Source organism: Acinetobacter sp. ANC 3929 (assembly GCF_000369405.1).
GTDB lineage: Bacteria > Pseudomonadota > Gammaproteobacteria > Pseudomonadales > Moraxellaceae > Acinetobacter.
Window position 1 is genome coordinate 1 of the sequence record NZ_KB850002.1, and the last position, 57,671, is coordinate 57,671.

Annotated in this window: 56 protein-coding genes (1 of these 56 running past the window's edge); 30 read left to right on the forward strand and 26 right to left on the reverse strand. The window is 41.6% G+C overall.

The features are described from left to right. A partial coding sequence (locus tag F909_RS21455) for a hypothetical protein (RefSeq protein ID WP_032878329.1) occupies positions 1–203 on the reverse strand: 203 nt, incomplete at its 3' end. Positions 204–209: 6 nt separating this feature from the next. Here F909_RS21455 and F909_RS01520 point away from each other — a divergent pair. After that, positions 210–752, forward strand: coding sequence for a GNAT family N-acetyltransferase (locus F909_RS01520; RefSeq protein WP_005154622.1), 543 nt, complete (start codon positions 210–212; stop codon positions 750–752). A gap of 189 nt (positions 753–941) precedes the next feature. Next, entirely contained in the window at positions 942–1,943 is a 1,002-nt protein-coding gene (gene cysK / locus F909_RS01515; RefSeq protein ID WP_005154625.1) for a cysteine synthase A, read from the forward strand. Positions 1,944–2,004: 61 nt separating this feature from the next. Here the strand turns inward: cysK and F909_RS0120460 are convergent, their stop codons facing one another. The 5 genes from F909_RS0120460 to F909_RS01495 form a co-directional block, all read right to left on the reverse strand. Beyond that, entirely contained in the window at positions 2,005–2,523 is a 519-nt protein-coding gene (locus F909_RS0120460; protein WP_032878363.1) for a lytic transglycosylase domain-containing protein, read from the reverse strand. 309 nt (positions 2,524–2,832) lie between these two features. After that, positions 2,833–3,396 (reverse strand): lytic transglycosylase domain-containing protein, encoded by a 564-nt coding sequence (locus F909_RS01510; protein WP_005154630.1) that lies wholly within the window; start codon positions 3,394–3,396, stop codon positions 2,833–2,835. A 314-nt stretch (positions 3,397–3,710) separates the two neighbouring features. Beyond that, on the reverse strand, positions 3,711–3,929 hold the full coding sequence (locus F909_RS01505; protein WP_005154639.1) for a DUF2798 domain-containing protein: 219 nt from the start codon (positions 3,927–3,929) through the stop codon (positions 3,711–3,713). Next, entirely contained in the window at positions 3,926–4,501 is a 576-nt protein-coding gene (locus F909_RS01500) for a flavodoxin family protein (protein ID WP_005154641.1), read from the reverse strand. The genes F909_RS01505 and F909_RS01500 overlap by 4 nt, the downstream gene beginning before the upstream one ends. Positions 4,502–4,510: 9 nt before the next feature. Further along, complete coding sequence (locus F909_RS01495; RefSeq protein ID WP_005154643.1) at positions 4,511–5,002, reverse strand: DUF2938 family protein; 492 nt, start codon at positions 5,000–5,002, stop codon at positions 4,511–4,513. An 81-nt stretch (positions 5,003–5,083) separates the two neighbouring features. Between F909_RS01495 and F909_RS01490 the strand changes: the two genes are divergently transcribed. From F909_RS01490 to F909_RS01465, 6 genes are all read left to right on the forward strand, one after another. Continuing rightward, the gene (locus F909_RS01490) at positions 5,084–5,488 is read left to right on the forward strand and encodes a helix-turn-helix domain-containing protein (protein ID WP_005154644.1); all 405 of its coding nucleotides are present in this window, start codon (positions 5,084–5,086) and stop codon (positions 5,486–5,488) included. A gap of 153 nt (positions 5,489–5,641) precedes the next feature. Continuing rightward, entirely contained in the window at positions 5,642–6,895 is a 1,254-nt protein-coding gene (locus tag F909_RS01485; protein WP_171067368.1) for an esterase-like activity of phytase family protein, read from the forward strand. A gap of 78 nt (positions 6,896–6,973) precedes the next feature. Beyond that, positions 6,974–8,197 (forward strand): MFS transporter, encoded by a 1,224-nt coding sequence (locus tag F909_RS01480; protein WP_005154653.1) that lies wholly within the window; start codon positions 6,974–6,976, stop codon positions 8,195–8,197. 84 nt (positions 8,198–8,281) lie between these two features. Then, the gene (locus tag F909_RS01475; RefSeq protein WP_005154655.1) at positions 8,282–8,791 is read left to right on the forward strand and encodes a hypothetical protein; all 510 of its coding nucleotides are present in this window, start codon (positions 8,282–8,284) and stop codon (positions 8,789–8,791) included. Between the two features lie 166 nt (positions 8,792–8,957). Then, on the forward strand, positions 8,958–11,339 hold the full coding sequence (locus F909_RS01470; protein WP_005154657.1) for a YgiQ family radical SAM protein: 2,382 nt from the start codon (positions 8,958–8,960) through the stop codon (positions 11,337–11,339). 306 nt (positions 11,340–11,645) lie between these two features. Continuing rightward, positions 11,646–12,188, forward strand: a complete 543-nt coding sequence (locus F909_RS01465) for a DUF2726 domain-containing protein (protein ID WP_005154658.1) — start codon at positions 11,646–11,648, stop codon at positions 12,186–12,188. On the opposite strand, the gene F909_RS01460 is transcribed toward F909_RS01465, so the two are convergent. The 9 genes from F909_RS01460 to mdtD all read right to left on the reverse strand — a co-directional run bounded on the left by F909_RS01460 (position 12,185) and on the right by mdtD (position 21,062). Next, positions 12,185–12,538 carry a RidA family protein gene (locus F909_RS01460; protein ID WP_005154659.1) on the reverse strand — a complete coding sequence of 118 codons (354 nt, stop codon included), beginning with the start codon at positions 12,536–12,538 and terminating at the stop codon, positions 12,185–12,187. The two genes, F909_RS01465 and F909_RS01460, sit on opposite strands and share 4 nt — an antisense overlap. Before the next feature lie 74 nt (positions 12,539–12,612). Further along, entirely contained in the window at positions 12,613–12,816 is a 204-nt protein-coding gene (locus tag F909_RS01455) for a hypothetical protein (RefSeq protein ID WP_005154660.1), read from the reverse strand. Positions 12,817–12,874: 58 nt separating this feature from the next. Continuing rightward, positions 12,875–14,263 carry a cell envelope integrity protein CreD gene (gene creD, locus F909_RS01450; protein WP_005154672.1) on the reverse strand — a complete coding sequence of 463 codons (1,389 nt, stop codon included), beginning with the start codon at positions 14,261–14,263 and terminating at the stop codon, positions 12,875–12,877. A gap of 75 nt (positions 14,264–14,338) precedes the next feature. Beyond that, complete coding sequence (gene creC, locus F909_RS01445; protein WP_005154673.1) at positions 14,339–15,805, reverse strand: two-component system sensor histidine kinase CreC; 1,467 nt, start codon at positions 15,803–15,805, stop codon at positions 14,339–14,341. A gap of 3 nt (positions 15,806–15,808) precedes the next feature. Then, entirely contained in the window at positions 15,809–16,528 is a 720-nt protein-coding gene (creB, locus tag F909_RS01440; protein ID WP_005154674.1) for a two-component system response regulator CreB, read from the reverse strand. 304 nt (positions 16,529–16,832) lie between these two features. After that, on the reverse strand, positions 16,833–17,900 hold the full coding sequence (gene dinB, locus F909_RS01435) for a DNA polymerase IV (RefSeq protein WP_005154675.1): 1,068 nt from the start codon (positions 17,898–17,900) through the stop codon (positions 16,833–16,835). Beyond that, complete coding sequence (locus tag F909_RS01430) at positions 17,890–18,651, reverse strand: glycoside hydrolase family 25 protein (RefSeq protein ID WP_005154676.1); 762 nt, start codon at positions 18,649–18,651, stop codon at positions 17,890–17,892. Before F909_RS01430 ends, dinB begins: the two co-directional genes overlap by 11 nt. Positions 18,652–18,661: 10 nt before the next feature. Continuing rightward, positions 18,662–19,630, reverse strand: coding sequence for a hypothetical protein (locus tag F909_RS01425; protein ID WP_005154677.1), 969 nt, complete (start codon positions 19,628–19,630; stop codon positions 18,662–18,664). A 43-nt stretch (positions 19,631–19,673) separates the two neighbouring features. Next, positions 19,674–21,062, reverse strand: coding sequence for a multidrug transporter subunit MdtD (gene mdtD, locus F909_RS01420; RefSeq protein ID WP_005154678.1), 1,389 nt, complete (start codon positions 21,060–21,062; stop codon positions 19,674–19,676). A gap of 164 nt (positions 21,063–21,226) precedes the next feature. Between mdtD and F909_RS01415 the strand changes: the two genes are divergently transcribed. Continuing rightward, on the forward strand, positions 21,227–23,014 hold the full coding sequence (locus F909_RS01415) for a choice-of-anchor I family protein (protein WP_005154679.1): 1,788 nt from the start codon (positions 21,227–21,229) through the stop codon (positions 23,012–23,014). Between the two features lie 53 nt (positions 23,015–23,067). On the opposite strand, the gene F909_RS01410 is transcribed toward F909_RS01415, so the two are convergent. Next, on the reverse strand, positions 23,068–23,694 hold the full coding sequence (locus F909_RS01410) for an LOG family protein (protein ID WP_005154680.1): 627 nt from the start codon (positions 23,692–23,694) through the stop codon (positions 23,068–23,070). 325 nt (positions 23,695–24,019) lie between these two features. Between F909_RS01410 and F909_RS01405 the strand changes: the two genes are divergently transcribed. The 5 genes from F909_RS01405 to F909_RS01385 all read left to right on the forward strand — a co-directional run bounded on the left by F909_RS01405 (position 24,020) and on the right by F909_RS01385 (position 31,141). After that, complete coding sequence (locus tag F909_RS01405; protein ID WP_005154688.1) at positions 24,020–25,597, forward strand: TerC family protein; 1,578 nt, start codon at positions 24,020–24,022, stop codon at positions 25,595–25,597. Between the two features lie 86 nt (positions 25,598–25,683). Further along, positions 25,684–26,154: a YchJ family protein gene (locus F909_RS01400; protein ID WP_005154689.1), complete on the forward strand. Its 471-nt coding sequence runs from the start codon at positions 25,684–25,686 to the stop codon at positions 26,152–26,154. Positions 26,155–26,206: 52 nt separating this feature from the next. Then, on the forward strand, positions 26,207–26,851 hold the full coding sequence (locus tag F909_RS01395; protein ID WP_005154690.1) for a trimeric intracellular cation channel family protein: 645 nt from the start codon (positions 26,207–26,209) through the stop codon (positions 26,849–26,851). 234 nt (positions 26,852–27,085) lie between these two features. Next, positions 27,086–29,305 carry a DNA topoisomerase IV subunit A gene (parC, locus tag F909_RS01390; RefSeq protein WP_005154691.1) on the forward strand — a complete coding sequence of 740 codons (2,220 nt, stop codon included), beginning with the start codon at positions 27,086–27,088 and terminating at the stop codon, positions 29,303–29,305. A 156-nt stretch (positions 29,306–29,461) separates the two neighbouring features. Then, the gene (locus tag F909_RS01385; RefSeq protein ID WP_005154693.1) at positions 29,462–31,141 is read left to right on the forward strand and encodes a long-chain-fatty-acid--CoA ligase; all 1,680 of its coding nucleotides are present in this window, start codon (positions 29,462–29,464) and stop codon (positions 31,139–31,141) included. Positions 31,142–31,209: 68 nt separating this feature from the next. Here F909_RS01385 and F909_RS01380 read toward each other — a convergent pair whose 3' ends face one another. Then, positions 31,210–31,602, reverse strand: coding sequence for a hypothetical protein (locus F909_RS01380; protein ID WP_005154694.1), 393 nt, complete (start codon positions 31,600–31,602; stop codon positions 31,210–31,212). A 150-nt stretch (positions 31,603–31,752) separates the two neighbouring features. Here F909_RS01380 and F909_RS01375 point away from each other — a divergent pair, with 150 nt between their 5' ends. Continuing rightward, a complete protein-coding gene (locus F909_RS01375; protein WP_005154695.1) occupies positions 31,753–32,151 on the forward strand; it encodes an MAPEG family protein in 399 nt (132 codons plus the stop codon). Between the two features lie 116 nt (positions 32,152–32,267). Further along, entirely contained in the window at positions 32,268–32,795 is a 528-nt protein-coding gene (gene ppa, locus F909_RS01370) for an inorganic diphosphatase (RefSeq protein ID WP_004656389.1), read from the forward strand. A gap of 99 nt (positions 32,796–32,894) precedes the next feature. Here ppa and F909_RS01365 read toward each other — a convergent pair whose 3' ends face one another. Then, positions 32,895–34,196 carry an OprD family outer membrane porin gene (locus F909_RS01365; RefSeq protein WP_005154696.1) on the reverse strand — a complete coding sequence of 434 codons (1,302 nt, stop codon included), beginning with the start codon at positions 34,194–34,196 and terminating at the stop codon, positions 32,895–32,897. A gap of 739 nt (positions 34,197–34,935) precedes the next feature. Between F909_RS01365 and F909_RS01360 the strand changes: the two genes are divergently transcribed. Beyond that, a complete protein-coding gene (locus tag F909_RS01360) occupies positions 34,936–35,748 on the forward strand; it encodes a TorF family putative porin (RefSeq protein WP_005154697.1) in 813 nt (270 codons plus the stop codon). Positions 35,749–35,854: 106 nt separating this feature from the next. Here the strand turns inward: F909_RS01360 and F909_RS01355 are convergent, their stop codons facing one another. Further along, positions 35,855–36,619: a TSUP family transporter gene (locus tag F909_RS01355; RefSeq protein WP_005154698.1), complete on the reverse strand. Its 765-nt coding sequence runs from the start codon at positions 36,617–36,619 to the stop codon at positions 35,855–35,857. Between the two features lie 379 nt (positions 36,620–36,998). On the opposite strand from F909_RS01355, the gene F909_RS01350 reads away from it, so the two are divergent. Beyond that, positions 36,999–37,787 carry a TorF family putative porin gene (locus F909_RS01350; protein ID WP_005154699.1) on the forward strand — a complete coding sequence of 263 codons (789 nt, stop codon included), beginning with the start codon at positions 36,999–37,001 and terminating at the stop codon, positions 37,785–37,787. 40 nt (positions 37,788–37,827) lie between these two features. Here F909_RS01350 and F909_RS01345 read toward each other — a convergent pair whose 3' ends face one another. Together F909_RS01345 and F909_RS01340 are read right to left on the reverse strand one after the other, a co-directional pair. Continuing rightward, complete coding sequence (locus tag F909_RS01345; protein ID WP_005154700.1) at positions 37,828–39,315, reverse strand: YifB family Mg chelatase-like AAA ATPase; 1,488 nt, start codon at positions 39,313–39,315, stop codon at positions 37,828–37,830. 69 nt (positions 39,316–39,384) lie between these two features. After that, complete coding sequence (locus F909_RS01340) at positions 39,385–39,612, reverse strand: accessory factor UbiK family protein (protein WP_005154701.1); 228 nt, start codon at positions 39,610–39,612, stop codon at positions 39,385–39,387. 276 nt (positions 39,613–39,888) lie between these two features. Here F909_RS01340 and glnK point away from each other — a divergent pair, with 276 nt between their 5' ends. The 7 genes from glnK to F909_RS01305 all read left to right on the forward strand — a co-directional run bounded on the left by glnK (position 39,889) and on the right by F909_RS01305 (position 46,753). Then, positions 39,889–40,227 (forward strand): P-II family nitrogen regulator, encoded by a 339-nt coding sequence (gene glnK / locus F909_RS01335; RefSeq protein ID WP_004656379.1) that lies wholly within the window; start codon positions 39,889–39,891, stop codon positions 40,225–40,227. Between the two features lie 67 nt (positions 40,228–40,294). Beyond that, positions 40,295–41,704, forward strand: coding sequence for an ammonium transporter (locus F909_RS01330; protein ID WP_005154705.1), 1,410 nt, complete (start codon positions 40,295–40,297; stop codon positions 41,702–41,704). A gap of 126 nt (positions 41,705–41,830) precedes the next feature. Then, complete coding sequence (gene nrdR, locus F909_RS01325; RefSeq protein WP_004656377.1) at positions 41,831–42,295, forward strand: transcriptional regulator NrdR; 465 nt, start codon at positions 41,831–41,833, stop codon at positions 42,293–42,295. 12 nt (positions 42,296–42,307) lie between these two features. After that, positions 42,308–43,408, forward strand: coding sequence for a bifunctional diaminohydroxyphosphoribosylaminopyrimidine deaminase/5-amino-6-(5-phosphoribosylamino)uracil reductase RibD (gene ribD / locus F909_RS01320; protein ID WP_005154706.1), 1,101 nt, complete (start codon positions 42,308–42,310; stop codon positions 43,406–43,408). Further along, on the forward strand, positions 43,405–44,697 hold the full coding sequence (locus F909_RS01315; protein ID WP_005154707.1) for a DNA adenine methylase: 1,293 nt from the start codon (positions 43,405–43,407) through the stop codon (positions 44,695–44,697). Before ribD ends, F909_RS01315 begins: the two co-directional genes overlap by 4 nt. 396 nt (positions 44,698–45,093) lie before the next feature. Continuing rightward, complete coding sequence (locus F909_RS01310) at positions 45,094–45,933, forward strand: MIP/aquaporin family protein (protein ID WP_005154708.1); 840 nt, start codon at positions 45,094–45,096, stop codon at positions 45,931–45,933. Between the two features lie 160 nt (positions 45,934–46,093). Next, positions 46,094–46,753, forward strand: a complete 660-nt coding sequence (locus F909_RS01305; protein ID WP_005154709.1) for a riboflavin synthase — start codon at positions 46,094–46,096, stop codon at positions 46,751–46,753. Between the two features lie 41 nt (positions 46,754–46,794). Here F909_RS01305 and F909_RS01300 read toward each other — a convergent pair whose 3' ends face one another. From F909_RS01300 to F909_RS01290, 3 genes are read right to left on the reverse strand one after another with little or no spacing between them, the layout of a single operon-like run. Next, on the reverse strand, positions 46,795–47,421 hold the full coding sequence (locus F909_RS01300) for a cell division protein BlhA (protein WP_005154710.1): 627 nt from the start codon (positions 47,419–47,421) through the stop codon (positions 46,795–46,797). A gap of 35 nt (positions 47,422–47,456) precedes the next feature. Continuing rightward, the gene (locus F909_RS01295; protein WP_005154712.1) at positions 47,457–47,864 is read right to left on the reverse strand and encodes a DNA polymerase III subunit chi; all 408 of its coding nucleotides are present in this window, start codon (positions 47,862–47,864) and stop codon (positions 47,457–47,459) included. 3 nt (positions 47,865–47,867) lie between these two features. Continuing rightward, the gene (locus tag F909_RS01290) at positions 47,868–49,316 is read right to left on the reverse strand and encodes a leucyl aminopeptidase (RefSeq protein WP_005154713.1); all 1,449 of its coding nucleotides are present in this window, start codon (positions 49,314–49,316) and stop codon (positions 47,868–47,870) included. A 154-nt stretch (positions 49,317–49,470) separates the two neighbouring features. On the opposite strand from F909_RS01290, the gene lptF reads away from it, so the two are divergent. The 5 genes from lptF (at position 49,471) to F909_RS01265 (ending at position 54,980) form a co-directional block, all read left to right on the forward strand. Further along, positions 49,471–50,571: an LPS export ABC transporter permease LptF gene (gene lptF / locus F909_RS01285; RefSeq protein ID WP_005154714.1), complete on the forward strand. Its 1,101-nt coding sequence runs from the start codon at positions 49,471–49,473 to the stop codon at positions 50,569–50,571. Next, a complete protein-coding gene (gene lptG / locus F909_RS01280; protein WP_005154715.1) occupies positions 50,571–51,641 on the forward strand; it encodes an LPS export ABC transporter permease LptG in 1,071 nt (356 codons plus the stop codon). The genes lptF and lptG overlap by 1 nt, the downstream gene beginning before the upstream one ends. Positions 51,642–51,659: 18 nt before the next feature. After that, entirely contained in the window at positions 51,660–52,136 is a 477-nt protein-coding gene (locus F909_RS01275; RefSeq protein WP_005154716.1) for a putative molybdenum carrier protein, read from the forward strand. Between the two features lie 111 nt (positions 52,137–52,247). Continuing rightward, on the forward strand, positions 52,248–53,792 hold the full coding sequence (gene gpmI, locus F909_RS01270; RefSeq protein WP_005154718.1) for a 2,3-bisphosphoglycerate-independent phosphoglycerate mutase: 1,545 nt from the start codon (positions 52,248–52,250) through the stop codon (positions 53,790–53,792). A 9-nt stretch (positions 53,793–53,801) separates the two neighbouring features. After that, the gene (locus F909_RS01265; RefSeq protein ID WP_005154720.1) at positions 53,802–54,980 is read left to right on the forward strand and encodes a S41 family peptidase; all 1,179 of its coding nucleotides are present in this window, start codon (positions 53,802–53,804) and stop codon (positions 54,978–54,980) included. Between the two features lie 35 nt (positions 54,981–55,015). Here F909_RS01265 and F909_RS01260 read toward each other — a convergent pair whose 3' ends face one another. Next, positions 55,016–56,452: a sigma-54-dependent transcriptional regulator gene (locus F909_RS01260; RefSeq protein WP_005154723.1), complete on the reverse strand. Its 1,437-nt coding sequence runs from the start codon at positions 56,450–56,452 to the stop codon at positions 55,016–55,018. Positions 56,453–56,473: 21 nt separating this feature from the next. Next, a protein-coding gene (locus F909_RS01255; protein WP_005154727.1) for a sensor histidine kinase crosses the window boundary here: on the reverse strand, positions 56,474–57,671 show its 3' portion. The gene runs 368 nt beyond the window's last position; only the last 1,198 of its 1,566 coding nucleotides appear in the window; its start codon lies off the right edge, out of view — the gene reads right to left on this strand; its stop codon occupies positions 56,474–56,476.

A 57,671-nucleotide genomic window follows, 5' to 3' on the forward strand; every position in this document is an offset into this window, starting at 1 on the left:
TTAGCGCTGATGGTAGTGTGGCACTTGCCATGTGAGAGTAAGTCATCGCCAGCTTTTAAATTTAAACACCCCCTCCGCGTTAGCGGAGGGGGGTTTTTTATGCGCGGAATTTTTTGTATGAACTCATTTGAAGCCAGTTTGGCTAAAAATACTTCATATTCTTCCAATCCTTCCTTAAGATATAAGCAATTTGAATCGAGCATCAGTTCATGCAGTTTAAAATTATCCCCGCTCAAAAACTGGATAAACTACAGCGACAACAGATTGCTGAGCTATGCTTTACAGCCTTTGATGAAGATCCTTGGAGTCAATATGCCTTCATGCAAACAGCTTCTCATTTAGTCGGTATATTGGATGAAAAAATTGTATCGCACGCTCTATGGACTGATCGAATATTCATTATTAATGACAATACGAGTGTAAAAACCGCGTATGTTGAATATGTGACCACGGATTATAGATTGCGAGGGAAGGGGCTTGCATCACAATTATTAAGATATTTAATTGATGCTTTAACTACTTTAGGTTATGAACTTGCTGCATTACAGCCCGAAGATGATGCATTTTATAAAAAACTAGGTTGGACTTCTTGGTTGGGGAGTTTATATATCAAACAAAATACCTCTACTTATCTGACAGATATGCATGAAATTCTGTTGTATTCATTGAGTGTTAAACTGAAAGAATTACTATCACATAATACAGTTGATGATGCTATTTGCACGGATTGGCGAGAGGGTGAGCTTTGGTAGTAATAACTGTATAAAATATTAATATTTAATAAAATTATTTCAGTTTAAAAACCATATAAAGATGAGAATAATTGGTATTTCATCTCGGTAACTTATAACTTTTCATAAATCTTAACGTTTTCTACTTTCCTCCTTGGCTTACAAGCCTATAATGATTGAGAATCATTCCAAATCTAATAAGGAAATAACATGTCAACTGATCAGCAATTTCCAACGCCTGCTAATCTAGGTATCGCAGTTTATTCAAATAATGCAGAAGCGATTGGTAACACGCCTTTAGTTCGCATCAACCGCCTCATCAAAACTGGTGCAACGGTCTTAGCAAAAGTAGAAAGTCGTAACCCTGCATTTTCAGTGAAATGTCGTATTGGCGCAGCGTTGATTGCAGATGCGGAAAAACGTGGTGTACTGAAAACAGGCATGCATATTGTTGAGCCAACCAGTGGCAATACAGGCATTGCTTTGGCATTCGTTGCAGCAGCAAAAGGTTATCCAATTACCTTGACCATGCCTGCAAGTATGAGTCTAGAGCGGAGAAAAGTACTGAAAGCTTTAGGCGCAAATCTGGTACTCACTGATCCTGCCAAAGGAATGAAAGGTGCAGTTGATGAGGCTGTTCGTTTAGCCACTGAGAATCCTGAACAATATTTCTTGCCGCAGCAATTTGAGAATCCAGCCAATCCACAAATTCATACCGACACCACAGGCCCTGAAATTTGGCAGGCAACCCATGGTCAAGTGGATATCTTAGTTGCTGGTGTAGGTACGGGCGGTACCATTACTGGGATTTCACGTTATTTTGAACAGGTTCAGAATAAACCATTGTATTCAGTTGCGGTTGAACCTGCTGAATCACCAATTATTACTCAAACCAAACGTGGCGAGAGCATCACACCTGCACCACATAAAATTCAGGGCATTGGCGCAAACTTTATCCCTAAAAACTTGGACTTGGATCTGGTGGATGAAGTACTGCCTGTGAACAGTACCGATGCAATTGAATGGGCAAGAAAATGTGCAACTCAAGAAGGAATCTTGGTCGGTATCTCGAGTGGTGCAGCATTGGCAGCAGCAGCTCAAATTGCTGAACGTCCTGAAAATTCAGGAAAAACCATTGTGGTGATTTTACCTGATAGCGGTGAGCGTTATTTATCTTCGGTCTTATTTGAAGGTTTGTTTGACGAAGCTTGATTTTAGTTTCCAAATAAAAAACCATGCCTGAACAGCATGGTTTTTTATTATTTACCTATTTTTAAAGCGCTTTTTTTAAGTTTTTTTCATGGTGTTTAACTGAGCGTGCATATTTCTTGGCTTTATGGCGTGTCCAGAAGCTACGTTCGTAGCCGGTTGGCCCTACATTGTAATAGGCTACGGCTTTAGACCAGCTACCTGCTGATCTGTAATAGGTCGAGAGTACATGTGCGCCACAGTTAATATTGACGTTCTCATCATAGAGATTGCCTGGGCAAGACTGACGCCAATGGCTGGAAATAATTTGGGTTAAACCGATCGCACCTGTTGGTGAGCGTGCTGAACTGTTGTAATTCGATTCTTGGCGGATCAGAGCTGCAAGTAAAGTTGGAGAAACATCATAACGCTCAGCACTTTGAATGATCATTGGAGATAAGCGATTTGCTGTGTTAGGCGAAACGGAATAGGCATTTTGTAAGCCTGATGAAAGTTGATTCGAGCGATTGGCAAAGGATCCGCTTAAACTGCTACACCCAGATAGACTGATGGCAAGCACAACGAGGCTGATCTTTAAAATAATTGAGGCAAACGGTTTAAAAGCCGTATCTTGATCAGAAGAAGTCGATGTGATGTGCAAAACCAGAACCCGATATCAAACAAAAGTATAAGGATGGTATGCACTCGGTTTAGGGGAGTCAATAGCAGTTATTTTACCGTAATGATCGGGTTTGGATTGTTCATAAAAAAAGCCCCGATATTCTGTCGAAGCTTTCTTATATTTTGTTTCTTGCCGTCTATTCCTGTGAATGACCACATCCTGTCTTTCTATGATTTATAGTGAATCTAGCTCATTAGGTATATTCGGTAATCACCGCAGTTGTTTTTGGTTTTAAAGGGCTTCTTTTAAATTTTGTTCATGGCGTTTGACTGAGCTAGCATAGCGTTCAGCTTGCTGACGCATATAGGGACTTCTTCGATAACCTGTAGGGCCAACATTGTAATAGCCGAGGGCTTTTGACCAATCGCCTGTCGATTGATAATAGTTCGCTAAAATGTAGGCACCACAATTGATATTGACGTGTTCATCATATAAATCACCAGGGCAGAACTGCTGCCAAAATTTTGGGCGTACTTGGGTTAAACCCACAGCATCTGCTGAAGACCGTGCACGAGTTCTATAGCTAGATTCTTGACGAATCAGCGCAGCCAATAAATGTGGTGAAATATTGTGACGCTCAGCTGTTTGTAGAATGATTGGAGCAACCCGATTGGCTGTGGTTGGAGATACTGAAAAAGCGTTTTGAATGCCAGAAGACAATTTTTGGGAGTGATTTACCGTAGGCGCCTTGGTTGTCGTACACGCGACAGTGAAGTAAGTACTTAAAAAAATGAGACTCAATTTAGCAAAAGCAATGTGAAAGCGAGAAAAAGAAAATTTTTTGTAAATTATCATCGTAGAAAAATTTGACCGTCATCTATAAAACATGCGGATGGTAGGGAGCAAGCCGATGGGAGTCAATGTAATCTATAGGGGTAAATCGTTTAATTTTAGATATTAAGATAAATAAAAAGCCCCGACATCCTGTCGAGGCTTTCTCATATTTGGTTTATTGCTGCCAACTCCTGTCAACAACCACATCCTGTGCTTCTTATTATTCTGAATGAGATATCCTATCTCTCTATGATTGATATATTAGTGAATCTATCACATCAGGGATATTGGCCAACGACCACAGTCACTGTAGGCTTTTACTTACAAAGTGCAAATTAGCGTTTCTTTAGAATCCAGCCTGCCAACCTTTGTGCAATTGGCGCGCAGACCAATACGCTAGGAAAGGCAAACATCCACGCCACGGCCCATGCAGACATCCACATGGAGAAGAAATTATCGATAAGCCCCACTGCTTTTAATGTGGTGATGCCCGAGATTAAAAAAGACATCATGCCGGATAAAATCAATGGAAATAAAAGACTTGCTGCTTTCACGTGATCATCACTCCTTGATATGCACTTAAGTTGAATGCAAAATTTTGTCCAAACAACTGAGCAGTTTTGATATCGCCAAAATCAAAAGCATCTGCCGTACTGGAATGTTGAGCTTGTGCCATAAGGCCAGACCATGACCCGAGACGATTGGCTGCTTGCGTATAGGGAACACCTTGATGTTGCTCGGGTAAAATAGGATTGCCGATCCATATCATACCGTGTTGCATACAAAAGGTGAAAAGTGAAATGAGTGTAGATTGCTTATCGCCTGCGGGCAGTGAGGAAACGGTAAACCCTGCGGCTAATTTTCCTTTAAATTCTTGTTTTTTCCAAAGTGGGCCCGTAGCATCCATCAATTGCTTTAAAGTGCCTGAAACCCCACCTAAATAGGTCGGTGTACCCCAGATTAAACCATCATATTGAATCAATAATTCTGGCTGAGAGATCAGCTGTTCTGCTGTAAATAAATCGATTTTTATATCTTTGATCTGTGCTGCACTAACCTGAATTTGCTGTGCGATAAATTGGGTATGCCCTTGATGGCTATGATAAATAATGGCAATAGATTTCATGGTTTATCCTCATTGAAAGCGTTGCAGTAATTGAGCAGTAAGATATAAACCACAGCCAAATAGACTGTGATTGATCAAGCTTCGAAGGCAGTTCATCAACGGTTTTGATGTTTTGGCTGAGGCAAAGCCTGCACCCATGGCTGGCTGCATGATGAGAAATGGAATCAGTATGGTAATCAGTCCAAAATTGAAGGCAGGAAAAAATTGGGGTTGTCGTAACCATACATCTCCTACAATCAGGACAAAGCTGAATGCAAAGAGAATGCCGACACTGTAATGTGCTATCCACCCCAAGGCATATTCCCTGTGAATGGCAGGACTTTGCGCAATCGATGTATGGATGAACTTGCCCCGAAACATCCAACCGATCCAACGACCCAGTAAGGCAAAATTTAAGCTTGGAAGCTTGAGTCTTTTTAACAGTAATAGCCACATATCCAGTATTAGCGTGGCGCCAACACCTAAACACAGGATTTGAAATAACAGTTCAGCAGTATTCATTTTTTCACCTTGATCTTTTTTGCATAAAACGCGATAAAGATAGTGTGCAAGTTCAAGTCAACTTGAAGTCAAGGGATATTTATGGATATTGGAGAAGTGGCTAAACGGGCCAATGTGAGCACCTCAACCTTACGCTTTTACGAAGAAAAAGGCTTAATCAAATCAATAGGTCGGCATGGCTTACGTCGACAGTATGCCAGGCAGGTATTAGATCAATTGGCATTGATTGCCTTGGGGCGTGCAGCTGGCTTTTCTTTAGATGAAATTGCGCATATGTTTGGGCAAGATGGTCGACTTGAACTGGATCGCAAGATGCTGAATGCCAAGGCAGAACAACTGGAACACATGACACGACGCTTACACTTTATTAGCGAAGGACTGAGACATGCGGCAGTGTGTCCTGAAGAAAACCATATGCAGTGTCCAACTTTTCAGAATTTTTTAAAGGCTGCAATTGCTGGAGAATATTCACCGACTAAACTTTAGCAGTGCAGTGTGAAATGAAAATTCGTTGATTCATGGCTGGAATCCATCTGTTCTGTTGTCATCTTTCCGCCATAAAGATTTCACTTTATTGCAGTAAAAGCGTCATCAAAACTTGTTTAAATTTGCATAAATTTTTACCAAATGTATAAAACGATGAACAACAAAACTGTATTGGCGCTTTTCTGCTGTACCGCTTTAGGTTTAACTGCCTGTAATGATGACAATAATCAAGATCAAATCCCATCGACAGAAAAAGTGACAGAACCCACCTTAGTTTCTTTTGCTAAATTACCTGTCGCAACATATGCGGCAGGGCCTGACTCGGGTAAAGCCGTCAGTGGCGCCAATGGCATTTATCCGCCATTTAAAGGACAACCTGTACAAGGTTTTTCTGCTGCTTTAAAAAATGAGGATGGCAGTTATATGGCGATGGCTGATAATGGTTTTGGCACACAGGATAACTCAGCGGATTTCTTATTACGCATTTATAAAATCAAAGCCGATTTTAAAACCAAAAGTAAAGGTACAGGACAAGTATCCGTACAAAGTTTCATTCAATTACGCGATCCAAATAAACGGGTTCCTTTTGAGATTGTGAACGGTAATACTGCAGAACGTTTATTGACTGGAGCAGATTTTGATCCTGAATCGATGCAACGTGCACCAGATGGTACGTATTGGATTGGCGATGAATTTGGCCCATTCTTACTGCATTTTTCCGCAGAAGGGGTGTTACTTGAGGCACCGATTGCTTTACCGAACCCATTTAATCCAACTCAAGAATTACGTTCGCCACAAAATCAGTTAAACAAAGCCAGTATTAATTATGTTGAGCCTTTGGTTGGGCGTAGTAGTGGCTTCGAAGGGATGGCGATTTCACCTGATGGCAAGTATTTATATCCGTTACTGGAAAAGCCACTCGTCAATGATGCGACGGGAAGACTGTTAATTTCCCAGTTTGATCTTCAGAAAAAAGCCTATACAGGGCTCTATTATTGGTTTGTACTTGATAGTAAAGCCACCAATATTGGCGATTTTCAACTCTTTAATGATAAAGAGGGCATTATCATTGAACGGGACGTCAGCCAAAATAATCTTGGAGGACATAAGAAGCTGATTCGAATTAAGTTCAATGAGCCGAAGCAAGTGGTGGCACGCGAAGACTTGGTCGATTTAATCAAAATTGCCAATCCAAATGGGTTGTATGGCACAGTAAGAGATGGGGATATTGGAACGGGCAATGTATTTTCCTTCCCATTTGAAACCATTGAAGATGTAATTATTGAAAATGGCACTACGCTCACCGTGCTGAATGACAATAATTTCCCTGGTTCATCGGGTCGGAATGCTAAACTTGCCGATGATAACGAGATTATCCAAATTCGCTTACCCAAAGCATTATTTTAAACATTTGATAAAAATGGCCGAAATGATCATTCCTCATTTCGGTCGAAGGCGTATACTGATTGGGCATAAGGAGTTCCGATGTCTGAGTCAGTTGTACGTCCAACCCATATTGAATATGGTTCGAAATCGTTTACTGCGATTTTATGGTCATTGTTCTTTGCTGGTTTTGCGTCATTTTCCTCTTTGTACTGCGTACAGCCGATGATGCCGATTTTTGCAGAATTCTTTCATGTCACACCAACCCATAGCAGCTTTCCTTTATCATTTTCTACCATTGCACTGGCAATAGGTTTATTGTTCACAGGCTTTATTTCTGATCGTTTTGGTCGTAAACCGATTATGGTATTTGCCTTGTTTCTGGTGTCGATCTTACTGCTGATCAGTGCTTCTTTTCCGATTTGGGAAGTCTTCCTCAGTACCCGTGTTTTGATCGGTTTAGCCGTGAGTGGCGTTGCGGCTGTGGCAATGACTTATATCGGAGAGGAGATCACTCAGAAGGATATCGGTTTTGCCATGGGGCTGTATATCTCTGGCACAGCCATTGGGGGAATGGGAGGACGCCTGATTGCTGGGGTCTTAGTTGACTTTATTTCTTGGCAAGCAGCAACTTATGCGATTGGATTGCTGAATTTTATTATCGCCTGCTTATTCTATTTATTGCTGCCAAAGTCTCAGCATTTTAGACCTTATCCCTTTCGATTCTCTCGTTTTAAAGCTGCTTTTGAGCAAAATCTACAAGACCCTAAATTGCGCATCTTGTTTGCTCAAGGGTTTATTTTGATGGGTTGCTTGGTCACGGTGTTCAACTACATCAGCTATCACTTATTAGAAGCGCCGTTTCATCTATCGCAAACATGGATCGGTCTGATTTCGATTGCCTATTTGGCAGGGATTTATAGCTCACCTAAAGCCGCTCAATGGGGCTTTAAATATGGGCGCGATAAACTGTTGCCAGTGCTGTTGCTGACGATGATGCTTGGCTTATTGATTACTTTAATTCCATCGCTTTGGACAATTTTACTGGGCCTCACAATTTTTACCTTTTCATTTTTTGCCGCCCACTCAACGGCCAGCAGTTGGGTATCGGTGCAAGCTGTACAATATCGAGCAGTTGCCTCTTCACTTTATCTATTTTGTTATTACATGGGATCAAGTTTACTGGGGAGTAGTGGTGGTCTGGTTTGGGAGCGTTTTGGGTGGGGTGGAATTAATTTGAGTGTCGCTGTGGTCTTAGTGATCGGTTTTGTGCTCGCGATACGCTTAATGAAGAATGAAAATAAAACGACAAATAAAGTCGCATAAACTTGATAAAAGTTCTTAAGATTTAGTAATTTAAATAAGCACCTATTTGGGTGTAGAGTTAATATTAAAATTGGGGAAAATAATATGGAATTACATAGTCGCGTTTATTATAAACATCCTGATTCAACAATCATGGGACAATTAGAAGTTTTATTTACAACACATCATGGAGATGAAGAAAAGTTCATTCAGACAGCTTTACTAATTAATCCGCAAGCAGATGAGATTACTCAAGAACTGGTTGATTTGATCGATTCGATTGAACATGATCTTACACCAGAGACACTGCACTATGTTGATGGGTTTGCTGTACTAGATTTTACCCATGGCTCAAATGGTGATGAAAACATTGAAAATATTTTATTATTTTTAAAAGGATTATTGCCTGATATTCATGCGCAAGCTTGGGGTTGTGGTGATGATGATCCATGGGAGTTTTGGTTCAAATTTAATGGCGATGAGCTTATCCGTGAAGATGATGAACCTTTTAATGATCCTGATGAAGATGAAGAAATTCAAGCTTCTATTTATATATGGTGGCATCAAGATTTACCTTCTGAAATTAAAGAAGGCTTCTTGAACGAAAAAGAATAATTATCATCATCTTATGACGCTATTTCCTCAATAAGTTACAAATACTTTTTGGGGAAATGCCTTTGTTTGTTTTTTGATCTATAAAAATGAATGGAATTCATGTTAAAATGATCGGCTTTCATCTTTAGATGTCTCTCCTCCCTCTGCTAGCCGAGATTCGCAAGCCATGTCTACTGCCTACACTATGCAGACCGCGCCAAAAGCGCTGTTTGATTACGACAAATATTGGGCGTCGTGTTTTGAACCCGCACCATTTTTGCCGATGTCACGAGAAGAAATGGATCAGCTCGGCTGGGATGCGTGTGACTTTATTTTGGTCTGTGGTGATGCCTATATTGACCATCCTTCTTTTGTCTCAGGTGTGATTGGGCGTGTGCTTGAAGCACAAGGCTTCCGTGTCGGAATCATTGCACAGCCAGATTGGACCAATGCAGAGAGCTTCCGCGTTTTAGGTAAACCAACCATCGCATGGGGTGTAACCGCAGGTAATATGGATTCGATGATTAACCGTTATACGGCAGATCGTAAAATCCGTTCTGATGATGCGTATTCACCTAATAATGAAGCAAACAAGCGTCCAGATCGTGCAGCAACCGTTTACTGTCAGCGTTGTCGTGAGGCTTTCCCTGATGTTCCTGTATTGCTCGGTGGGATTGAAGGCAGCTTACGTCGTATCGCACATTATGATTATTGGTCTGACAAAGTACGCCGTTCAATTTTGATGGATTCAAAGGCTGATTTATTGATGTATGGTAATGGTGAACGTGCCATTATTGACGTGATGCATCGTTTGGCCAAAGGCGAGAAAGTTCACGAGATTACCGATGTTCGTGGTACTGCATTTATTATCAATAAGCATAATAAGAAATCGAAAGCAAAATTCGTTGAAATCGCCAGTAACGATGTCGATACCATCGGGCGTGTTGATCAGATCATCAACCCTTATGTGATGACTGAAGATATTGATGGCTGTGAAGTTGAAAAAGAAAAAGGCAATTCACTGGCACAATACCAGAATTTCCAGAAAGAATTCGTTGCCAATCCGATTGTGCGTGAAGGCGATAATTTAGATCCAGATACGCAGATCGTACAGCTTAAACCTGCACCATCAAAAGCAATTAAACATAAATTACCACCACGTGAACTGGCCGTGATCCGTTTGCCTTCTTATGAAGAAGTAGCCAATGATCAGGTTCTATATGCACATGCCAACCGTATTTTGCATCTCGAAACCAATCCGGGTAATGCGCGTGCATTGGTACAACGTCATGGTGAGCGTGATGTCTGGATCAATCCACCACCAATTCCTTTAACCACTGAGGAAATGGACTACGTTTTTGATTTACCTTATGCACGTTTACCGCATCCTGCTTATGGCAATGCGCGTTTCCCTGCATTTGATATGATCAAGTTCTCTGTCAATATTATGCGTGGTTGTTTTGGTGGTTGTACCTTCTGTTCGATTACAGAACACGAAGGGCGAATCATTCAAAACCGTTCGGAAGATTCAATTTTACGTGAAATTGAAAAGATTCGTGATACCGCACCAAACTTTACAGGCATTATTTCAGACTTAGGTGGGCCAACGGCAAACATGTACCGTTTGCATTGCCAAGACCCTGAAATTGAAAAGAATTGCCGTAAACCGTCTTGTGTTTACCCTGGGGTATGTCAAAACCTACATACTGACCATGCACCTTTGGTTCAGCTTTATCGTAAAGCCCGTGAAATCAAGGGCGTGAAGAAAATTTTGATTGGTTCTGGTCTACGTTATGACCTTGCGGTATTAAACCCTGAATATGTCAAAGAACTGGTTCAGCACCATGTCGGGGGTTATCTGAAAATTGCGCCTGAGCATACCGAAAATGGCCCATTATCGAAGATGATGAAACCAGGCATCGGGACTTATGATCGCTTTAAGCAAATGTTTGAGCGTTTCAGTAAGGAAGCAGGTAAGGAACAGTATCTAATTCCATACTTCATTGCTGCGCATCCGGGTACCACCGATTATGACATGATGAATCTGGCGATTTGGTTGAAGAAAAATGGTTTCCGTGCCGATCAGGTACAGACCTTCTATCCATCGCCAATGGCAACTGCGACCACAATGTATTACTCAGGCAAAAATCCGTTGTCTAAAGTGGCGCGTTATACGGAAAATGTTGATATCGTGAAAGGTGAAAAGCGTCGTCGTCTGCATAAGGCATTCTTACGCTATCATGATCCAAACAACTGGCCTTTATTGCGTGAAGCCTTGAAAGAGATGGGGCGTGTAGATTTAATCGGAAATTCAAAGCAGCATTTGATTCCAACTTATCAGCCACAAGGCACTGCTGAGGGTGAATATAAATCAGCACGTAAAAAGAACTCCTCTGTCGCAGGAGATTCGGCAAAACGTGGTCAAGGCCAGTCTCGGTCACAGTCAGGTCAACAGCGTCCGCAAAAAGGACAGATATTGACCCAACATAATGGTTTACCGCCACGTGAAACGGGTGAGAAAAGACCATTTTCAGGAAAACCGAAGCCTAAAACTAAATCGCATCGTTAATTGAGTATTTAAGAGGGTATGAGAGAGTTCATACCCTCTTTTTTATGCCTAAATTATCATGTGATCACAATTTGATCGCAAAACTATCGTCCATAGAAACATAAACTGACAATAACGACTTGAATCTTGGATGACGAATGATTATAAATAAAGTGCAGAGGGCTATTACGACTTTGGTCGTCTAGGAAAACACGATTAAAAAACTTAAGTTTGCACTGCAAAATGACTTTGCTATCGATGTTCTTGATTAAAAAAATTGGCATAAAGCCAAAATGATTATAAAAAATCTAAAGGGATTAGTTAGAAATGTATTATTTTATAACAACAGTTGGGTTGCTGTTGATCACAGCACTTGTGCTTCGCCGCCTACAACAAAACAGGCGTCAGGATAGTCCATTAAAACGCCGTGGTATTTTGAATATCGCAGAACAAATTACACTCATGCGTTTGCAGGCTGTTCTACCTCGTCATACCATGTTGGCACATGTTTCTTTTGATGCGTTACTGACCACAAAATTTGCACACACACGCCGTAAATATCAGGGGTTGGTTGCTGATTTTGTGGTTTTAGACCAACAGCATCAAGTGCTTGCGATTATTGAAATTGCAGACGAATCTTATGTGAACCGTCTGCATCAAAAGCACTATCAAGATAGTTTGCTTGAGTTGGCTGGTTATCGAGTATTGCGTTATAGCAGTATTCCAACAGAGCAAGAGCTTAGAGAGGATTTGGTTCCTGATCTGTTTGAATCCGCGAAAGTCTCAACTGCTTCCACCACAACATCAATGCCAATTGCGAAAGCGGATCGAATGATGAAATATAATGAATTTGCAGTTAAATCTTATTAAGGAAGAACTGCTGTTACCGTCATTTCAACTAACACATCGGGTGCGTAAAGTTTAGATTCGACACAGGTACGTGCTGGGGGATGCCCCTCAGCAATCCACGCATCCCATACTGCATTCATAGCTGCATAATCTGTTTCAATATCTTTTAAGAAGATCAGCACAGATAAAATATGAGTTTTATCTGTGCCTGCTTCTGCAAGTAAGCGATCAATATTGTCTAGTGTCTGTTGGGTCTGTGCACTCACATCGACGCTCGTATCATCTGCTAATTGACCAGCTAAATGAACAAGATTTCCTGAAATTGCGACTTCGCAATAACGTGAAGTAACATGAAGTCGTTGCACAGACATAGTAACTACCTAATCGAAAATTGTGTTTAGGATTGTACTTGATACGATTCAGCCGCAGTGTAATTTTCTATAAATCAGGCTAAAAAAGTTTCTATTTCCATTAAATTGCGTTGTTGAAAAAATAAGATGCAGCGAAGCTGTGGGCAAATAATAATATTGCCCAGATTAAGAAATTGAATTTTGGCTTGTCGTAATTGGTTTAAGCATGTAGCAATTGAACTATGAACTGGGCAAAGTTGTTTAATCTGGCTCAATGCGGAATAGCTGGTCTGATACATTTTTTATTCCTCGTCGATTTTATAAAAGGGGCGAAAATAAGCTTTCGCCCAACACCTTTTAGACACTTTGTTGTTCGGATTGATACCAATTGACATGTCGGGTGATGAACATGACACAGCCAATTAGAATGAAGGAGAGGATGGAACCAAATAGGAAAGTTTTGCCGCTGGATTGCAATAACAGATACATCATGCCGTAGAGTACCCCCAATAAAATCCCGAAGAAGAGAGCAGCTTTCATGCCCTTCACAACAAAGTATAAATACCAAGTGATGAGACCGACACAGGCACCTGCCGCCACCAGATAAGCCAGAGAAAAGGCATAGTATTCACTGATTGAAAGCAATAGAACGAAGAATACACCTTGCGCCATGGCAACCAGTGCATATTGAACGGGATGAATTTTGAGTTGTTTTAAAACCTCAAACAGGAAAAAGCAACCAAAGGTAATAATAATTACCATCACACCATATTTGATGGCGCGATCAGTTTGGGTATAGATATTTACAGCTTCTAAGAATTGAGTCGAAATACCTGAAATATTTGAGGGCGTACTCGTATCATAAGCCGCTTCTGTTGGAACATTTTGTGGGTTGAGGGTTTGATAAAAACATTGGCTATTTTCGCACAGTGACACATTTTCTAAATTACGTTTACCCAGTGCGATATTTTTCCAGTCTGCCTGAAATTGGCGTTTTCCGCTGGATTTTTTAAAGGGTAGGCTTTGCCCATCATATTTAACGTCGCCCCAGTTACCTGTGGCTTGATAGGTCATTTCATAGCTGGTTGGAATAAAGCTAAACTCACTGAGACCTTCAAGGTCAAACTGCAAGCCAAATTTAAAACCCTGCTGGAACTTTTGAATCAGCTCAGGATATTGTTTTGCGCTAATATGCATGATGTCAAAACCGCGTTGTCCTTGGCTTTGCTCAGAAAAGTCGAACTTATAGGTTTTCCCGTCAATATTGAATACGGGTTTGGCATTCAGCCCTCGCGCATCTTGAATCGGAAAAATGATCTCTGCCTGTTCCCACAAATAATCACGTTTTTCCTCATTATTGACAGCTTTAAAGAAGCCTTTGCCTGACATCGAATTTTGATAGCTGATTGCTTTATAAATATTTCGTTTATAGGTACTGTCCGACACCTTAAATTGTGCTGTCCAATCTGTTGTCTCTGCACCTAAAGCGACAAAAAGGGTTTGAGAACATTGATAGGTTTTCTTTTGTTCATCGGTGCACGTAGTTTGGATTTGATAGGGAAGTTTTAAATAAGGCGCGACGATTTGTTGTGGGCGAATTTGTTCATTGGCAATGTCATGAATGACTTGTTGTTGATAGCTTTGTCGTTCAGAGACCAAGCTTGAAATAAAAAATAAACCGATATAAAAAATCAAAATCAGGAACAAAATGGCTCCGATTTTGAGATTAATAAAATTGCGGCGCATGAGGTGTTCTCTGATCGTTGGGATGTGACCAATATCTCTATGTGTTATGCAGTTCGAATGAGTTCAGTTTGAAGCTTAAGTGAAGTTTGTGTGAAGTCTAAGGGTGACCAATACACCTGAATGATGGAATGCCAAGAAATCGAGGCGATTTGCTTCAATATTCTGAATGTTAATCTCCCCTTGATGTTGTTGAATAATTTGCTGCACGATACTCAGGCCAATACCTGTACTGCGTTGTTGATTGTGCGGACGCGGTAAGGAAAAGTAAGTTTCAAATACACGGTTTAAGGCGTATTCAGGAATTGCATCGCCTTCATTAAAAAATAACAAGCTGATGTTTTGATGCGAAATATCTTGCTGTAATTGTATGGCGATCTGACCATCGAAAGGACAAAAATCTCTGGCATTGTCGAGTAAATTATTTACTGCCTGTTTGAGCCAAAAGGGGTCTGCATATACAGTACATTGCTGAGCAAGATCAAGGTGGAGCTGAATGTGTTTGAGCTGTAATGCGCTGTGTTGCTGCTGGATACATTGCTGAATCAGTGTATTCAAATCGAGGGTTTGAAACTCAAGGGTATGCTGATTTTTTTCGAGTCGTGTTAACAGCAACATACGTTCAATCAGAGATTGCAAACGCTGGCTTTGTTGAACAATATGCGTCGCGAATTGTTGCTGATCAGCAAGTGGTAAATCATCTTGCAACAGCTCAGCACTGGCCTGAATAGCGGTGAGTGGACTTTTTAGTTCATGCGTAAGTGTATTGACATAATGCTCGACATAGCCACGATCTTCCAGTTTTTCTCGCATCTCGCTCAAGGCTTGGGTCACTTGATTAAGCTCTTTCGCAGAATAAAAGAAAGGGGCCTGATTCACGGGTGCCAATGCCTGCGCATAACGTCGTACTTTATCAATACTATGCCTAAGCCAATATGCAACCATACTGGCAAGTAACAGGCTCAGCGCGGCAATCCACAAAGCTTGGTAAATCAATTGCTGTTCGGCGCGTTCGATATAAGGTTTTACCGATTGATTCGGCTTACCGATACTAACCACACCGAGTAATTGTTGCTGATAAATTATCGGGGCAGCAATATGCATCACGCTACTGTTACGATCATAAGGATTGGTAGCGGTCGAACGTGCGCCGTATTTGCCGCGTAGCGTCAAATAGACATCATTCCATTTGGAATAGTCTTGCCCCACAGCCTCACCTTCAGAATCATAAATGACGATACCGTTTCGGTCAGTGATATATAGCTGCTGATTGATTTGTTCTTTTCTGTGCTGCCAAATCGTGGCATTGAGTTGGCGTGATAAAGCCGCCTGAATTTTTTGATCGAATTCTGGGGTATCGACTTGGTGCTGATAGACATCTTCTGCAATTAATTGCGCAATGATATTGGCATTTTCAGCAAGTGTATCTTCAACCACTTGTCGTACATTGGGTTTCACTTGCTGGGTGAGGGTATAGGCGATAAAGCCTAAACTCAGTACCACCACCAAGCTAAAGAAAAACCAAATACGGGCGAAGATTGACATGGCTTAGCTCAATTTCACTAAACTATAGCCAAAGCCACGATGGGTTCGAATCGGATCATCATGTGGAGTAACCTGTTTGAGTTTCTGTCTTAAACTTTTGATATGAGTATCGACTGTACGCTCTAAACTATGTTCGGGATGTTCCCAAATATGATCCATCAATTGTTGACGGCTAAATACTTGTTCAGGATGCTGAATCAGTAAAAATAACAAACGGTATTCATAGCGGGTCAGTTGTAGTGCTTGTTGATGATAATGAATCTGCAAAGACTGCGGGTTACATGACCATGTTGTGGATTGCAAAATGACTTCTGTTTCAGGCCGTCGCGGCACTGCTATCACCGGCTGAGTTGACGCTTCCATTCTGCGCCAAATGGCTTTAATTCTCGCCACAATTTCACGTGCGCTGAAGGGTTTGCTGCAATAATCATCTGCACCAATTTCGAGTCCGACCACCCGATCAATTTCGTCATCTCTTGCAGTTAAAAATAGCAATGGGGTATGGTATTTTTGGCGCAGTTGTTTACAGACTTCAAAGCCATTCAGGTCAGGTAGTCCTACATCAAGAATAATAAAATCAAAGGTTTGTTGTGTCAGGAACTGCAGTGCTTGAGTGCCTGTATTGGCCCAGCTGACAGACCAGCCTTCACGCTCAAGCGCATAACGCAGTGGCAGTACGATTGCGACTTCATCTTCAACACAGAGAATTTGTTTTTGCTTCATAAGACCGTTGTAATGCGCAATATTCTAATTTTATGCAGTTAGTTTAACTGAAGTCTTGGCGGAGAGAAGGATTAAATTCAGAATTTTTACAGCGAAGGGAAGTAGATAAAAGACACTTGAAGTGCCCTGTAATGTTCGGATTTGATCGTCACGCCAACCACAGGAGCAGATGCTAAAAGTGAGGATTTCTTTAGCAAAGCAAGCAACATGGATAATGTTACTGCGTTGCTTAGAGTACTGAAAACTGCATAAAAAGCAAACATAAATTTCGGTAAGATGTATGCTTTTGTCTAAAAAAACAGCATTACCATAAAGAAAGTTGAGATTCTTCTTGAAGCGGTTGTAACTGATAAACGCCAACACCAATCAGGCGAAATTGGAAATCTGGGTCAATATGCATTTCATCGAGCAATTGTAAAACCACTTGTCCCAAATCCTGTTGAGATTGTAAGGCTTGCTTAAAGCTCTTGCTATGCTGTAACACCTGAAAATTTTTGAGTTTTAGTTTTACATTGACACCACGTGCGCTGAGCTGTTTTTTGTTTAAGCTTCGCCACACTTGCTCGGCCAAAGGCTGCCAAGCATGGCTGCACTGGGCGAGCGTGTAATCATCATCAAAGGTGATCTCTTTGGAGATTTGTTGGCGTTCTCTTTCTGCTTTTACGGGACGATGATCAATTCCCTGAGCATATTGATAAAGTTGTTTGCCGTATTTACCAAAATGATGGATGAGAACATTTTCTTCGATTTTTTGTAGATCACCCAAGGTATGCAGATTCAGTTGATTGAGTCGTTCTTGAGTGACTTTTCCAACCCCCGGAATTTTATTCAGCGCTAAATCTTGGATAAAGCGGAGTACCTGATTGGGTTTAATGACAAATAAGCCATTGGGTTTGTTCCAGTCCGATGCAATTTTTGCCAAAAACTTATTCGGTGCGACACCTGCAGATGCAGTGAGCCCTGTTACTGCAAAAATATCAGCGCGGATTTGCACCGCGACTTCAGTGGCACTGGTAATATTTTTCAAATTTTCAGTGACATCGAGATAAGCTTCATCTAAAGACAGTGGCTCGATTAAAGGGGTGTACTGCTGAAAAATCTGATGAATTTGGGCTGAGACCTGACGATATTTTTCAAAATTTGGTTCTATCACCACCACTTGTGGACATAGTTTTTTGGCTTGTCCCATCGACATCGCGGAACGGAGTCCAAAGACACGGGCTGGGTAGGACGCTGCGGCAATCACTGCCCGAGGATGGTGTGACGACACCACCACAGGCAAATCTTTTAGATCAGGGCGATCTTTCAGTTCAACTGAGGCATAAAAGGCATCCATGTCGATATGGATGATTTTGCGTAGCTCATTTGGCATCGTCAATGCCTTGCTCTTTCAAAAAAATTCGCCATTGTTTTGGCGATTCGGCGTAGACATTTAAATCTACCGCTTTAGGAATACCCGCGATTTTGCCTTGGCTGCTATGTTGCCAAAATAGCCATTGTCGACCATCTTTGAGTTCAGGTTTGCCCTCATAATCTCGAACCCAAACAGGGGTCTGACTAAAGCTCCCCATCAAGACAATGTGATAAAAGCTTTTAGAAATATAGAAAATAGGCTGTTTGCCATAGTGTTTTTGCAGTTGGTCATGCATGACCTGAATTTCTTTGAGTAGCTGCTCTTTGGTATAGGTATTGATACAGTTACTGTCATATTCCAGATCAATCACAGGCGGCAGGGCATCGGCTTTTTTCGGAACGGTCTCAATAAAATTTTCGGCTTGTATGGCCCCATCACGACACAAACGATAGAAATGATAAGCACCCACATGCAGACCTTGCTCACGCGCCTTCAACCAATTCTGCTGAAAGTTCCGATCTTTGAAGTCACCGCCTTCTGTGGCTTTGAGATACACAAATTGATAATGCATGGGGGAGATTTTCTTCCAGTTAATCTCACCTTGATGATGTGAAACGTCAAAGCCGCGAATGGAATAATCTTGGGCAGCGGCTTTTTGCTGGTAAAACAAACCAAAGTAGCTGACCATACCCAGCATGACGGCTAAGCCGATACTGGTGTAGGTCGGGTAATATTTAGCGTGGAGAAGTTTCGCAGATTTTTTTACCATATCATTCGTATTACGCGATGTCTAAGCGAGTGTCAGATTTACAGTATTGATCATGGATAGATTGTACTCTTTTCGCTTTGGCATGAATGGTCTGACTACCCAATTGTGCCACAAATTTGCATGACGCATAATTCTCAGCGCGTTTCTGATAACCCAAAACCCAGTTTTCTCGTATGGCTAAACGTTCCTCACTGACTGGCCAAACCCCTAGACGTAACCGATTGACACCAATTCGCCAAGGTTTCGGGCTGATTCGGGCGCGAAAACAATTCTGGTTTTTACACATTCGCACATAATTTGGATCGGCTTTGATGGCATTAAACAAAGATTGAGTCTCATCACTATGAGGATCAAATGTTTGGTGCATCACCAAAACCCGATAGCCTTTTGGGGTGAGATAAACGCGTAAATGCCATGTGGGATGCTGTTTAGAAAAATTCTGAATGGATGCCAAGGCACGTTGCTCAGGTGTTCCCCCTAACTTGCTGTGCAGATCAAACAGGATCTTTGTCATCAGACCTGTCAATATGAAGGACAGTATGCATCCAACGCCGAGGACAATCCATGACGCCGTATAAATTGCACTAACGACGGAGATGAGTAACAACAATAAAAATGCGACAAGATGCAGTTTAAATGGCGGCGAGTATTCAAAATCGAGATCTGCAAATAATACATCTGGCGTGTTTAAACATAATGCGCCATAAGCGTTTCGAGTGATCACCACATCCTCTTGCTGAGCAATAATTTGCTCGCGTATAGGTACACCTTCAGCGCCATTATAAGGGACTTTATGGTCAATTCTGCGAATGTTTTCGCCTGCCTTAATCCTTTCAATCGCTTCGGCAACACGTTGTTCAGCATGTGTTTGCGCAGCTTCTAGACTTTGATCTGACCAGCCAAAACGTTTGATGGTGTATTGACGTCCTGCAATCTTGGTTTTTATTTTAGCCTCGGCCCAATGTTGGGGAACGATCATGTCATTTTTCCTTATTATTTTCGTTGAGCTCAAAATTTTAAATTTAATCCGTGGTCTCTTTTGGAATCTGCCAAAATACCAATGCGGTAATGATGTTAATACAGCCAAGTGTAATCAAGGTGGCATGGAAGGCGGTACTGATCGAAGCAGTTGAGAAATGCTGACCAAACAGATTAATCAGTGTACCTGCCAAAGCAACCCCGATACTCATGGAGAGCATCATAATCATGGATAAAAAGCTATTGCCACTGCTGGCGTCTTGTTGTGGTAAATCTTTCAGCGTCAGGGTATTCATACCCACAAATTGCAAGGAATTGAGTGTTCCGAAGATAAACAAGTGCAAGACTTTCAGCCACAGCGGTGTCTCGGCCGTCATCAGCGAAAAACTAGCGATGCACAAACCCACCAAAACGGTATTGGTCAGTAGAAAACGACGATAGCCAACGCTTTGAATTAACGGACGAATAATGGGTTTAGAAAATAATGAACCCAAGACCATGGGAATCATCATTAACCCTGTAATAAAGGGTTCAAAACCAAAAGCAACTTGTAACATCAATGGCAAGATAAAGGGGATTGCATTACTGCCTAAACGGGCAAAGAAATTCCCCAATACCCCAATCGAGAAAATTTTGTAGCGGAATAAGCGGCCATGAAACAAGGCATTTTGATGACTATGTGCATGGTAGGCATAAGCTACTGCGGCGACCAACCCTGTGATTAATAAACCTAGGCTGACCCAGCGTGAATATTGTGAAGCTGCAATATTTTCAATGCCTAAGGACAAGCCAACCATCGCCACCATCAATAAGATAAAACCACTTAAATCGAAGGCTTTGACTGTAGGTTCTTTCTGGTTTGGCATGACTTTGAAGGTCATGATCATTCCCAAAATTCCCATCGGAATATTAATTAAAAAGATCCAGTGCCAGGTCGTCACCTCAACCAACCAGCCGCCTAAGGTCGGTCCCATGAGCGGCCCGACGAGTCCAGCAAGACTCATCAAACTCATGGCGGACAGGAATTGGGAGCGTGGAATCAGCTTTAATAAAGCCAAACGGCCTACAGGCATCAGGAGTGCGCCACCGATACCTTGAATCACGCGGAAAAACAACAGTTGCTCTAGGTTTTGAGATAAGCCACATCCCAGTGACGCCAAGCTAAAAATCACCATGGAACTGAGATAGATATTCCGAATTCCGAAACGATCTGCCAGCCAACCACTTAAAGGGATACAGGCTGCAACAGACAGCACATACGCGACAATGACGCCATGCATTTGCAGTGGATTTTCATTGAGTTGCACTGCCATGGCGGGAATCGCGGTATTGACGATGGTGGTGTCCAAGGCCTGCATAAAAAAGCCAATGGAGACCAAGAGCACCAACAATCGAAATTCGGGCTGTACAGCTTGATGGGTTGTTGTTGTCATGGGCCGTGACGGATAAAAAGTCAGTTTTAGTGTAATGCAACTGTGCTTGAAATACAGACTAAAATTGTCAAAGAGTGGTCATGAAACTGACATGAAAATGTCATCGAACTTGCACTACCCAATACTAAATTAGCCATACAACATAAATTGTATGGAATTTGATCATGAAATCTAAGATTTCAGTTGTATTAGCGGCATTGCTGTCGGTGGGATTAGTGGCGTGTAATGATGATAATGACAACTCAACGCCAACACCTGAAGTCGTAGAGCCGACACCAGAAACGATTAAGCTGAGCTTGTTGGGGCGTTATGAAACCAACATTTTTGCCAAAAGCGCGGCAGAAATTCCAGCCTATGATGCTGCAAGCAAACGTCTCTTTGTGGTCAATGCACAGAAGGGTTTGGTTGATGTGCTAGATGCGTCAAAACCTGAAAAACCAGTCCATATTGCTGTGCTATCCGCACGCACTTATTTGGCTAATTCGGAAGTAAATAGTGTCGCGGTAAAAAATGGCATTGTTGCACTCGCAGTCCAAGCTGAGAAGAAAACAGATACTGGGATCGTGGTCTTTTTTAACGCCAAGGACTTGAGTTTTATCAGTAAGGTCAATGTTGGTGCTTTACCCGATATGCTGACCTTTAGCCCAGACGGTAAAACTGTTTTGGTGGCCAATGAAGCTGAGCCAAATGATGATTATTCAGTTGATCCTGAGGGATCTGTCAGCATTATCGATGTCAGTAATATCCAGCAACCCAAAGCCAGTGTGGCGGACTTTAAGGCATGGAACACACAAAAGGCAGATTTATTGGCTAAAGGGGTACGTATTTTTGGGCCAAATGCAACTGTCGCTCAAGACTTGGAACCTGAATATATTACCGTTTCTGCGGACAGTAAAACTGCTTGGGTGACACTCCAAGAAAACAATGCGATTGCACGGATTGATATTGCGCAGCAGAAAGTGACCGATATCTATCCATTGGGCTATAAAGATCATGGTCTCGTTGGCAATGAGCTGGATGTCAGTGATAAAGACAAGAAAATTGACATCAAAACATGGGCTGGCTTAGTCGGTATGTATCAACCTGACTCGATTGCCAATTATCAAGCCAATGGTCAAACCTATTTGGTGACAGCCAATGAAGGTGATGCGCGGGCATGGTTAAAAGATTCAGATGCGTATTTTGGTGGTGATACAAGCAAAGGTTTTGTAGAAGAAATTCGTGTCAAAGATTTATTCAAGAGCAGTGGCTTTACCAATAAAGTAAAAGATGAGTATCCAGCGCACTTGCAGAAAATTGCTGTCGGTGTCAAAGGTGCAAGACTCAATGCGGCAGTATTTGGTTATTGTGGGGCAACGACAACAGATGCAAAAGAATGCCGCGAAGATAACCAATTAGGTCGTTTAAAAGTGACTTGGACCAAGGGTTACCAAATGCATGCCGATGGGACGCCAAAACTGGATGCCGATGGTTATTTGGTTTATGACAAGCTTTATGCTTATGGTGCACGCTCATTTAGTATCTGGAATACCCAAGGACAATTGGTCTGGGATTCGGGTAGTGAATTTGAAAAGAAAATAGCCGAACTGTTCCCGAATTACTTTAATAGTGATCATGAGGAAGTAACGTTTGATAAACGAAGTGCAGCTAAAGGTCCAGAACCTGAAGGGGTTACTGTAGGTAGTATTGGTAAGAAAACCTTTGCTTTTATCGGCTTGGAGCGGATGAGTGGCGTTATGGTGTATGACATTACCATCCCGAATAAGCCTAAATATATTGAATATTTTACCACGCGTAATTTTGTTGAAACTGATGTTGCGAAGCAGGGAGATTTAGGACCTGAAGGCTTAATTTTTGTTGCAGCGAAAGACTCGCCAAATGGCAAGCCATTATTGGTAGTCGGTAATGAAGTTAGTGGTTCAACAACAGTCTATCAGGTCAATGTGCAGTAAGTACTCGCCATAAAAAAGCGGATCGATCTGATCCGCTTTTTTATTGGTATGGTTTAGACTTCGATATGGCTGGGTGTGTTTAAGTTTTTAATCACACTTGAAATCTGTTCCAGCGTTTCACAAATAATCACTTTGGCGCGATGTTGCGGTGGCAAGAAGCCTTCTTCTACCGCATGATCAAGCTGTGCAATCAGGGCATCATAAAAACGATTGACGTTATAGATGATCATGGGTTTTTGGTGCTGATTGAGTTGTCCCCAAGTGGCAATTTCCAGAATTTCTTCAAAGGTACCTAGACCACCTGGTAGGGCAATAAACGCACTGGCACGTTCAGCCATCAGGGCTTTGCGTTCATGCATGCTAGTGACGATATGCAGCTCGGTGAGTTTATGGTGGGCAATTTCATAATCCAGCATGAATTCAGGAATCACGCCGACCACTTCACCACTATGTTCAAGTACAGTATCCGCCACTTGTCCCATCAGACCAATACTGGCTCCGCCATAGACAATACCAAACCCTTGGTTGGCAATATGCTGGGCAAGTTCAATGGCTTTGTCTCGGTAAATCGGCTTGTTCCCTGTACGTGAACCGCAATAGAGGGCAATCAGAGATTGGGTGGTTTTTATGGGAGTAGGAGTAATGCTTCTTGTCTCTGTCATTCTTAATACACTATTCATTCGTTTATTTTCACCTTATCATTTTCGCTGTGCTTGTCTAGGCTAAATCAGGTTTGTGACAGTTTTATGCACACTTTACATACAAAGCTATTTTGTAACGCTTAGAAAGAATTTGAAAACATCATCCACATAAAAAGGGTGAATTTCACTGAAATCTTGCCTATACTAAAAATCCTTTTATTAATCTATGTACCTCTATGAGTAGTGGTTGTTGTCGCTCCGCATTGTTCTTATTTCCTAAAAAAAATGTTTTGGCTACTTGTGCCGACCTTTTAAAATCTCAACTTCATAACAATATTGCTGATTTTGCAGAGGAGTCACCTCAATGATTCTGGAATGGATGTCAGATCCTGCTGCTTGGGTTGGCTTAGCCACATTGGTGGTGCTTGAAATTGTACTAGGTATTGATAACCTTGTTTTTATTGCAATTTTGGCAGAAAAATTACCACCAGAACAACGTAATGCAGCTCGTAGAGTTGGTTTGATTCTCGCCTTACTGATGCGTTTGGGATTGCTTGCGGCAATTGCATGGGTAGTGACATTAACTGAACCATTGTTTCATATTTTCGATCATGCTTTTTCTGGTCGTGACTTGATTTTACTGTTTGGTGGTGTGTTCTTATTATTTAAGGGCACCATGGAGCTGCATGAGCGAATTGAGGGTCATCAAACACTGAAAGAAGAAAATCCAGTGCATGCTACTTTCTGGATGGTTATTGTTCAGATTGTAGTTTTGGATGCCGTCTTTTCTTTAGATAGTGTGATTACTGCGGTTGGCATGGTGAAGCATCAAAGTGTAATGATGCTGGCAATGATTATTGCTGTTGGTATCATGCTTTGGGCATCAAAACCACTGATGGACTTTGTCAATAAGCATCCAACTGTGGTGATTCTATGTCTTGGCTTCCTGATGATGATTGGTTTCTCATTGGTGGTTGAAGGCTTTGGTTTCCATATTCCGAAAGGTTATTTATACGCAGCGATTGGTTTCTCGGTGTTGGTGGAAATGATCAATCAGACGATGCGCCGTAACCAAGAAAAATTGGTGACGACCACTGATTTACGTTATCGCACCGCCTCTGCCGTACTGCGTATGTTGGGCAGTAAAGGCAATGGTAATGAAGACAAAGAAGCAGAAGATGTTTTAGCGACTCAAGCTTATGCCAAAGAAGTCTTTGATGAAGACAATGGCGTTTATCACAGTGTCTTGGTTCAAGGGGTATTGGGTTTATCTGAGCGTCCAGTCAAGTCGGTGATGACACCACGTCCAGAATTGGAATGGTTAGATCTCGATGATGATCCTGCTGAGTTGAAAGAACGTTTAATGGCAATGACCCATTCACGTTTGATTATTGCACGGGGTGAGCTGGATAATATTGAAGGTATTGTACTCACCCATAAAGTGTTGAATGAATACATCGAAACAGGTGCGATTGATTTCACTAAGCACTTACGTGAACCTGTGATTGTGCATGAGAATGCGCAAGTGTTGATGGTGATGGAGCAATTACGTCAAGCACCGCTGCAAATGGCAATCGTATTGAACGAATATGGTTCGATTGAAGGGATTGCCACGCCGATTGACATGCTAGAAGCGATTGCAGGTGAATTCCCAGATGAAGACGAATTGGAAGCAACTGCGGAGAGCCTAGATGATGGTTCGATGTTGCTAGAAGGTTCAACCGACATTCGCCATGTGTCTTTGTTATTGGGCAAAGATTTGGTCGATGAAAGCGAAGAATACTCAACGTTATCAGGCTATATCCTGTTCCATCTCGGTCGTTTACCTGAAAATGGTGACATGATTGAAGTCGATGGCTATCGCTTTGAAGTGGTCACCATGGATGGGCATAAAATTGAAAAAGTGCGCATTCTTGCCAAAGAGAAGTCTGTCGAGAAATAGCCAAGCTGTATTATTCTGAATAGCCTTGAGTTTGACCGTTGTGATGCAATGGTTTTACTCGGGCTATTTTTATTTGAGAATTCAAAATGACATCATCACAAAATTGTCCATGTGGGCAGGGGCAATATGCTGCGTGCTGTCAGCCTTTGCACTTAAAACAGCAAGTTGCTCAAAGTGCAGAGCAACTCATGCGATCGCGTTATAGTGCTTTTGCATTGCAACAGATTGATTATATTTTGCAAACCACAGCCTTGGGGCAACAGTCGGCTTTAGACCGTGCTGCGATTGCAGACTGGAGTCAATCGAATCAATGGCTCAAACTGGAAGTCGTGCGACATCAGCCCAAGCTGGACAAAACGCATGCGCTGGTTGAGTTTAAGGCACATTATCATGATGGCACGCAAGCTCATATTCATCATGAAGTTTCACATTTTGTTTTGCATCAACAGCAATGGTATTTCCTTGATCCAACGCTAGACATGCAGATCACCATGAAACAACCGTGTATTTGTGGCTCGGGGAAAAAATTTAAACAATGTTGTGCACAATTCATCTAAGTTTGTCTTAGAATAGCGCACACTTTTACGCCTGATTTAGGGATGTAGGCAGATGTTACTCACCGTGATTTATATTATTGCCATTACTGCGGAAGCGATGACAGGTGCATTGTCAGCAGGTCGACGCAGTATGGACTGGTTTGGTGTGGTGCTGATTGCCTGTGTGACGGCTTTAGGCGGTGGTTCGGTTCGCGATGTGTTGCTCGGGCATTATCCTTTGACTTGGGTCAAACATCCTGAATATTTGGTTTTGACCTGTATTGCAGCGTTTGTCACCATCATTATTGCCAAATGGATGCGTCATCTGCGTAACATTTTCTTGGTCCTAGATGCTTTGGGTTTAATTGGTTTTACCATCATTGGTTGCCAGATTGCCTTATCCATGGGGCATGGTTTTGTGGTGTCTGCGGTGGCAGGAGTTTTAACAGGCGTGTCGGGTGGTATTTTGCGCGATATTCTGTGTAATGATGTACCGTTGGTGTTCCGTCGTGAATTGTATGCCAGTATTTCCTTTGTTGCCGTGATTTGTTACTGGGTGTGTTTGGAAGTTGGCTTGCCGCACGATCTCACCGTGATTTTTACGTTGGTGTTTGGTTTTACCTTACGTTTGATCGCGATTTATTTTGGTCTGGAAATGCCGAAATTTATTTATCAAGAAGATGATGCCGAATCTGCTTCTTCAACAGATGAACATTAATCTCTCTAGATTAAAAGAAAAATATTTTATAAGAGCAAAAATAGTGTTCTGAGTAGCGGCTTTATGCCGCTTATCTGCTTCTAAATCACCAAGAACGTTTAAGTTTTGAGGTCTTGTAATCCTTCAAAGACACCATTTGACGTTTAAACAACAACAAGGGCTTGTCACAACGCTTTCATCCACATAGCATACAAAGCATTGACGATAATAAATGATTTTGGATGACTCGCTGAAATGACCAGCCTTGCACATCATGCAACAGAAAACCGTTCCGTAGCCGAATTCACAGAGCAGGCTTACCTGAACTATGCCATGTACGTGATTATGGATCGTGCATTGCCCCATATCAGTGATGGCTTAAAACCCGTACAGCGCCGTATTGTCTATGCGATGAGCGAGTTGGGTTTAAAGTCGACAGGCAAACCGAAAAAGTCAGCACGTACTGTCGGTGACGTACTCGGTAAATATCATCCGCATGGCGATTCAGCCTGTTATGAAGCGATGGTGCTGATGGCACAGCCATTTAGCTATCGCTATCCATTGGTTGAAGGTCAAGGTAACTGGGGTTCGCCAGATGATCCAAAGTCATTTGCGGCAATGCGTTATACCGAAGCCAAATTGTCAGCGTATAGTGAGTTATTGCTGAGCGAACTCGGGCAAGGGACCAGTGAATGGCAAGATAACTTTGATGGCTCGATCAAAGAACCAATCACTTTACCTGCACGTATTCCCAATATTCTGTTGAATGGTACAACAGGGATTGCGGTGGGGATGGCGACCGATATCCCGCCACACAATTTACGTGAAGTGGTGAAGGGCACGATTGCGTTGATTCGTAATCCTGAAACCACAGATGAAAAATTAGCAGAGTATATTCCTGCACCAGATTTACCAACCAAAGCTGAAATCATTACCCCGCCAGAAGAATTACTGAAAATTCAAACCACAGGCCGTGGTAGTTACCGTGTTCGAGCAGTGTATACGGTTGAGAAAAATGAAATCGTGATTAGCGAATTGCCGTATCAGGTTTCAGGTTCTAAAGTTGTGACGCAAATTGCCGATCAAATGATTGCCAAGAAGTTACCTTTGGTTGCGGATATTCGAGATGAATCTGATCATCGAAATCCAACACGCTTGGTGATTGTGCTGCGCTCTAACCGTGTCGATGCAGAAACGGTAATGAGTCACTTATTTGCCACGACAGATTTAGAATCTAGCTATCGTGTCAATCTGAATATGATTGGAGCCGATGGTCGCCCACAGGTGAAATCAATTCGCCGCATCTTGTTAGAGTGGATTGAGATCCGTAAGCAAACCGTGACCCGTCGTTTGCAATATCACTTAACCAAAATTGAAAAGCGTTTACATATCTTGGCAGGTCTTTTAATTGCCTACCTAGATATTGATACCGTGATTCGGATTATTCGCGAAGAAGATCAACCAAAACCTGTGTTGATGCAGCATTTTGGGATTGATGATATTCAAGCTGAAGCGATTCTGGAACTTAAACTGCGCCATTTAGCCAAGCTTGAAGAAATGGAAATTCGTCGTGAGCAAGAGGAATTGGAGGCGAAAGCAGCCATTATCCGTGAGCAATTGGCAAATCCTGAATCATTGAAAAATTTGATTATCGGTGAGTTGAAAGAAGACGCGAAAAAATTTGGTGATGATCGCCGTTCACCAATCGTTGCGCGTGCAGATGCGGTTCAGATTAAAGAACAAGACTTGCTGCCTGCTGAAACGGTAACGGTTGTTTTGTCAGAAGCTGGATGGGTGCGTGCAGCCAAAGGTGGTGATGTTGATGCTGCGAACCTTAACTTCCGAGCGGGTGACCAGTATTTAAGTCATGCTGTGGGTAAAACCAATCAACGGGTGTATTTCTTGGATCAAACAGGCCGAAGTTACGCCTTGCCAATTAGCAGTCTACCTTCGGCACGAGGTTTAGGAGAACCGCTTAGTTCAAAACTATCACCTGCTAGTGGCGTTTCGTTCACCCAAGTGTTTATTGATGATGATAACAAGGAATTATTAGTCGCTAGTTCAAATGGTTATGGTTTCAAAACGCAAGCTGCTCAGTTAGATACCAATGCGAAAGCAGGTAAAGCATTTTTAAGCGTAGCAGATAAAGCATTTGCTTTACCTTTGCTGCCAATTCAGCAAGCAACCCATGTTGCCATTCTGAGCTCATCAGGACGTTTACTGATTATTGATTTAGCAGAACTTCCAGTTTTGAATAAAGGTAAAGGTAACAAGTTGATACAACTTGATGAAAAAGAGCAAATTTTATCCATGACAACCCTGACGTTAGATGAAATAATCCAAGTCGCTGCAGGACAACAGCATCTAAAACTGAAAGGGGAAGATCTCCAAAAATATCTAGGAAAAAGAGCAACAAAGGGGCAACTTTTACCACGCGGATATCAAAAAGCAAATAGACTCTTCATTCAGAGATAAGGCTAGTATTCTGTGATACAAATACGTTATATATGACAATGTATTCATATTGTTTGAATAGATTGACAGGGCAATTCAAAAAGTTAAAAAAAATGTTTTGTCATGGACGTAACGTTGTTACATTTTTAAGGATTACCACTCGGAGATAATGGCATTATGGAAAAGATTTGGTTTGCTGAATACCAAAAGACAGGAATTCCAGAAACAGTTGAACTGCCTGCTGAAAACACCTCACTTGTTGATATTTTTGAACGCAATTTCCAAAAATTTGGTTCACGTGATGCCTTTATCTTCATGGATAAAGTTTTAACGTTTAATGAGTTAGAAGTCGCTAGCCGTAAATTTGCTGCTTATTTACAAAGCTTAGGTCTAGCTAAAGGATCACGTGTTGCGGTCATGATGCCGAACGTTTTCCAATACCCAGTGGTTGCTTTAGGTGTGTTCCGTGCAGGTCTAGTGCTTGTGAATGTGAACCCATTATATACCGCACGTGAACTTGAGCATCAATTGAATGACTCTGGTGCTGAAGTGTTGGTAATCATTGAAAACTTTGCCAGCGTTTATCAAAGCATTATTGGTAAAACACCTGTGAAGCATGTTGTGGTGGCTTCTGTGGGTGATATGTTGGGTACATTAAAGGGTACATTGGTCAACTTTGTTTTACGTAAAGTACGAAAGCAAATTCCAGCGTGGAACATCCCTGGACATACCAAATTTAATGCCGCATTAAACAAAGCCAATCCGAGTAACTATAAGCGCCCAAGCTTAACCTTAAGTGATACGGCAGTACTTCAATACACGGGTGGTACAACGGGTGTTTCTAAAGGTGCTGAATTGACGCATCGTAACCTTGTTGCAAACTTACTTCAGTGTGAAGCAATTTTCTCAAGTAAATTTGGTGCTTCTGACAGTGCGAAAGGTGATCGTATCGTTTGTGCATTACCGCTTTATCACATCTTTGCATTCATGGTGTGCGCGCTTTACGGTATGTACAAAGGTCAAGCCAATATCTTGATTCCAAATCCACGTGACTTACCAGCGGTGGTGGGTGAGTTGCGTAAATACCAACCTTCATTCTTCCCAGCAGTAAATACATTGTTTAATGCCTTGGTAAATAATGAAGAATTCAAACAGCTTGACCATAGCAATCTGAAGATGGCAATGGGCGGTGGTATGGCTGTATTGCCTTCGACTGCGGCAGCATGGAAAAAGATCACAGGTACAACCATTATCGAAGGTTATGGCTTATCTGAGACTTCTCCTGTTGCAACTGCGAATCCACCTGCAACAACTGAATTTAGTGGCACGATTGGTATTCCATTGCCATTAACAGAAGTTGCAATTTTGGATGATGACGGGAAAGAAGTTGCGCTTGGTGAACAAGGTGAAATCTCAATCCGTGGCCCTCAAGTCATGAAAGGCTACTGGAATCGTGCAGATGAAACAGCCAAAGTGATGACCGCTGATAATTTCTTCCGTACAGGTGACATCGGTGTAATGGATTCACGTGGTTATGTGAAGATTGTTGACCGTAAAAAAGACATGATCTTGGTGTCAGGCTTTAACGTTTACCCGAGTGAAATCGAAGAAGTGATTGCGAAGCATCCAAAAGTATTGGAAGTGGCTGCGATTGGTGTTCCAGATGAAAAATCAGGTGAAGTACCAAAATTATTCATCGTGAAGAAAGATCCTTCTTTAACCACAGAAGAAGTCATTGCGTATGCCAAACAAAACTTAACGGGCTACAAATGCCCACGTTATGTTGAGTTTATGGAAGAATTACCGAAATCAAACGTGGGTAAAATCTTACGTAAAGATTTACGTAAACCAGCGTAAGACTTTTCAGGTTTTTCGAATAGAGAAGCATAAAAAAACGCCGCAATCGCGGCGTTTTTTATTTGGATTTATTTGGCACTATTTGATTTCATTAACCAACGGTCGATATAAGGTCGTCCAAGGCCGATAATGCCGACAAACACCACCATGGTCACCAGCTGAAAACGTAAACGGGTTGGATCGATACCATTAAAACTAAAATAGTTATCTGCAACAGCATACAGCACGATTACTGCGAGCCAGTGCCAAAGTGTTAAGCGATAAATACCGACGGCATAAAAGGCCACGGTGAGAATCACAAAGGTACCTAAAGTTGATTGCCAATTCAGATTGGCACAAATCACACAGAGTAAAAAGGCGACGATTGGTAGTACAACTTTCAGCACACGATCCACTAAAAGCTGATGCTGTCGTTGTTGGGCGAGAACATCAAACATTTCTTTTTGATCTTGGCGTTGCATGGTTGCACCTTAAAACTGTATGAAAAAACACAACTTTTACACAAATACGCTGTGTAAAAGAAACGCTTGTTGAACAAGCACAAATGAAAGTTCAATAAATTATAGATTATGATAGCATGATCAGAAGAACTTCAAATGATGGATGTCAGCATGCAAGGTATTAGCGGCATTATATTGATGATTATAGTCGCATGTTTGTTGCCGTATGTGTTTACCTTGATTACAAAATCAAAAGGTGGTTTTCAAGCAAAAGATAATCAAAACCCGCGTGAGTTTTTAGCTAAAACAACAGGGGTCTCTGCACGTGCCAATGCTGTGCAACAAAATAGCTTTGAAAGTTTACCTTTGTTTATCGCTGCGATTCTGATGGCAGAATATATGGTGGTGCCAGAGCGATTTATTTTTAGCTTAGGCTGGGCCTATATTGTATTTCGTGTGATTTACGGCATCTGTTATTTAGCCAATTTGGCAACTTTGCGTTCAATCATTTGGTTTTTCTCTCTGCTTTGTCCAATTTTACTGTTCGTGATTACCATCAAAATGACTTAAGCGCTGTAGGATAGAAAATTCTCCAGCTGTTTGCATATCTAGCATCATTTTCATTGTATTCACGTTATAATCTGTCGGATTTACATCTGACTTCACAATATTAAACGAGTGTTGATATGAGTTATAGCAATATTCCTGCGGGTAAAGACGCACCTAATGACATCTATGTCATCATCGAAATTCCTGCAAATGCAGCGCCAATCAAATATGAAATCGATAAAGATTCAGATGCGTTATTTGTAGACCGTTTCATGGGTACAGCAATGTTCTACCCAGCAAACTACGGTTATGTACCAAATACATTATCTGAAGATGGTGACCCATTAGACGTACTTGTTGTAACTCCACATCCTGTTGCTGCAGGTTCTGTGATTCGTTGCCGTCCAGTAGGCAAATTAAAAATGGAAGATGATGGTGGTATCGACGCGAAACTCATCGCAGTTCCACACGAAAAATTATCTCCATTGTATAAAGATGTTCAAGAATATACGGATCTTCCGCCATTATTGATCAGCCAAGTTGAGCACTTCTTTGCTCACTATAAAGATTTAGAGCCTGGTAAGTGGGTAAAAATCAGTGGTTGGGAAGGTGCTGATGTTGCGAAAGCTGAAGTACTTAAAGCAATCGAAGCTGCTAAAAAGTAACTTTGAAATATTGAACCAAGCTTTAGATTTTTAAAGCTTGGCAATAAAAAAACTCCATTCATTTGAATGGAGTTTTTTTATTGCTTGATCAACTGTGAATTAGAATAATTTCACAGGGATATCAAGCCAGATACGCCATTCGTTGGTATCACCGATATAGTTACCCGCTTGATAAGCATCGCTTGCACGGTAATAAGAGTGACGTAAACGTAAGCTTGCATCTTTGGCAAAACCAGATTGAACAGTATATTTTACCTGATTAAAGAATTCACGTTCTTGAGCATTGTCCGTTACGTTTTTAACTTTAATGTCCCAACCGTAAACAAATGCAGTCGTCCAGCTTAAGCCTGGAACACCATAACCACCAAAGTCGACGTTATATTGTAATTGCGCAGATTTTTCGCTGTTACCAATAAAGTCAGACAGGTAAGAGTTTGGCAAATAGATACTTTGTGCACCATCAGCGTTCTCACCATAGTCATAACCAGTATTGCCATTGTTTTGTTGGTAAGCCAACATCACGCTGTGAGGACCTGTGTTATACGTTGTAGAAAGTGCCCAAATGGTATTTTTGCGATTAGACAAATCATCAGTTGTACTTGAATAAGTACTTCCTTTTTCATCCCACTTGGTGTGGTATGCGCTTAAGTCATAAGTCAAACCACTGTTTTTATCTAATGGTTGCTTATAGTTCACATTGATATAATGACGATCCAATTTATCTTTGCTGTCTAAGCCAAAGTAAGCGGCATTCAAGTTGTCATCAAATTTGTATTTTGCGCCCCAAACGACTGCACGATCTAAACGGCGGCCATCGGTATTGATTTGATCAGAGTATTGGTCTTTGGTGAATTTACCCGCAGTTAACTCTAAACCATCAATCTCACGGCTAGTTGCCAAAACACCTTCAAAGTATTCAGGTACTAAACGTGTGGTATTGCTGGCTAAGACAGGGATGTCTAAAACTTGAGTACCGTAGGTCACAGTTGTATTCGAGATACGTGCTTTTACAAAACCGCCACCACGTGCCCAGTGATCATAAGCTGAGCCGTCTGGATGCTTCGGAATCATACCGTTGCCAGAGTTGTTGTTTGAGCCTAATTTAAAAGAGCCATCACCGATAACACCTGCACCAAAGCCAACCAAACCTTGGGTAAATCCTGTTTCCAGTTTTACCATTGCGGTTTGAGCGTATGAACTAGTGTCTTTAACAGGTACTTCTTCGCCTTTTTGATTAATGTAGTTTTTCTTGTCACGATTTAAATAACCAGTACGGAATAAAATATCCCCTTTGGCATCTTCAACAAGTCCTTTTGCTTCGCTTTGTTCGCTTGCATATGTTGAGGTAATTAACGCGGCATTAATCAAAACCGCTAAAGTAAGTTTATTTGCCTTTGGCATAGCTCGCCTCATTAAAAAAAATAAATTTGGGATAGAACCGAAATTTTGACCAATTGTATAAGTTATGCATAAAAAAGATAGATTTTTATTAAAATAATTTAATTAATATTAAATAAAATACTTATATAATTTTATGATTTATTTCTCGTTTAATAATGCATAAAAATTAATTTAAATATTTGATTTTAAATGATAAAGTGTTTTATTTTGCGCATAAAATAGTCTGATTATTTTTTGATTTATTTTTGCTGAAATATGTGATTTATTACATTATTTTTTCTTTTTATTTAATGAGTTATTTTTTCTTTGTTTAAAAAATAAGCGTATCGGTTTGCAAAAAATACCATCCCGACGAATGACAGTGACTGATCAATCCAAAAGTTACAGATATTCAGACGAATTTAAGTTTTTTGTCGATGCACTTTTATGGACCATTGCCTCTTTTATAGTGGAATGCTTATCTTTTAAGCATTTTTGTTGATTGAATTAGCACCAATATGCCTCTTTTTTGTGCGAAAAATAGTCTTTATTTTTCTGTCGCTTCTAAATAGTTCAAAAAAAAAGATCTGTTTTTGATAAAGACCAATTCTGAGGCATCTATGCGCGAACCTCAGCACTTTTATGGGACGAAACCGAGATTTAGCGTGGTTTTTCTAAAGTTGGCACAGCAATTGCTAATTACTTTGCGATGCAATTTAAAACATAAATCAGTCGAATATCCATCATGGGGGAGATCAATATGATGAAATTTGCATGTAAAGCAATCGCGTTGAGTATTTGTGCAGTGACTTCGACTTTTGCTATGGCGGAAGATAAGCCTTCACTTTATGGTGTAACAGCATCTGGTAACGTCTCTGCTACAACAGACTACCGTTTCCGTGGTGTAACACAATCTTCAAATAATCCTGCTATTCAAGGTGGTTTTACATTTTCACATACTTCAGGTGCTTATCTAGCGCTTTGGGGATCGAGTGTTGATTTTGGTATCCCTGGTGTATCTACTGAAACTGATGCGACATTAGGTTTTACTAATAGTTTTGCATTGACAGATAAAATTAAGCCAGTATATGACGTTGGTGTCATCCATTATGGTTATATTGGATCTAAGTCAAACTATACAAATACTTATAATGGTAAAAAAGGTTTGGCATTTACTGAAGTATTTGGAAAGTTAACATTCCCTGAAACCATTTTTGCTGGCGATGCTCTAAGTGTTGGTGTGAATTATTCACCAGATTATTGGGGAAGAAGTGATGATTTTTGGTATTTCAACCTCGGCTATTCTGCACCAATTGCGGATACAGGCTTAACGGGTCTTGCATCTGTCGGTTACAACAAGCTTAAAAATGCAGACTCATTAAGTGTCGTTGCTGGTGGCCCTGGCAAGGACGATAACTATGTTGATTATAAATTGGGTGTAAATTATAACTTCCTTGGCATCTTAGCTGAGGTTGATGTAGTTGGTACAAATATCAGTAAATCTGGTATGACCAATGCTCAGAAGAAGCCATATGACACTGGTGTGTTATTTAGTTTGACCAAAAGCTTCTAATTTTAGTTAAGTAAAAAAGTCAGCATCTTTGCTGGCTTTTTTTATACAGATTCTGGTCGAATTTTTTAAGTCGCTAGAGCTTTAGTTCGATTAGGTTTACAGCCATTTAAAATATAGAGAAGCCCATTCTGATAATCAGAAAAATTAAAAGGATAAGAAAAAACAATCTGATAAATTGACTGCCATAACGTAGCGCTAAAAAAACGCCCACTAAAGAACCCATAATATTACAGATGGCGATTGTTAATCCGATTTCCCACAATACATGACCTGTCGGTATAAAAAATAAAAGTGCTGCGCTAAATGTCCCAAGGTTAACAACCTTTGCCGAGGCTGAAGCATTGAGGAAATCAAAACCAAAAACTTTGACAAACAGAAAGAGCAGAAAACTTCCGCTACCAGGTCCAAAAACACCATCATAAAAGCCAATCAATCCGCCAAAAAGGATTCCAAATAAGATTTCTTTAGAACCACATTTCACATAAGTACTTTGTGCACCTAAATCCTTCTTTACAAATGTATATACGGCCATGATGATGAGTAAACAGAAAACGATGTAGCTCATCAATTGCTTTGGAATATAAGCAGTGGTCATCGCCCCAATAAATGCAAATATAAATGCTGCAAGCATTGTGGGAATCAGAAGCTTCCATACAAAAGTGATTTGATGAACAAATTTAAAAATAGAAGATGCTGTTCCAGCCCAAACCGCTAACTTATTTGTACCAAAAACGGTCGCAATACTCTGTTGTGGCAAAGCATGTAATAAGGCCGGTATTTGTACTAAACCACCACCGCCCACTGCGGCATCAATCAGACCACCACAGAAAGCAAAGAACCCTAAAGTCAGCAGGACGGTTTCATCGATCATTATATTAACCAGTCTGAGAATTTTTTATGTTGTTCGCACTTTTGAAGGAACAGCATGCGAATCTTGTTGGATGATAATTAAACATCAGTTCTTTTGGACTTGCTGTTTAGGAACTAAGGTTTTGAATGTATAAAAATTATTTGCTTGGCTAAAAAGGTGCTTTTTATGCGCTATGAAGGATAGGTGTCGCTCATTTCAGTTGCATGATTAGAAATACTTTGCCTTAAAACTTAGAAAATATTAAGTCAATCTTTATTAGTATTTGATTTTATTTATCTTTTTTTATTTTTTTGATTTGGCACAGCAATTGCTAACTAGCTTGTGATGCAATTTAAAGCTTAAAAATCAATTGAGTATCTAAAAATAGGGGGAGATCAATATGATGAAGTTTGCATGCAAGGCTGCTGTACTGGGAATGATGACTGCTACATCAACTTTGAGTTTAGCAGAAGAAACAAAACTGCCATTTCCGGGCACTGTTACTGGAAATGTGAATGTGGTATCGAGCTACAATTTACGCGGCATGACCAACTCACCAGAAAGTGATACACCCGCGGTTCAAGGCGGGCTGGATTATAGCCATGACAGTGGCTTCTATTTGGGCTATTGGTTTTCGACTTTAACGGCTGCCTATGCTGATTTTAATACTTCGCCTACTGATGTGAAGGAAGAGAAAAAATCCTTCGAAAACGATTTTTACGCGGGCTATAAAGGCAAAATTACTGAAGATTTGGGCTATCAGATCGGGGGGACGGTTTATTACTATTATCCTGGTTGGGAATCAACTGGCTATGAAACCATTTTGGGTTTGAGCTATAAAGATTTCAGCATTACCGCACAAACTTTATTGAATAATGTGACTTTCGGAAATAAAGGCGATACCTATTTCTTAGCGACCTATGCGCCAAAACTTGCAGGTGGTTTTACGGGGAAAGCACAAGTCGCAGCCTATTATTATGGTGATGACGACGAGTATCTGGCTTATCAGGCTAAAGCTGGGGATGTAACCAAAACAGATTTTGCTTTCCGTCATGCGACACTGGGTTTATCGCACCCGTTGGGCAATACAGGGGCGACTTGGAGTCTAGATTATATTTTGGGTGGTTATACGCGTGATGAAACCAAGCAAAAGAATAAGGTGGTGTTAGCGCTTGGTTATGCCTTCTAACTAAGATTGATCTATAAAGAAGCGGCCTTGAGGTCGCTTCTTAGCTTTGGCTGCCACGATAAGACAGTGCTTCTGTTAAATGGCTACTACTGATGCGTTCGCTTTCAGCTAAATCTGCAATGGTTCGGGCCACTCTTAATACCCGATGATAGGCACGCGCAGAAAGGTTTAGCCGCTGCTGTGCCATTTCAATAATTTTTGTCGAGCTGTCATCTAATAAGGCATGTTGTTCCAGCAACTTCGGTGAAAGCGCTTGGTTTAAACAGTGTTGCCTTTGAATTTGTTTTTCATAGGCTGTGATGACACGTTGTCTCACACTATCCGAATTTTCTACGGGTGTTCGATCTTGTAGTTCCTGAGCTTGCAAGGGTGGAACATCAATATGTAAATCAATACGATCCAGCAAAGGTCCTGAAATTCGATTTTGATAGCGTTGGATACTGTCGGGCGAGCATTGGCAACGACTATCCTGATTAAAGGCATAACCGCAGGGGCAAGGATTCATCGCTGCAATAAATTGAAAATTTGCAGGAAAGGTCATTTGCCGTGCCGCACGAGAAATCACAATTTCTTTGGACTCTAGCGGTTGGCGCAGAACTTCGAGGACTTTGCGATCAAATTCAGGCAATTCATCCAAAAATAATACACCCAAATGAGCCAAGGTAATTTCACCAGGTTTGGGTTGTGAGCCGCCACCGACCAAGGCAATCGCGGATGCGGTATGGTGCGGTGCACGAAATGGACGCTGACCAAAGTGATGCTGTGCATTGGCGACTGAGTAAATACTGGCAACTTCCAAATTTTCCTGTGCATTGAGCGGCGGTAAAATAGAGGGAAGTCGAGAGGCGAGTAAGGTTTTACCTGTACCTGGAGGCCCTTTAAATAAGAGAGAATGTCCACCCGCTGCAGCAATTTCCAATGCACGACGGGGGCGTAATTGTCCTTTAACATCTGCTAGGTCGAGTTGATAAGACGTTGAACCATGATTTGATCTTTCTGGTGCAGCAGCAATTTGAGCGTTGCCCGAAAAATGTGCACAGACTTCCTGTAGGTGATTGGCTGCATATACCTCAAAATTGGGGAGTTGATTGGCTTCTTCTAAATTTCCTGTGGGAAGTAATAGACGGTGTTGTGCCTGTTGGCATGCCATCGCGATGGTCAATGCACCTGAAATCGGGCGTAAATGTCCATCAAGTGCCAGTTCACCAATAAATTCAAACCCTTTGGTACTATTTTCAGGGAGTTGCCCAGATGCAATCAAGATACCTAAAGCAATCGGAAGGTCGAGTCGTGAACCATCTTTGGGTAGATCTGCTGGGGCTAAATTGATGGTTAAGCGCTTGGTTGGAAACTGAAAACCGCTATTAATAATGGCTGAGCGGACACGATCCTTACTTTCACGTACTGCAGCTTCAGGTAATCCTACAATTGTTAATGAAGGCAAGCCTGAACTGATATGAACTTCGACTTCAATTTGTGGGGCATGCAGCCCCAATAGGCCTCTTGTATAGATTTTGGCAAAAGACATCTTATTATTGTTCCATTGTGGTGCTTTATTTTTAATCATTTTTCGGTGCTGATTGCACCGAATTGGTGCTTATTTTTTATTCTGAACGATTTCTTCAAGTATTTTCATTTGCTGTTGCAGTTCTGTGAGGCGTTGATTGGCCGTATTGAGTGCAGTTCTTTGGCGATCAAGTTCCTGTTTAGAGACAAGGTCTAACTTTTCGATGCTTTCACTCAGTAACGCCCGTAAGTTTTTCTCTAGGTCTTTTTTAGGTTGGTCAACTTGCTGCAAAATTGCCTGTATAAGAGTCTCAATCATAAAGTGCTCAATAGGTTATGTATATTTGCTGCTCAGTGTATCACTGCCAGTTATATTCCTCTAGCACACTTCGGGACAGAAGGATGAGTGACGGGTTGATTTCATTCAATATCGCGAAATGAAACTTATTTTCGATGCACTATCTACATCTTCAAGCCTAAATAGGTTATAAAGAAAGCTTGTGCCCGATATTTAAAAAATCCCCAACCTTTAAATATTGGCATGAAAATTGAACATAAAACCTTACTGGTGAAAATAAGCCGAAGGAAAACAAACATGAAGCTTGTAACTGCAATTGTAAAACCATTTAAATTAGATGATGTGCGTGAAGCACTCTCTGAGATTGGTGTTCAAGGGATTACCGTAACTGAAGTCAAAGGTTTCGGACGTCAAAAAGGTCATACAGAACTGTATCGTGGTGCAGAGTATGTGGTTGATTTCTTACCGAAAGTGAAGATTGAAATTGCAATTAGTGATGAAATGGTTGATGCAGTCATTGAATCAATTACTCGTGTCGCAAGTACCGGCAAAATTGGTGACGGAAAAATCTTTGTCACGAATTTAGAACAAGTGATCCGTATCCGTACGGGTGAGACTGGGCCAGATGCTGTCTAAATTGGCACAAACTTTGCTGAGTTAGAAATAAGAGAAATAGCTCGCAAAATAAGGTTGGGGGACACGAATGAAAAAAATGCTTATGGCGCTCAGTCTATCTGGCGCACTTTTAGGTGGTTCAGCGGTGGTTTGGGCAGAAGATGCTGCATCAGCACCAACAACTGAACAAACCGTAGCAGTTGCTGATACGGGTGCTGCGACAACTGAAATTGTTGCAGTTGAAGCTCCAGCTCCTGAAGAGACGGCTGCTCCTGCTGCTGTAGCAAAAGTGGATACGGGTGATACAGCTTGGGTTCTCGTTTCAACAGCATTGGTTCTGTTGATGACTATTCCTGGTTTGGCTCTGTTTTATGGTGGTATGGTTCGTAAGAAAAACGTACTCAGCACCATGATGTTCAGCCTTTCTGCGGCGATCTTAGTGAGTTTAATCTGGGTGATTGCTGGTTACTCATTGGCTTTCTCTGGTTCAGGTGCTTATGTAGGCGACTTGGGCAAGGCGATGCTGAATGGTGTTGCATTTGATGCCTTGAGTGGGACAATTCCTGAAAGCTTATTTGTTATTTTCCAAATGACGTTTGCGATCATCACTGTTGCGATTATCAGTGGTTCGATTGCTGATCGTATGAAATATTCAGCATTTATGGCATTTATCGCAGTCTGGGTGATTCTGGTTTATGCACCAATTACTCACTGGGTATGGGCAACTGACGGCTGGTTATTCAAAGCAGGTGCATTAGATTTTGCTGGTGGTACGGTTGTTCATATTAACGCGGGTGTTGCAGGTTTGGTTGCAGCATACATGTTAGGGAAACGTACAGGTCTTGGCCGTGAATCTATGGCACCACATAACTTAACCTTAACTGTGATTGGCGCAAGCTTGATTTGGGTGGGTTGGTTTGGTTTTAACGGCGGTAGTGCTTTAGGTGCTGGTGCGCGTGCAAGTATGGCGATTCTTGTGACTCAAGTTGCTGCTGCCGCTGCTGCATTCTCATGGCTCATTGTTGAACGTCTTGTTCGTGGTAAAGCATCAGTTCTTGGTGGTGCATCAGGTGCAGTTGCTGGTTTAGTTGTGATTACGCCTGCTGCTGGTTTCGTTGGTGTTGGTGGCGCATTAATCATGGGCTTAATTGGTGGTGTGGTGTGCTTCTGGGGGATTACTGCACTGAAACGCCTGCTTAAAGCAGATGATGCTCTAGATGCGTTTGGTTTACATGCTGTTGGTGGTATCGTTGGTGCGATTCTTACGGGTGTGTTCTACAGTGATGAAATCATTAAAGCGGCAAATGTTGCACTTGCACCAACCTTTATCGGTCAATTATGGGTACAAATCGAAGGTGTGTTAGCGACAATCGCTTATAGCGCAATTGCGACCTTCATTATCCTGAAAGTGATTGATCTGGTGATTGGTATCCGTGTGAGCGCTGATGATGAGCGTATGGGTCTTGACCTTAGCCAACATGGCGAACGTATCGAATAATCAATACAAAATATGATTTTTAAAAACAGCCTCATGGGGCTGTTTTTTTATGCCTTTAGCGTCCTGGTTCTGCAATTGAAGAAACTTTGCTACACTTAAGCAAAGAGAGTAAATAATCACGCAACTATGCATTGTCCATTTTGTAACGCCGCCGATAGTAAAGTCATAGATTCCCGTTTGGCTGCCGAAGGCTGTCAGATTCGACGTCGTCGTGAATGTGTCATTTGTGGGGAGCGATTTACCACCTTTGAAAGCTATGATGTGGTGATGCCGCGTGTGATCAAATCTGATGGGAAAAATGAACCTTTTGATGAGGCCAAACTACGCCGTTCCTTAATGCATGCCTTGCAAAAACGTCCTGTCACACAGGAGCAAATTGAAACCGTACTCAGCGATATTCAATCGCAGATTCGTCGGTTAGGCGAGCGTGATGTCAAATCCAGAACCATTGGTGAAATCGTGATGCAGGCATTATTTGCATTGGATCATGTCGCCTATGTTCGATTTGCCTCTGTGTACCAAGATTTCCAAGATGTAGAAGCATTTCGCCATCAGATTGAGCAGATGCAACAACGTGAAAATGAAGCTTAAATTCGAGAGATCATGTCTGAGTTAACCCAAGATCATTTATCTGAACATCAGTACTGGATGCAACAAGCGATTGCCTTGGCTAGACGTGGTCAATATTCGACTAAACCCAATCCAAATGTCGGTTGTGTGATCATCAAAGATGGCCAATTGATTGGAGAGGGGTATCATCCCAAGGCAGGACAGCCGCATGCGGAAGTATTTGCATTGCGCCAAGCAGGTGAGAATGCCAAAGCTGCGACAGCTTATGTCACTTTAGAACCGTGCGCACATTACGGGCGGACACCACCTTGTGCGGAAGCATTGGTCAAAGCTCAGGTGGAAAAAGTTGTCATTGCCTGTTCAGATCCGAATCCATTGGTTGCAGGTAAAGGCGTTAAAATTTTACAAGATGCAGGCATTGAGGTTGAAACGGGAATTTGCACGGAAAGCGCAAAAACGCTCAACTTCGGCTTTCTAAAAGCCATGTCAACGGGCCTACCTTATGTACGCTTAAAAATAGCATCAAGTTTGGATGGTCGCACAGCCATGGCTTCGGGGGAATCGAAGTGGATTACAGGTTCAGCGGCAAGACAAGATGTACAACATTGGCGGGCGATTTCAGGTGCGGTGATCACGGGTATTCAAACTGTTTTAGCCGATGATTGCGAATTGAATGTTCGTAGTTTGGAAGGCATTGATCTCACAACAGTGGTGCAACCGAAGCGGATCGTCTTAGATCGCCAAGGACAGCTACCGCTTTCTGCAAAAATTTTACAGCAAGCTGAAACGGTGATGGTGATGACACCATTTCGTCAAGAACTTGCTGATTTAGGCGTGATACAATTGACGCCGCAACCTCTAAACCAGTTATTGCAAACTTTGTCCCAACAATATCAAATTTATGATGTTTTGGTTGAGGCAGGTGCAACTTTATCAACGGCCTTCTTACAACAAGGATTGGTTGATGAAATGATTAGTTATGTTGCACCAACTTTACTTGGTCAATCTGCTCGGGCTATGTTTAATGCTGAATTTAGCACAATGGCAGAGCAACTCCGTTTTGAGTTGGTCGATGTAACCCAACTTGGGCAAGACATTCGCCTAAGATTGCTCCCTATCCAAGAGATGATATGAATCCAGAACCATCGGTTTATCACAAGCGTCGTCATGCTGCCCGTACGACTGACGAATATCTTTTTCATCAGTTAGTGCCGTATCTCGGTAATAAGCGTCGACTGCTTCATCTGATTCTAGAAGCGCTTGAGATTACAGGGACGCTGAACAGCAAGAAAAAGAACCCACCGATTTTTGCTGATTTCTTTGCGGGGAGTGGCGTGGTCTCTCGTTTAGCCCGTCAAAATGGTTATCGCGTGATTGCCAATGATTGGGAACCGTATAGTCATGCACTGAACAATGCGATTTTGGCTTGTGTTGATGCGCCTGCCTTTAAGGAGTTAGGTGGCTATCAGAAAGCAATTGATTATCTGAATCGCTTACCTGAAGTTAAAGGTTGGGTCACGCACAATCTCTGCCCACGTAATGATGATGTGTATGATCCTGCCCGTGATCGCCTGTTCTTCAAACGCCGTAATGGTATGCGTATTGATGCGATTCGTCAGCAGATTGCCACTTGGCAAGCACAGGGGGCAATTAATGATGTGGAAATGAGTGCTCTATTGGCACCATTACTCTATTCCGCAAGTTTCGTCAGTAACACCAGTGGTGTATTTAAAAGTTTCCACCAAGGTTGGGGCGGACGTACCCAAACAGCGCTGGAACGGATTGAATCGTTATTGTGGCTGACACCCAGTCGTTTTTGTGAGATTGGGGATACTAAACGTCCAGCTGCTGAAATGTGGTGTGTAGATGCACAGCACTTGGCCAATCAGATGAGTGGTTTCGAAGTGGATGTCGCTTATTTGGATCCGCCTTATAATCAGCATGCTTATAGCAGTAATTACCATGTTCTTAATGCATTGACCTTATGGGATCAAGTGGACTTGCCTTCACCAGATACCAAAGGATTTAAAAGTGGTATTGATCGAGCTTGGCGTAAAGAGCGTCCAAGTCCTTATAACTCATCTAAATATGCTAAAGAAGCGTATGAGAAGTTATTGGAAACGATTAATGCGCGTTATATTTTGACCAGTTACTCGACTGATGGAAATATTGAACCGAAAGATTTGCTGACGGCTAATTTAAAACGCGGCAAAGTCACATTATTGACCCAAGACGTTCCGCGTTATCGAGTGAGTAAACAACGTCAGTCTGAACGTGCTCGTGTACTTGAGTTTATTGTGATCACGGATACGCATGCTAAGTCAGGGCCACCGTTACGACAGCTTTTGGGGCAGTTATACCATTTCGCTGAATTGGGCGGTGTAGATACAACAGGAAACAGTACCCAACTGGCACTTTGGTAAGATAAAACAGACACCACTTTGGTAACAAAGTGGTGTTTTTGTATCCAAATTTTAGGGGATATCGGTTAATTAGATTAATACGATCGTTTTGAAAGATAAATCTATGTTTTTATAGTAAATTTCTATCATTTTTTAATTGGTTTATACATGCTAAGTCATGCATTAAAACTAGATGATATAAAATGATTATTTAAAAATAATAATGTAAAACATATAATTAAAATCATTAAACCCTCTGTTTTTATAGTCATATTCATTGAATATAAGTGTGGAAATACTTTAACCAATCGTTCAAATTTTTACCAAATGATATTGACCGTATCTGAAAATAACTATAGTTTGCCGAGCTTAATTTAGGGTCTTGCCTATTAGCAGCGATGACCAAGAGAGGTTGTTATGAGTCGCTCGGAACCCACCTTATTGGGGCAATGCGTAGCTGAATTTTTTGCTACTGCAATTTTTTTATCATTTGGTATTGGTGTGGTGGCTGCGCTGAAGCTTGCAGGTGCAAGTTTAGGTCTGTGGGAAATTAGTATCGTATGGGGTTTGGCGGTTGCTTTGGCAGTGTATTTATCTGCTGGCATTTCAGGGGCTCATCTTAACCCCGCAGTAACCATCGCTTTGGCACTCTTTGCAGGATTTGATAAGCGTAAAGTCCCTTTCTATATCATTGCCCAAGTCGCAGGGGCTGCGACGGGTGCACTGCTGGTATATGGGTTATATAGCAATTTATTTGTGGATTATGAACAGACGCATCACATGGTACGTGGCAGTGTAGAAAGTCTGGAACTGGCGGGGATATTCTCAACTTATCCGCATCATCTGTTATCGCTTGGTCAGGCTTTTATGGTAGAAATGTTTATCACCATGTTATTGCTCTGGCTCATTATGGCGATTGGGGATGACAGCAATGGTTTACCGCGAGGGGCTTTAGCACCGATTCTGGTGGGTTTGCTGGTTGCAGTGATTGGTGCGTCTTTTGGCCCATTGACTGGTTTTGCCATGAACCCTGCACGTGATTTTGGTCCAAAAATCGTGGCTTATTTTTCGGGTTGGGGACCTGTTGCCTTTACAGGTGGCCGTGATATTCCTTATTTCATCGTACCAATTATTGCACCTATCGTTGGTGCTTGCTTAGGTGTACTTGGCTATAAATTATTCTTTAGCCATTTCTTGGTTAAGAATCAGGTTGCAGCTAAAGAGACGGCAGATCAGCAAGTGTCTGAAATGCAATAAATGCATGATTTAATAAATTATAGAAAGAGGGTGGTCAGTTGATCCCCCTTTTTTATTTGCGGGCATTTGAACTGCCGATGCCTTGTTATCTAAAGTTCTTTGCTTTAAGGTATCTTATTTACTGTGGCACGTACTGCAATAAAGGTAGGTTAAAACTCCCATGTTTACAGGCATTATTGAAAGTTTAGGTAAGGTTGAAAGCCTACAAAGTGTAGGTGGCGATATTCGTTTACGTATCCAGACTGATTTGGATATGTCCGATGTGCATCTAGGTGACTCGATTGCGACCAATGGAATCTGCCTAACTGTGATCGAATGGGGTGGAAACTGGTACGCTGCAGATGTATCGCGTGAAAGCTTAAACCGTACCACATTGGGGCAGTGGAAAGTGGGTCAAGCAGTAAACGTAGAAAAAGCGATGCTACCGACCACACGATTTGGCGGTCATATTGTCAGTGGACATGTTGATGGTTTAGGTGAAATTACGGTGGTTCGTCAAGATGCACGTTCTTTGTATTTTGAAGTGACAGCACCGCCTGAATTGGCAAAATACTTGGCAGAAAAAGGCTCAGTCACTGTCGATGGCATTAGTCTGACCATTAATCATTTACGTGGCAATATTTTAAGCTTGAATTTGATTCCGCATACCGCTGAGCGTACCAATATTGGGACTTGGCAAGTGGGAAGCAAGGTAAATTTAGAAGTTGATGTGTTGGCGCGTTATATCGAGCGTTTGTTATTGGGCGATAAAGCTGCGGAACAGAAAACTGAATCAAATCTCAGCATGGCGTTTTTAGCGGAAAATGGTTTCTTGAAATAAAATATTCCGTATAAAAAAGCCCAGTTCACTGGGCTTTTTTATTACTTCTCGTCTGAGAATTCACTATTTTTCAGAATGTAATCAATTTCATCTTGTGCGAGTGCATGTAATTTGGCGCGGAACACAGTTACAGCTTGCTCAATTAAACCTTCTGCTTCTAATTCAAGTCGGACACGGACGCTTTCAAGTTCAGACAAAATCTGTTGATCATCAATCACAACACGTTGAGCTTGTGCATAATCGATACTTGGCTGTTCAGGATTGGTTTGATAGCGCTCAGTTTGCTGTGCGATTTCCTGATCAATATGGCCACGTAAGGCAAGCAGGTTTTCGGTTTGTTGTTCAAATTGACGTGCCTCATCAGCTTGCAGTTGCGCTGCATATGCTGCTTCGGCTGCACGCTTCTCTTCCAAAGCTTTTTCCAAAGCCAGTTGTTTACGAATACGAGCTTGTTCAATCAATTCAGCTTTTAAGTCGGCATAAGCTTGATCAATCCGTTGTTGAGAAAGCTGTTGAGCATTCTCTTCATGCTGCATCCACGTCTGAGTTAATGTTTGTGGTAACAATAGATCACAGATACGTGATAAATCATCCTGATACGTCTGACGAACGGTCTCAGGTGCATTTAACCAACGTTTTTTAAAGTCCTGACCTACATTTAATGCCACAAGACACTCCTCTAATGATGCTGTTTATTGCCGATTTATAATTTAAATGTTCGAGGTTCAATGCCCAAACGACGATACATTTTAAATTTTTCACGCCCGATCTGTTTTGCCGTTTCATTATTTTCAATAATCTCGATAATGTGGCGAAAATCTTGAGTTTGTTCAAGTGCATGATTGTTAAAATTAAACACGATCCAATCATTTGATGGGGGTAATTCTGCTGAAATACACACAGGACTATTCGGCTGATCGATGCCATGTGGAATAAAACTGAGTGGATCAAAGTTCCAAAGTTTCTCGTCTAACTCAGTTTGTTGCTCTGAATCAGCGCAATACCACCAAATATGTGGATGCTGATTCAGAATCTTACGACATAAACGGCAAGCACTTTCAACTTGCCGTTCGGTACTATTTTCAAATAGATAAAAGCTGATTTGTGGCATGTTTTAGTTTTTCGTTTCAGCACGATTTGCTAAAAATTGCATCAATAACGGTACTGGACGGCCCGTTGCACCTTTGGCTGCACCAGATAACCACGCCGTACCTGCCACATCAAGATGTGCCCAACGATAGTCGCGCGTGAAACGTTCGAGGAAACATGCCGCAGTAATTGCACCACCGTATGGGCCACCAATGTTGGCAATATCGGCAAAAGGAGAGTCGAGTAATTCTTGATACTCTTCCATCACAGGCATACGCCATACGCGATCAAGCGATTGCTCACCTGCCTGTTGTAGATCTTGGGCAAGTTCATCATCTGGTGTAAATAAGCCACTGACCACTTTACCCAGTGCAACCACACAAGCACCAGTCAGCGTCGCAATATCAATCACCAGCGCAGGGTTAAAGCGTTTGATATAGGTTAATGTGTCACACAACACCAAACGACCTTCTGCATCGGTATTCAAAATCTCAACAGTTTGACCACTCATGGTGGTGACGATATCGCCCGGACGGGTGGCATGACCAGATGGCATATTTTCTGCTGCTGCAATCGCACCGACCACATGAATCGGCAGTTGAGCTTCACAGAGTGCCTGAATGGTTCCAAGAACAGAAGCTGCACCACACATATCAAATTTCATTTCATCCATGCCTAGGCCTGGTTTTAATGAAATACCACCTGTATCAAAGGTTACGCCTTTGCCTACCAGCACAACAGGTGCTTGATCTACTTTGGCATTGTATTCAAGTGTGATAATACGGCCTGGACGGTCAGAACCTTTGCTGACTGCAAGGAAGGCATACATGCCCAAGTCAGCCATTTGCTGTTCATCCAGCACCGTAACTTTTAAAAGTTCTGGATATTCTGCTGCAAGTGCAATTGCTTGATCAGCCAAATATTCAGGGAAGCAAATATTGCCTGGACGGTTGCCAAGATCACGCGCATAGTTCTGGCCTGATTGCACCGCATGAATCAAATTCAGCTGCGCATCATCTAAAGTGGTCTGCTTGGCAACGAGATGGATTGTTTCTAACACAAATTCATTTTTCTTCGATTTAAACTCATCATAACCATATGCTGCTTGCGTTAGGCTCAAGGCAAATAAAGCATGCAAATCACTTGGTAATGCAGACAGATCAACCGTAATTTGTGTAAATTTATTTTGTGATGATTTGATAATGCTTTGTGCAAGTTTTGCTAATTTTGTGGCCTTTAACTCGGCACTTTTTCCAAGTCCTAACAATTGGGCATTGGCTTGAACAGAAACATTTGCAATTAAAGCCAAGCTTTCATTAAAACCTGCTTTGAATTGTGTTGCGTTAAGCACTTCTTCTAGGTGATTGATTTGATATGTATTTAAGTTCTGTTGTAATTGTTCTGAATCAACCAAAATCCACAAAGATTCGCTAGACGCCTGAGTGGGGAATGCGTTATGAAGGGTAAATTTCATTGTTTGTATGGAACCTGATGAGTGAAAAAGAAAGATAAGTCCATTAAACACTTTCGGATATGAGGTTGCAATCCGCAACAAGCGATAGGTTTTATATTTTTAACATTCGGGTAAACTAGCGTTACCTTCGATTAGGCTTTTTGGAAGTATTACTTTGATTATTCGGCGTTATCTCGTCAAACAAGTGGTTTCGACATCACTCGTCGTCATTGGTTTATTAACCCTGATTATGATGGGTGGTCGTTTAATCAAATATTTTGGCGTGGCAGCTCAAGGTCGTTTGGATGCAGGTATTTTATTTAGCATCATCGGTTACCGTTTGCCCGAGTTTTTAACCCTGATTCTTCCTTTAGGTTTCTTTATTGCATTGATGCTGGTGTTTGGTCGTCTCTACGTCGATCATGAAATGGCAGTTTTAAATGGTAGTGGTGTGAGTCGAAACCAATTGGCACGACTATTATTACCTATGACCTTGGTTTATTTAGTGGTACAAACCTGTTTAATGCTTTGGATGGGGCCGTGGGGCTTACGTGAATTTGAAAAACTAACAAGTGCACAAGCAGTACGTACAGGCTTTGATCTTGTCCGTCCAAAGGAATTCATTTCTTCAGGACCATTTACCATTTATGCGGGTTCGCTGTCTGAAGACCGTAAAAACCTAAAAGACATTTTCTTCTATCAAAAAGCTGACCAAGAAGGCAAGCCAGATGTCATGATCTTGGCAAAGGAAGCAACGCGTGTTGAAGTGGAAAATGACACAGCAAATGTGGTGGATTTAGTCCAAGGTCGTCGCTACGAACTTTATCCAAATCAACCGCGTTATACCCAAGCGGAGTTTCAATCTTATCGACTACGTTTGGAAAATGATAAAGATGTGAAGTTTGAAAGCGGTGATGTAGAAGCTTTGTCGATGTCTAAGCTTTGGCAGCAACGAGATGATTCTGTGGTACGTAGTGAGTTGGGTTGGCGGATCTTTGGGCCATTTATCATTATTGTGGGCTTAATGTTGGCGGTAGCATTGTCGGAAGTGAGTCCGCGTCAAGGGCGTTATTATCGTCTGATTCCAGCAATCTTTATTTTTGCCAGCCTCATTGTTTTACTGATTGCGATTAAAACTCGAGTCAGTAAAGACGAATTGGGCCTTTGGGCTTATCCAATTGTGCTACTGATTTATGCTATTGCTGCCGCAATTTTTGCACGTAAACAGAAGCTAGCGCCTAAAATTAAGAAAAGTATTCAGCGAGTGGGGTTGTAATGTTAGCACGTCGAATAGTCGCCAAACATGTGACAAAAACCACAATACTAGCAATGCTAGGAACAACGTTAGTATTATCTTTTCTACAAGTTTTATTTACCTATTTGGGTGAATTAGGGGCATTGAAACCGAATTATAATGCATGGCAGGCTTTTCTCTATGTCATGTGGGGTGCACCTCGTTATTTATACGAAATCTTACCCGTTGCTGCATTGATTGGTTCAGTTTTGGGCTTAGGGGCATTGGCCTCGAATAGTGAATTGATTGTGATGCGCTCCGTCGGGATCAGCCTCTGGCGGATCGTCGGTTGGGTGATGCGTGCAGCTCTGTTATTGATTGTTTTGTCTTTTGTACTCAGTGAATGGGTCATTCCATATACCAATGAAAAAGCACAAAGTATTAAAAAACAACGTAGTGTCGCAGCTTTAGGGGAAGTAAAAGGCTATTGGTCACGTGAAGGGCAGCGTTTTATTTATATTGATTATGCCAACTCAAAAGGCCAACTTCGCAATATTCAAGTGATTGATTTTGATAAGGACTATCGGTTGCAGTCTTTTGTGAATGCTGAAAAAGGTCAGTTCATCAAAGATGGGCAGTGGACATTAGAGCAATCACATCAAGTCGATTTGCTGGCGCAGGGCAATGCCATTAAAACTGATCACGATCAACAAGCATTGGGTTTGGCACTGCAGCCGAAATATGTGCATATGGTGACCTTAGATCCTGAAGATTTATCGCCAAGTCAACTGATCAGCTTTATGCGTTATATGGATGAATATAGTCAGGTGCCGAAGACTTATGAACTGGCATTTTGGCAGAAGGTTACGTCTCCATTTTCGTTGATTACTCTGGTCTTGATTGCGTGCTCATTTATCTTTGGTCCACTGCGCCAACAGTCGATGGGCTTCCGGTTAGTGATCGCACTATTTACAGGGCTTGGCTTTTTCTACTTACAAGATTTCTTGGGTTATGCGAGTCTGGTCTATGCACCCTCTCCAGCATGGTTTGTGCTATTACCTGTCGTGCTGATCTTTATGGTGGGTAGTTATTTATTGTATCGGGCGCGATAGAGATAAAATAGGAATTCCATGAAAATAAAAATTATTTCTGGAGGACAAACTGGGGTTGATAGAGGTGCGTTAGATGCAGCTCTATCTGTCGGGGCTCCATGTGGTGGTTGGTGTCCAGAGGGCCGAATGGCTGAAGATGGTGTTATCCCAGACCGTTACCCATTAAGTATCTTGGAAAATAGTGGTTATAGAAAAAGAACTAAACAGAATGTTCAGGATAGTGATGCAACGATTATTATCTATTTTGATTATATTTTCGCTAAAGGTGGTACTGAATTAACACTATTAGAATGTATTAAAGCTAAGAAACCTTATTTGTTGATTGATGGAAGTGAGTTGTCGGTTGCTCGTGCAGCAGAACGAGTTTATTTGTTTTATGAGAAAAATAAGATATTAACCCTTAATGTTGCTGGTCCTAAGGGATCTAGTTTACCTCAAGCAAAGCCTTATACAGAGCAAGTGATTACGTCGGTATTAAAACGAATAATAGATTAAGTTATTTCTCGATGATTTCGATTCATGAAAGCCATCAGTCTGGTCATGGAGAATTTGATGAAATTTCGGTAAAATATGCCGATCAAATGATCGACAAAAAGAGAGTCCATTATGACGGATGCAAATGCTGGCAAAATTCCTCACGTTCTTGTAATTATGGATGGTGTAGGACATCGAGAAGCAGTTGAAGATAATGCTTTTTTAGCAGCAAAAACACCAAACCTCACTGCAATGGTGGCAAAGCATCCGAATAGTTTGATTTCTGGTTCAGGTGAAGACGTGGGTTTGCCTGAGGGTCAAATGGGCAACTCAGAAGTTGGACATATGAATCTTGGTGCAGGCCGTGTGTTGTATCAAGACTTTACCCGAATTACAAAGGACATTCGCACAGGTGCTTTTTTTGAGCATGAAGTGTTAGTCGATGCAGTCGAAAAAGCCAAAGTAGCAAACGGTGCCGTGCATGTGATGGGTTTATTATCACAAGGTGGTGTGCATTCGCATGAAGACCATATTGTGGCGATGTGTGAGCTTGCATTAAAACGTGGCGCAACCGTGTATTTACACGCATTTTTGGATGGTCGTGATACACCTCCACGTAGTGCAAAACCTTCATTAGAAAAACTCGATGCTTTGTTTGCTCAGTATCCAAATCAGGGTCGTATCGTTTCAATGATTGGTCGTTACTTTGCGATGGATCGTGATAATCGTTGGAATCGTGTTGAACAAGCCTATCGCTTAATGACAGAGGGCGAGGCAGTGCGTGTAGCAAACTCAGCTGTTGAAGGCTTAGAACAAGCCTATGCAGCAGAAGAAAATGATGAGTTTGTTCAAGCAACACGTATTGGTCAAATTGCCAGAATCCAAGATGGTGATAGTGTGATTTTCATGAACTTCCGTGCTGACCGTGCGCGTGAAATTACTCGTGCCTTTGTTGAAAAAGATTTTGCTGGGTTTGAGCGTAAAGTCGTTCCGAACTTGTCGAAATTCGTCATGTTGACTCGTTATCAGGCCAGCATTGATGCGCCAGTTGCGTATATGCCAGAAGGGCTTAAAAACTCGATTGGTGAATATCTGTCAGGCTTAGGTAAAACCCAATTACGTATTGCCGAAACTGAAAAATATGCACATGTGACTTTCTTCTTTAGCGGTGGCCGTGAAGATGAATATGAAGGTGAGAAACGTATTCTGATTCCATCACCGAATGTTGCAACTTATGACTTAAAGCCAGAAATGAGTGCGTATGAAGTGACCGATGAGTTGGTTAATGCAATCAATTCGCGTGAGTTTGACCTGTTGGTGGTCAACTATGCCAATGGAGATATGGTCGGGCATACAGGCATTTTTGATGCCGCAGTAAAAGCAGTTGAAACTGTAGATACATGTCTGGGCCGTGTCTATGATGCCGTCATGGCAAACAAAGGGCATATGTTAATTACGGCTGATCATGGTAATGTAGAGCAAATGCAAGACTATGACAGTGGACAAGTTCATACTCAACATACCACTGAATTGGTGCCATTTATTTATGTCGGGCCGACACAAGCAACGATTGCTGAAGGTGGCGTATTGGCTGATGTTGCACCTACATTACTCCATTTGATGCATATTCCTGTACCTCCAGAAATGCAAGGCAAGAATTTAATTACTTTAAAATAAGGTGAAGCAATGACCCAACACAACAACATTTACAGAACATTATGTGCAAGTGTGTTGATGTGTTGGGGGTTACATCTCTCTGCAGCGCCGATTACTCATTCATCTGGATGGGCTGGTGAAGATAAAACCATCGGCAGCACAGAAGTTCCGATTGAGTCGATTCAACAATTTGTACAAATCTATGGCATTGTGAAAGATAACTATGTCGATAAAAAGTCCGACGATGCTTTATTTCAGCAATCGATCAAAGGTTTGGTCAGCGGCTTAGATCGCTATTCTCGTTATTTATCCGCAGAAGAGTATCGTCAACTCATTCAATATACAGAAGGTGATTTAGCCTCTGTCGATTTCAATTTAAATTACGATGCGCACTCAAAATCTTGGCAGATTCAAGATTTAAAGCCTGGTTCAGATTCGAGTAAATTGGGTTTGCGTAATGGGCAAGTGATTCTCAAAGTTGATAACCAAGAACTCAAAAATTTAAATCAAGATCAGATACAAGGTTTACTGTATGGTTCGATTGGCAGTACCGTACAAATCCACCCAGAGAATAATAACAGTACAGTGATCTTGGTTCGAAATAAAAAAGTCGAGACGGATATTGAGCCTGTGCTACTGCATAATCAGGTACTGGTATTGAAAATTCGCGTTTTTCAGCAAGACACTGCCAATGAAGTGAAACGTTTAATTGAGGAATATAGCTCAAGCAAACTTAAAGCGGTCGTTTTTGATTTACGCAATAATCCGGGTGGATTGCTCTCTGCTTCAGTGGAAGCTGCCGATTTATTTTTAAATCAAGGCCTGATTGTCACGACGAAAAGTCGTTCTGAGGGTGATCAGCAATTTCAAGCTCTACCATCCAATGAATTTCAAAATCTTAAATTAGGCATTCTCATTAATCGTCGTTCGGCTTCTGCTGCAGAAGTTTTCACAGCCGCATTAAAAGAACATAAGCGTGCTTGGGTGGTGGGTGAAAATAGCTATGGTAAAGGTGTGGTACAAAAGCTATTTCCTTTACCAAGCGGTGCTGCACTACAAATGACGGTATCCCACTATTACACCCCGAATGGCAATATGATTGAAGGTCAGGGCATTGAGCCCAATCAAACTTATGCTTTGTCTGCCGAGATGAAAGAAGATAATTATCTCGAGCATGTCACAGATTTGGTTTTGAAAAGCAGATACTAAAAAAAGCCCCTGATAACAGGGGCTTTTTTTAAAGATTATTCATCATCTTCAGTATCTAAACCGAATTTTTTCAAACGATAGCGTAACGAACGGAAGGTCATGCCCAATTTCTTGGCTGCCAAGGTTCGATTCCAATGGGTCAGATTGAGTGCATTCAGCAGAATTTCTTTTTCAATATTCTCTAAATAACGCTCTAAACCTTCGGGTGGAAGCTTCTTTGAACTCATGCTTGGGCTTGCAGAGTGCTGTGGTGCTTCAACTTCTTCAGCTGTTGTATTGGAAAATGATGGTGCTGGATTGATCAATGAACTGCGTAACGGCGCAGTTTGTAAATGAGCCAGGTCAATATTGTCATCATCGCTGAGCGTAATCGCACGTTCAATGATGTTGCGTAATTCACGCACATTCCCCGGGAAATACTGTTGCAACAGGAATTGCTCTGCACGTGAGGAAAGCGATTTTGTCGATAATTCCCATTCTTGACTAATTCTTTGAATAAAGTGATTCGCCAATAGCAGGATGTCTTGCCCACGCTCACGCAAGGGTGGCAGTACAATATCCATGACATGAATACGGAAGAACAGATCTTGTCGGAAGCGGCCTTGTTGCACCAGTAATTCTAGATCTTGATGACTGGCACTGATGACACGGAAATCAACATCAATTTCTTGGTCAGAACCGACCGGACGAATTTTCTTTTCTTGTACTGCACGGAGTAATTTGACCTGCATATTTAAAGGCAGTTCAGCAATCTCATCTAAAAATAGACTACCGCCGTGCGCAGAGAGAATTAAGCCCTGCTTGTCCTGTGTTGCACCAGTGAAGCTGCCTTTCTTGTGGCCAAATAACTCGCTTTCCATCAATTCAGTTGGAATTGCACCACAGTTAATGGCAATAAACGGGCCTTCGCTACGGTTACTCAAACGATGTACCAGATTCGCGACGACTTCTTTACCTGTTCCTGATTCACCTGTAATAAACACAGGGGCTTGAGAACGGGCGATTTTCTTTAAAGCGATCCGTAATTGTTGAATCGGTGCTGAACGTCCAATTAACAGTTTATTTTCTAAAGCTGTTTCAGCGGCTTCTTGTTCAGGCTGTGGACGATTCAAGGCTTTTTGAATCAGCTGATCCAAATGCATTTGATTGACAGGTTTGCTGACAAAATCAAATGCGCCCGCTTTTAATGCTGCAATGGCAATATCCATATTGCCATAGGCGGTTAATACAGCAATAGGCGTATTGGGATAGTTCTGAGTTACATGTTTGACCAGATCCAAACCATTACCATCTGGAAGATTTAAATCTGTTAAACAAGCGTCGTACTGGAACTCAGTAAAGAATTTTTTTGCCTGTTCGACCCGATAGGCGAGATGTGTCTTGATACCCATGCGCGCGAGCGTCATTTGCATTAAAAGACATAAATCTTCTTCATCGTCTACGAGCAAGACGAGTGGTTGTTTTGTTGCCATTCCCCGAGAAACCTAATCTAATCAATGAATTTTAGAGCATTCAATCCTGAAGCATGCTCCTTGTTGTCGCTCTATATAAGTGAGCTTTGCATGATTGGCCTCACAAAATGTATGAGACAAATACAATCCTAAACCAGTTCCTTTAATTTCGGTACTAAAAAATGGTTTGAACAGTTGAGAAATATCTCGTTTTGAGACACCCGTCCCAAAATCGATGACATCAATGCAAGTCCGACCCTCTTTTTCATGTACTTCGACTTCAATATAAGGCGCGTCAGTTGCATTATGTCGTAGTGCATTTCTAATTAGATTAATCAGTACTTGGCGTAATTGTTTTTCGTCAAATAAGATGCTGACCTGTTCTGTTAGCTTAATTTGAATTTTTTGTTTAGCGTCAGCAAGATCTTCATTGAGTAAACTTTCAAAGAAAGAGCTCAGATCAATTTCTTCTGGTTCGGTGGGCTTATTCCGTGCCATTGCTAAGGTGTCTTGCACGATGCTATCAATCCGTTTGGCTTGTTTGCTAATCATGCGGGACAGCATTTCTTGTTGATGGGTATCACTGTCTTTGAATAGCTCATTGGCTTGCACAATCGCAGCCAAAGGATTGCGAATTTCATGGGCAATACTGGCAGAAAGCTGACCAAGAGCAGCAAGTTTTAGTTGCTGGACTTGCTGAGTCAGTTTCTGTGCATCTTTTAAGATCAATAACACTAAAGCCTGTTCAGGAACGATCAGATGTTTCACCCGAACATTAATGGTGTACGCGCTTTGCTGTGATTCAAAACTAAATTCTTCACCATCTTCAAGATCACTAAATTGAATCAGTTCAAACAAGTCTGGTTGTAACTTTATCAACGGTGTTTTTTCTAAAGAAATCGGTAAATGGATGCCTAATAAGGTATTGGCTGCTGGATTAGTTAACACGATATGATTGCTTTCATCGAGTACCAAATAACCATCTTCAATCTGTTCTAAAATATAACGGTTAATATTTTGTAATTGATGAATTTCAATGGATTGATGAAAAGTTAAAGTTTCTAAAATTTTAAAACGCTGTACTGCGATACGGCCAATGGCATGGACAACAAAGAACAAAAACGCCAGAAAAATGCTATTACCAAGATGATTTAAATTATTAACGTCAAAGAAGTCACCTAAAAAACGCTGGTAAACCACCATAATAACGGCAAATAAAGTAATGATCAGCGAGAGGTGA

What these genes read in the sequence shown, in the direction of transcription:
- parC (WP_005154691.1), top strand. Translation starts at nt 27,086, where the DNA reads ATGACCAGCCTTGCACATCATGCAACAGAAAACCGTTCCGTAGCCGAA.
- F909_RS01430 (WP_005154676.1), bottom strand. Translation starts at nt 18,651, where the DNA reads ATGGTAAAAAAATCTGCGAAACTTCTCCACGCTAAATATTACCCGACC.
- F909_RS01295 (WP_005154712.1), bottom strand. Translation starts at nt 47,864, where the DNA reads ATGCCACAAATCAGCTTTTATCTATTTGAAAATAGTACCGAACGGCAA.
- F909_RS01340 (WP_005154701.1), bottom strand. Translation starts at nt 39,612, where the DNA reads ATGATTGAGACTCTTATACAGGCAATTTTGCAGCAAGTTGACCAACCT.
- F909_RS01400 (WP_005154689.1), top strand. Translation starts at nt 25,684, where the DNA reads ATGACATCATCACAAAATTGTCCATGTGGGCAGGGGCAATATGCTGCG.
- F909_RS01385 (WP_005154693.1), top strand. Translation starts at nt 29,462, where the DNA reads ATGGAAAAGATTTGGTTTGCTGAATACCAAAAGACAGGAATTCCAGAA.
- F909_RS01265 (WP_005154720.1), top strand. Translation starts at nt 53,802, where the DNA reads ATGACCCAACACAACAACATTTACAGAACATTATGTGCAAGTGTGTTG.
- F909_RS01375 (WP_005154695.1), top strand. Translation starts at nt 31,753, where the DNA reads ATGCAAGGTATTAGCGGCATTATATTGATGATTATAGTCGCATGTTTG.
- F909_RS01520 (WP_005154622.1), top strand. Translation starts at nt 210, where the DNA reads ATGCAGTTTAAAATTATCCCCGCTCAAAAACTGGATAAACTACAGCGA.
- F909_RS01275 (WP_005154716.1), top strand. Translation starts at nt 51,660, where the DNA reads ATGAAAATAAAAATTATTTCTGGAGGACAAACTGGGGTTGATAGAGGT.
- F909_RS01405 (WP_005154688.1), top strand. Translation starts at nt 24,020, where the DNA reads ATGATTCTGGAATGGATGTCAGATCCTGCTGCTTGGGTTGGCTTAGCC.
- creD (WP_005154672.1), bottom strand. Translation starts at nt 14,263, where the DNA reads ATGCGCCGCAATTTTATTAATCTCAAAATCGGAGCCATTTTGTTCCTG.
- F909_RS01460 (WP_005154659.1), bottom strand. Translation starts at nt 12,538, where the DNA reads ATGTCTGTGCAACGACTTCATGTTACTTCACGTTATTGCGAAGTCGCA.
- F909_RS01495 (WP_005154643.1), bottom strand. Translation starts at nt 5,002, where the DNA reads ATGAATACTGCTGAACTGTTATTTCAAATCCTGTGTTTAGGTGTTGGC.
- F909_RS01355 (WP_005154698.1), bottom strand. Translation starts at nt 36,619, where the DNA reads ATGATCGATGAAACCGTCCTGCTGACTTTAGGGTTCTTTGCTTTCTGT.
- F909_RS01290 (WP_005154713.1), bottom strand. Translation starts at nt 49,316, where the DNA reads ATGAAATTTACCCTTCATAACGCATTCCCCACTCAGGCGTCTAGCGAA.
- mdtD (WP_005154678.1), bottom strand. Translation starts at nt 21,062, where the DNA reads ATGACAACAACAACCCATCAAGCTGTACAGCCCGAATTTCGATTGTTG.
- F909_RS01490 (WP_005154644.1), top strand. Translation starts at nt 5,084, where the DNA reads ATGGATATTGGAGAAGTGGCTAAACGGGCCAATGTGAGCACCTCAACC.
- ribD (WP_005154706.1), top strand. Translation starts at nt 42,308, where the DNA reads ATGTCTGAGTTAACCCAAGATCATTTATCTGAACATCAGTACTGGATG.
- F909_RS01415 (WP_005154679.1), top strand. Translation starts at nt 21,227, where the DNA reads ATGAAATCTAAGATTTCAGTTGTATTAGCGGCATTGCTGTCGGTGGGA.
- dinB (WP_005154675.1), bottom strand. Translation starts at nt 17,900, where the DNA reads ATGCCAAATGAGCTACGCAAAATCATCCATATCGACATGGATGCCTTT.
- gpmI (WP_005154718.1), top strand. Translation starts at nt 52,248, where the DNA reads ATGACGGATGCAAATGCTGGCAAAATTCCTCACGTTCTTGTAATTATG.
- F909_RS01475 (WP_005154655.1), top strand. Translation starts at nt 8,282, where the DNA reads ATGGAATTACATAGTCGCGTTTATTATAAACATCCTGATTCAACAATC.
- glnK (WP_004656379.1), top strand. Translation starts at nt 39,889, where the DNA reads ATGAAGCTTGTAACTGCAATTGTAAAACCATTTAAATTAGATGATGTG.
- F909_RS01395 (WP_005154690.1), top strand. Translation starts at nt 26,207, where the DNA reads ATGTTACTCACCGTGATTTATATTATTGCCATTACTGCGGAAGCGATG.
- F909_RS01410 (WP_005154680.1), bottom strand. Translation starts at nt 23,694, where the DNA reads ATGAATAGTGTATTAAGAATGACAGAGACAAGAAGCATTACTCCTACT.
- cysK (WP_005154625.1), top strand. Translation starts at nt 942, where the DNA reads ATGTCAACTGATCAGCAATTTCCAACGCCTGCTAATCTAGGTATCGCA.
- F909_RS01480 (WP_005154653.1), top strand. Translation starts at nt 6,974, where the DNA reads ATGTCTGAGTCAGTTGTACGTCCAACCCATATTGAATATGGTTCGAAA.
- F909_RS01425 (WP_005154677.1), bottom strand. Translation starts at nt 19,630, where the DNA reads ATGATCGTTCCCCAACATTGGGCCGAGGCTAAAATAAAAACCAAGATT.
- F909_RS01360 (WP_005154697.1), top strand. Translation starts at nt 34,936, where the DNA reads ATGATGAAATTTGCATGTAAAGCAATCGCGTTGAGTATTTGTGCAGTG.
- F909_RS01350 (WP_005154699.1), top strand. Translation starts at nt 36,999, where the DNA reads ATGATGAAGTTTGCATGCAAGGCTGCTGTACTGGGAATGATGACTGCT.
- F909_RS01465 (WP_005154658.1), top strand. Translation starts at nt 11,646, where the DNA reads ATGTATTATTTTATAACAACAGTTGGGTTGCTGTTGATCACAGCACTT.
- F909_RS01305 (WP_005154709.1), top strand. Translation starts at nt 46,094, where the DNA reads ATGTTTACAGGCATTATTGAAAGTTTAGGTAAGGTTGAAAGCCTACAA.
- F909_RS01510 (WP_005154630.1), bottom strand. Translation starts at nt 3,396, where the DNA reads ATGATAATTTACAAAAAATTTTCTTTTTCTCGCTTTCACATTGCTTTT.
- ppa (WP_004656389.1), top strand. Translation starts at nt 32,268, where the DNA reads ATGAGTTATAGCAATATTCCTGCGGGTAAAGACGCACCTAATGACATC.
- F909_RS01470 (WP_005154657.1), top strand. Translation starts at nt 8,958, where the DNA reads ATGTCTACTGCCTACACTATGCAGACCGCGCCAAAAGCGCTGTTTGAT.
- creB (WP_005154674.1), bottom strand. Translation starts at nt 16,528, where the DNA reads ATGAAGCAAAAACAAATTCTCTGTGTTGAAGATGAAGTCGCAATCGTA.
- F909_RS01365 (WP_005154696.1), bottom strand. Translation starts at nt 34,196, where the DNA reads ATGCCAAAGGCAAATAAACTTACTTTAGCGGTTTTGATTAATGCCGCG.
- creC (WP_005154673.1), bottom strand. Translation starts at nt 15,805, where the DNA reads ATGTCAATCTTCGCCCGTATTTGGTTTTTCTTTAGCTTGGTGGTGGTA.
- F909_RS01380 (WP_005154694.1), bottom strand. Translation starts at nt 31,602, where the DNA reads ATGCAACGCCAAGATCAAAAAGAAATGTTTGATGTTCTCGCCCAACAA.
- F909_RS01330 (WP_005154705.1), top strand. Translation starts at nt 40,295, where the DNA reads ATGAAAAAAATGCTTATGGCGCTCAGTCTATCTGGCGCACTTTTAGGT.
- F909_RS01315 (WP_005154707.1), top strand. Translation starts at nt 43,405, where the DNA reads ATGAATCCAGAACCATCGGTTTATCACAAGCGTCGTCATGCTGCCCGT.
- F909_RS01310 (WP_005154708.1), top strand. Translation starts at nt 45,094, where the DNA reads ATGAGTCGCTCGGAACCCACCTTATTGGGGCAATGCGTAGCTGAATTT.
- F909_RS01260 (WP_005154723.1), bottom strand. Translation starts at nt 56,452, where the DNA reads ATGGCAACAAAACAACCACTCGTCTTGCTCGTAGACGATGAAGAAGAT.
- F909_RS01485 (WP_171067368.1), top strand. Translation starts at nt 5,642, where the DNA reads ATGAACAACAAAACTGTATTGGCGCTTTTCTGCTGTACCGCTTTAGGT.
- nrdR (WP_004656377.1), top strand. Translation starts at nt 41,831, where the DNA reads ATGCATTGTCCATTTTGTAACGCCGCCGATAGTAAAGTCATAGATTCC.
- F909_RS01345 (WP_005154700.1), bottom strand. Translation starts at nt 39,315, where the DNA reads ATGTCTTTTGCCAAAATCTATACAAGAGGCCTATTGGGGCTGCATGCC.
- F909_RS01455 (WP_005154660.1), bottom strand. Translation starts at nt 12,816, where the DNA reads ATGTATCAGACCAGCTATTCCGCATTGAGCCAGATTAAACAACTTTGC.
- F909_RS01500 (WP_005154641.1), bottom strand. Translation starts at nt 4,501, where the DNA reads ATGAAATCTATTGCCATTATTTATCATAGCCATCAAGGGCATACCCAA.
- lptG (WP_005154715.1), top strand. Translation starts at nt 50,571, where the DNA reads ATGTTAGCACGTCGAATAGTCGCCAAACATGTGACAAAAACCACAATA.